This window comes from Burkholderia sp. SCN-KJ (assembly GCF_024656005.1).
Classification (GTDB): Bacteria; Pseudomonadota; Gammaproteobacteria; order Burkholderiales; family Burkholderiaceae; genus Burkholderia.
In genome coordinates this window covers 171,892-228,762 of record NZ_JANKOG010000010.1, presented here as the reverse complement: position 1 = coordinate 228,762, position 56,871 = coordinate 171,892, and the positions used below count along the sequence as shown (strand labels likewise).

At 66.1% G+C, this 56,871-nt stretch carries 50 protein-coding genes and 1 pseudogene (2 of these 51 cut by a window edge); 39 read left to right on the top strand and 12 right to left on the bottom strand.

Annotated elements, in window-relative coordinates; genetic code table 11:
• The 10 genes from NQV17_RS18860 to sctC form a co-directional block, all read left to right on the top strand.
• On the top strand, positions 1 to 386 hold the 3' portion of the coding sequence (locus NQV17_RS18860; RefSeq protein ID WP_257773420.1) for an HrpB1 family type III secretion system apparatus protein. The gene continues 208 nt to the left of window position 1, outside the view; the window shows 386 of its 594 coding nt (coding positions 209–594); its start codon lies beyond the left edge, outside the window; its stop codon occupies positions 384 to 386.
• A gap of 78 nt (positions 387 to 464) precedes the next feature.
• Positions 465 to 857: a type III secretion protein HrpB2 gene (locus tag NQV17_RS18855; RefSeq protein WP_257773419.1), complete on the top strand. Its 393-nt coding sequence runs from the start codon at positions 465 to 467 to the stop codon at positions 855 to 857.
• A gap of 2 nt (positions 858 to 859) precedes the next feature.
• Positions 860 to 1,666: a type III secretion system inner membrane ring lipoprotein SctJ gene (sctJ, locus tag NQV17_RS18850; protein ID WP_257773418.1), complete on the top strand. Its 807-nt coding sequence runs from the start codon at positions 860 to 862 to the stop codon at positions 1,664 to 1,666.
• A 63-nt stretch (positions 1,667 to 1,729) separates the two neighbouring features.
• Entirely contained in the window at positions 1,730 to 2,569 is an 840-nt protein-coding gene (locus tag NQV17_RS18845) for a type III secretion protein HrpB4 (protein ID WP_257773417.1), read from the top strand.
• Positions 2,554 to 3,366 (top strand): type III secretion system stator protein SctL, encoded by an 813-nt coding sequence (gene sctL, locus NQV17_RS18840; RefSeq protein ID WP_257773416.1) that lies wholly within the window; start codon positions 2,554 to 2,556, stop codon positions 3,364 to 3,366. The genes NQV17_RS18845 and sctL overlap by 16 nt, the downstream gene beginning before the upstream one ends.
• A complete protein-coding gene (gene sctN / locus NQV17_RS18835; RefSeq protein WP_257773415.1) occupies positions 3,363 to 4,817 on the top strand; it encodes a type III secretion system ATPase SctN in 1,455 nt (484 codons plus the stop codon). The genes sctL and sctN overlap by 4 nt, the downstream gene beginning before the upstream one ends.
• Positions 4,814 to 5,323 (top strand): type III secretion protein, encoded by a 510-nt coding sequence (locus NQV17_RS18830; protein ID WP_257773414.1) that lies wholly within the window; start codon positions 4,814 to 4,816, stop codon positions 5,321 to 5,323. The genes sctN and NQV17_RS18830 overlap by 4 nt, the downstream gene beginning before the upstream one ends.
• A gap of 44 nt (positions 5,324 to 5,367) precedes the next feature.
• Complete coding sequence (gene sctT, locus NQV17_RS18825) at positions 5,368 to 6,135, top strand: type III secretion system export apparatus subunit SctT (protein ID WP_257773413.1); 768 nt, start codon at positions 5,368 to 5,370, stop codon at positions 6,133 to 6,135.
• 312 nt (positions 6,136 to 6,447) lie between these two features.
• Complete coding sequence (locus NQV17_RS18820) at positions 6,448 to 7,815, top strand: helix-turn-helix transcriptional regulator (protein ID WP_308236592.1); 1,368 nt, start codon at positions 6,448 to 6,450, stop codon at positions 7,813 to 7,815.
• Between the two features lie 41 nt (positions 7,816 to 7,856).
• Positions 7,857 to 9,701, top strand: a complete 1,845-nt coding sequence (gene sctC / locus NQV17_RS18815) for a type III secretion system outer membrane ring subunit SctC (protein ID WP_374692729.1) — start codon at positions 7,857 to 7,859, stop codon at positions 9,699 to 9,701.
• 26 nt (positions 9,702 to 9,727) lie between these two features.
• On the opposite strand, the gene NQV17_RS18810 is transcribed toward sctC, so the two are convergent.
• Together NQV17_RS18810 and NQV17_RS18805 are read right to left on the bottom strand one after the other, a co-directional pair.
• Positions 9,728 to 10,606, bottom strand: coding sequence for a response regulator transcription factor (locus tag NQV17_RS18810; protein WP_257773411.1), 879 nt, complete (start codon positions 10,604 to 10,606; stop codon positions 9,728 to 9,730).
• A gap of 374 nt (positions 10,607 to 10,980) precedes the next feature.
• Positions 10,981 to 11,706: a DUF3455 domain-containing protein gene (locus NQV17_RS18805; protein WP_257773410.1), complete on the bottom strand. Its 726-nt coding sequence runs from the start codon at positions 11,704 to 11,706 to the stop codon at positions 10,981 to 10,983.
• A 526-nt stretch (positions 11,707 to 12,232) separates the two neighbouring features.
• Here NQV17_RS18805 and NQV17_RS18800 point away from each other — a divergent pair.
• Positions 12,233 to 14,140 carry a hypothetical protein gene (locus tag NQV17_RS18800; protein WP_257773409.1) on the top strand — a complete coding sequence of 636 codons (1,908 nt, stop codon included), beginning with the start codon at positions 12,233 to 12,235 and terminating at the stop codon, positions 14,138 to 14,140.
• A gap of 93 nt (positions 14,141 to 14,233) precedes the next feature.
• On the opposite strand, the gene NQV17_RS18795 is transcribed toward NQV17_RS18800, so the two are convergent.
• Together NQV17_RS18795 and NQV17_RS18790 are read right to left on the bottom strand one after the other, a co-directional pair.
• Complete coding sequence (locus NQV17_RS18795) at positions 14,234 to 15,040, bottom strand: hypothetical protein (RefSeq protein WP_257773408.1); 807 nt, start codon at positions 15,038 to 15,040, stop codon at positions 14,234 to 14,236.
• Between the two features lie 53 nt (positions 15,041 to 15,093).
• Positions 15,094 to 17,064 carry a hypothetical protein gene (locus NQV17_RS18790; protein ID WP_257773407.1) on the bottom strand — a complete coding sequence of 657 codons (1,971 nt, stop codon included), beginning with the start codon at positions 17,062 to 17,064 and terminating at the stop codon, positions 15,094 to 15,096.
• Positions 17,065 to 17,665: 601 nt separating this feature from the next.
• Here NQV17_RS18790 and NQV17_RS18785 point away from each other — a divergent pair.
• The 10 genes from NQV17_RS18785 to NQV17_RS18740 all read left to right on the top strand — a co-directional run bounded on the left by NQV17_RS18785 (position 17,666) and on the right by NQV17_RS18740 (position 30,580).
• Positions 17,666 to 17,815: a hypothetical protein gene (locus NQV17_RS18785; protein ID WP_257773406.1), complete on the top strand. Its 150-nt coding sequence runs from the start codon at positions 17,666 to 17,668 to the stop codon at positions 17,813 to 17,815.
• Between the two features lie 370 nt (positions 17,816 to 18,185).
• The gene (locus tag NQV17_RS18780; RefSeq protein WP_257773405.1) at positions 18,186 to 18,344 is read left to right on the top strand and encodes a hypothetical protein; all 159 of its coding nucleotides are present in this window, start codon (positions 18,186 to 18,188) and stop codon (positions 18,342 to 18,344) included.
• 190 nt (positions 18,345 to 18,534) lie between these two features.
• Positions 18,535 to 19,536 carry a polyprenyl synthetase family protein gene (locus NQV17_RS18775; protein ID WP_257773404.1) on the top strand — a complete coding sequence of 334 codons (1,002 nt, stop codon included), beginning with the start codon at positions 18,535 to 18,537 and terminating at the stop codon, positions 19,534 to 19,536.
• A gap of 57 nt (positions 19,537 to 19,593) precedes the next feature.
• Positions 19,594 to 20,856, top strand: a complete 1,263-nt coding sequence (locus NQV17_RS18770) for a hypothetical protein (protein WP_257773403.1) — start codon at positions 19,594 to 19,596, stop codon at positions 20,854 to 20,856.
• Positions 20,837 to 21,652: a methyltransferase domain-containing protein gene (locus NQV17_RS18765; RefSeq protein ID WP_257773402.1), complete on the top strand. Its 816-nt coding sequence runs from the start codon at positions 20,837 to 20,839 to the stop codon at positions 21,650 to 21,652. Before NQV17_RS18770 ends, NQV17_RS18765 begins: the two co-directional genes overlap by 20 nt.
• Positions 21,653 to 22,126: 474 nt before the next feature.
• Positions 22,127 to 23,680: a nuclear transport factor 2 family protein gene (locus tag NQV17_RS18760; protein ID WP_257773401.1), complete on the top strand. Its 1,554-nt coding sequence runs from the start codon at positions 22,127 to 22,129 to the stop codon at positions 23,678 to 23,680.
• Positions 23,681 to 23,933: 253 nt separating this feature from the next.
• Positions 23,934 to 25,277, top strand: coding sequence for a styrene monooxygenase/indole monooxygenase family protein (locus tag NQV17_RS18755; RefSeq protein WP_257773400.1), 1,344 nt, complete (start codon positions 23,934 to 23,936; stop codon positions 25,275 to 25,277).
• Positions 25,278 to 25,535: 258 nt separating this feature from the next.
• Positions 25,536 to 26,606 carry a hypothetical protein gene (locus tag NQV17_RS18750; protein ID WP_257773399.1) on the top strand — a complete coding sequence of 357 codons (1,071 nt, stop codon included), beginning with the start codon at positions 25,536 to 25,538 and terminating at the stop codon, positions 26,604 to 26,606.
• Between the two features lie 451 nt (positions 26,607 to 27,057).
• A complete protein-coding gene (locus NQV17_RS18745) occupies positions 27,058 to 28,512 on the top strand; it encodes a hypothetical protein (protein WP_257773398.1) in 1,455 nt (484 codons plus the stop codon).
• 970 nt (positions 28,513 to 29,482) lie between these two features.
• On the top strand, positions 29,483 to 30,580 hold the full coding sequence (locus tag NQV17_RS18740; protein ID WP_308236591.1) for a collagen-like triple helix repeat-containing protein: 1,098 nt from the start codon (positions 29,483 to 29,485) through the stop codon (positions 30,578 to 30,580).
• Between the two features lie 172 nt (positions 30,581 to 30,752).
• Here NQV17_RS18740 and NQV17_RS18735 read toward each other — a convergent pair whose 3' ends face one another.
• Positions 30,753 to 31,871, bottom strand: coding sequence for a sigma-54-dependent Fis family transcriptional regulator (locus tag NQV17_RS18735; RefSeq protein ID WP_257773397.1), 1,119 nt, complete (start codon positions 31,869 to 31,871; stop codon positions 30,753 to 30,755).
• A gap of 514 nt (positions 31,872 to 32,385) precedes the next feature.
• Between NQV17_RS18735 and msuE the strand changes: the two genes are divergently transcribed.
• From msuE to NQV17_RS18715, 4 genes are all read left to right on the top strand, one after another.
• Positions 32,386 to 32,946, top strand: a complete 561-nt coding sequence (msuE, locus tag NQV17_RS18730; RefSeq protein ID WP_257773396.1) for an FMN reductase — start codon at positions 32,386 to 32,388, stop codon at positions 32,944 to 32,946.
• A gap of 36 nt (positions 32,947 to 32,982) precedes the next feature.
• Positions 32,983 to 34,086 carry a dimethylsulfone monooxygenase SfnG gene (gene sfnG / locus NQV17_RS18725; protein WP_257773395.1) on the top strand — a complete coding sequence of 368 codons (1,104 nt, stop codon included), beginning with the start codon at positions 32,983 to 32,985 and terminating at the stop codon, positions 34,084 to 34,086.
• A 181-nt stretch (positions 34,087 to 34,267) separates the two neighbouring features.
• Positions 34,268 to 35,497 (top strand): SfnB family sulfur acquisition oxidoreductase, encoded by a 1,230-nt coding sequence (locus NQV17_RS18720; protein WP_257773394.1) that lies wholly within the window; start codon positions 34,268 to 34,270, stop codon positions 35,495 to 35,497.
• Positions 35,498 to 35,645: 148 nt separating this feature from the next.
• A complete protein-coding gene (locus NQV17_RS18715; RefSeq protein WP_257773393.1) occupies positions 35,646 to 37,094 on the top strand; it encodes an APC family permease in 1,449 nt (482 codons plus the stop codon).
• Between the two features lie 43 nt (positions 37,095 to 37,137).
• On the opposite strand, the gene NQV17_RS18710 is transcribed toward NQV17_RS18715, so the two are convergent.
• Complete coding sequence (locus tag NQV17_RS18710; protein WP_257773392.1) at positions 37,138 to 37,785, bottom strand: LysE family translocator; 648 nt, start codon at positions 37,783 to 37,785, stop codon at positions 37,138 to 37,140.
• Positions 37,786 to 37,895: 110 nt separating this feature from the next.
• Here NQV17_RS18710 and NQV17_RS18705 point away from each other — a divergent pair, with 110 nt between their 5' ends.
• On the top strand, positions 37,896 to 38,744 hold the full coding sequence (locus NQV17_RS18705) for a LysR substrate-binding domain-containing protein (protein ID WP_257773391.1): 849 nt from the start codon (positions 37,896 to 37,898) through the stop codon (positions 38,742 to 38,744).
• 32 nt (positions 38,745 to 38,776) lie between these two features.
• Here the strand turns inward: NQV17_RS18705 and NQV17_RS18700 are convergent, their stop codons facing one another.
• Positions 38,777 to 39,667, bottom strand: a complete 891-nt coding sequence (locus NQV17_RS18700; RefSeq protein ID WP_257773390.1) for a LysR substrate-binding domain-containing protein — start codon at positions 39,665 to 39,667, stop codon at positions 38,777 to 38,779.
• A 153-nt stretch (positions 39,668 to 39,820) separates the two neighbouring features.
• Here NQV17_RS18700 and NQV17_RS18695 point away from each other — a divergent pair, with 153 nt between their 5' ends.
• Positions 39,821 to 42,880, top strand: coding sequence for an FAD-binding and (Fe-S)-binding domain-containing protein (locus NQV17_RS18695; RefSeq protein ID WP_257773389.1), 3,060 nt, complete (start codon positions 39,821 to 39,823; stop codon positions 42,878 to 42,880).
• Positions 42,881 to 42,961: 81 nt separating this feature from the next.
• Here NQV17_RS18695 and NQV17_RS18690 read toward each other — a convergent pair whose 3' ends face one another.
• From NQV17_RS18690 to NQV17_RS18680, 3 genes are all read right to left on the bottom strand, one after another.
• A complete protein-coding gene (locus NQV17_RS18690) occupies positions 42,962 to 43,264 on the bottom strand; it encodes an XRE family transcriptional regulator (protein ID WP_257773388.1) in 303 nt (100 codons plus the stop codon).
• Between the two features lie 88 nt (positions 43,265 to 43,352).
• On the bottom strand, positions 43,353 to 44,507 hold the full coding sequence (locus NQV17_RS18685) for a branched-chain amino acid ABC transporter substrate-binding protein (protein WP_124523117.1): 1,155 nt from the start codon (positions 44,505 to 44,507) through the stop codon (positions 43,353 to 43,355).
• A 582-nt stretch (positions 44,508 to 45,089) separates the two neighbouring features.
• Entirely contained in the window at positions 45,090 to 45,992 is a 903-nt protein-coding gene (locus NQV17_RS18680) for a DMT family transporter (RefSeq protein WP_257773387.1), read from the bottom strand.
• A 57-nt stretch (positions 45,993 to 46,049) separates the two neighbouring features.
• Here NQV17_RS18680 and NQV17_RS18675 point away from each other — a divergent pair, with 57 nt between their 5' ends.
• The 5 genes from NQV17_RS18675 to NQV17_RS18655 all read left to right on the top strand — a co-directional run bounded on the left by NQV17_RS18675 (position 46,050) and on the right by NQV17_RS18655 (position 50,030).
• The gene (locus tag NQV17_RS18675; protein WP_257773386.1) at positions 46,050 to 47,027 is read left to right on the top strand and encodes a LysR substrate-binding domain-containing protein; all 978 of its coding nucleotides are present in this window, start codon (positions 46,050 to 46,052) and stop codon (positions 47,025 to 47,027) included.
• A 180-nt stretch (positions 47,028 to 47,207) separates the two neighbouring features.
• A complete protein-coding gene (locus tag NQV17_RS18670; RefSeq protein WP_044848640.1) occupies positions 47,208 to 47,867 on the top strand; it encodes a hypothetical protein in 660 nt (219 codons plus the stop codon).
• Between the two features lie 33 nt (positions 47,868 to 47,900).
• Positions 47,901 to 48,368 (top strand): sodium:proline symporter, encoded by a 468-nt coding sequence (locus NQV17_RS18665; RefSeq protein WP_257773385.1) that lies wholly within the window; start codon positions 47,901 to 47,903, stop codon positions 48,366 to 48,368.
• Positions 48,369 to 48,523: 155 nt separating this feature from the next.
• Positions 48,524 to 48,997: a hypothetical protein gene (locus NQV17_RS18660; RefSeq protein WP_257773467.1), complete on the top strand. Its 474-nt coding sequence runs from the start codon at positions 48,524 to 48,526 to the stop codon at positions 48,995 to 48,997.
• 367 nt (positions 48,998 to 49,364) lie between these two features.
• Positions 49,365 to 50,030 (top strand): YitT family protein, encoded by a 666-nt coding sequence (locus NQV17_RS18655; protein WP_257773384.1) that lies wholly within the window; start codon positions 49,365 to 49,367, stop codon positions 50,028 to 50,030.
• A gap of 224 nt (positions 50,031 to 50,254) precedes the next feature.
• Here the strand turns inward: NQV17_RS18655 and NQV17_RS18650 are convergent, their stop codons facing one another.
• Positions 50,255 to 50,563 carry a helix-turn-helix transcriptional regulator gene (locus NQV17_RS18650; protein WP_257773383.1) on the bottom strand — a complete coding sequence of 103 codons (309 nt, stop codon included), beginning with the start codon at positions 50,561 to 50,563 and terminating at the stop codon, positions 50,255 to 50,257.
• A gap of 7 nt (positions 50,564 to 50,570) precedes the next feature.
• Here NQV17_RS18650 and NQV17_RS18645 point away from each other — a divergent pair.
• Positions 50,571 to 50,720: pseudogene (locus NQV17_RS18645) on the top strand (aldehyde dehydrogenase family protein); the annotation flags it as partial.
• Positions 50,721 to 50,764: 44 nt separating this feature from the next.
• On the opposite strand, the gene NQV17_RS18640 reads toward NQV17_RS18645, so the two are convergent.
• Positions 50,765 to 52,618, bottom strand: coding sequence for an ABC transporter ATP-binding protein (locus tag NQV17_RS18640; RefSeq protein ID WP_257773382.1), 1,854 nt, complete (start codon positions 52,616 to 52,618; stop codon positions 50,765 to 50,767).
• Between the two features lie 200 nt (positions 52,619 to 52,818).
• On the opposite strand from NQV17_RS18640, the gene NQV17_RS18635 reads away from it, so the two are divergent.
• The 6 genes from NQV17_RS18635 to NQV17_RS18610 form a co-directional block, all read left to right on the top strand.
• Entirely contained in the window at positions 52,819 to 53,385 is a 567-nt protein-coding gene (locus NQV17_RS18635; protein ID WP_124488085.1) for a TetR/AcrR family transcriptional regulator, read from the top strand.
• Between the two features lie 226 nt (positions 53,386 to 53,611).
• Entirely contained in the window at positions 53,612 to 54,037 is a 426-nt protein-coding gene (locus NQV17_RS18630; protein WP_011880657.1) for an organic hydroperoxide resistance protein, read from the top strand.
• 67 nt (positions 54,038 to 54,104) lie between these two features.
• Complete coding sequence (locus NQV17_RS18625) at positions 54,105 to 55,139, top strand: alpha/beta hydrolase (protein ID WP_257773381.1); 1,035 nt, start codon at positions 54,105 to 54,107, stop codon at positions 55,137 to 55,139.
• Positions 55,140 to 55,413: 274 nt separating this feature from the next.
• The gene (locus tag NQV17_RS18620; protein WP_044847703.1) at positions 55,414 to 55,785 is read left to right on the top strand and encodes a CidA/LrgA family protein; all 372 of its coding nucleotides are present in this window, start codon (positions 55,414 to 55,416) and stop codon (positions 55,783 to 55,785) included.
• Complete coding sequence (locus NQV17_RS18615; protein WP_257773380.1) at positions 55,782 to 56,516, top strand: LrgB family protein; 735 nt, start codon at positions 55,782 to 55,784, stop codon at positions 56,514 to 56,516. The genes NQV17_RS18620 and NQV17_RS18615 overlap by 4 nt, the downstream gene beginning before the upstream one ends.
• Before the next feature lie 244 nt (positions 56,517 to 56,760).
• Positions 56,761 to 56,871, top strand: the 5' end (the start) of a protein-coding gene (locus NQV17_RS18610) for a hypothetical protein (protein WP_257773379.1). 240 nt of this gene lie beyond the right edge of the window; 111 of the gene's 351 nt are visible here — the first part of the coding sequence; the start codon lies at positions 56,761 to 56,763; its stop codon lies off the right edge, out of view.

Sequence of the window (56,871 nt, the reverse complement as noted above, 5' to 3'; positions counted from 1 at the left end):
TCGACGGCTTGCTGCATATCGTGCACGGCCGCTGGGATGATGCCGCGCATGCGCTGCGCGCCGTCATCGACATGGTGCCGGATTTCGCCTATGCGAAAGCGTTGATGGCGTACTGCCTCGCGTCCAAGGGCGACCCCGGCTGGCGTCGGTGGGCGAGCGATGCAGTTGAATCGGCCCCGAACGGCGAGACCCTCGCACTGGTGCGGGCACTCGAGGCGCGCGAGGATCTGCATGCCGCGATGCGCGACTATCGAGGCGGCGAGTTCGTGATTCCGCAGACGTGCCAGTCGCTCGTCGACGAAGCGCGCGCGGCGGAACAGTCGCAGCCTGCGGCGTCCGGTTCGCTGCCGGTGCCGGATCCCCAGTTCGGCTACCTGCGCGCATGATCCGGCGTGCCGAAACGGTCGGCGCCTGAACGGCGCCGGCTTCCACATACACACGCAATCCCGGGTAAGGAGGCAGCGATGAGCGCTTCGGTAGGCGGCGAACTGATTGGCGCGGCGATGTCCGGCCTGACGCAAGGCGGCGACCAGGCCGGCGCAAGTGCCGGTGCGGCGGAGAAATTCCAGGCACTGATGGAACAGCCGCACCTGAGCCCGCCGGGCGTTCACGCGGTGGACGGAGAAGGCACCATGCTCTCGAACATGGTGGCGACACACGATGCCGCGGCGCAGCAGGCTATGGACGACGTCAACGGACTCTCGCAGCGGGCTGGCGAGATGGACCCGATGCAAATGATCGCGGAATCCAGTCGCGTCGCGATGGAGATGGTTCAGGTGCAGTTCGACTTCCAGGCGAAGATGAGCGTTGTAACCTCGTCGCGGTCGTCGGCGGAAACCTTGATGAAGAATCAATGACCATGGAACGTCGTTCACCGAGGAACGCCCGCGCGCGGCGCCGCGCCGGTCTCGCGCTGCTGCTGGCTGGCTGCGCGTTGCTGGCGTCGTGCAAGAAGGACCTGTATGCGAATCTCAGCGAGCAGGACGTCAACGAGATGGCCGTGGCCCTGCTCGAACGCGGCGTCAGCGCGGAGAAGGTCACGCCCGACGGCGGCAAGACGTATGCGCTGCAGGTCGAGAACAACGACATGGTGCGCGCGATGCAGATTCTCCGCGTGCAGGGCCTGCCGCGCAGCAGGTTCGACGACCTGGGCAACCTGTTCAAGAAAGACGGCCTGGTGTCCACGCCGACCGAGGAGCGCGTGCGCTTCATTTACGGCTTGTCGCAGGAGCTGTCCGGCACGCTGTCGCATCTCGATGGCGTGATGTACGCACGCGTGCAGATCGTGTTGCCGAACAACGACCCGCTGGCGCAGCAGGCGAAGCCGTCGTCGGCGGCCGTGTTCATCAAGTATCGGCCGGAATTCGATATCAGTGCACTGGCGCCACAGATCAAGAACCTGGTCGTGCACAGCGTCGAAGGTCTTTCGTACGATCAGGTGAGCGTGACCGCGGTCGCTGCCGAGCCGGCGGAAATCGCGGTGGCCGCGCCGGCGCAATCGTACCCGATGCGCTGGCTGGCGGGCGGTATCGTGGCGCTGCTGGTGGTGCTCTCGTGTGTGGCCGTCGGCTGGCGGCGCACGTTGCAGCAGCGTTTCAGGCCGACCGCCGACGTATTGAGCGGCGGTCTTGCGGCGTTGCGCCGCAAGCGCGGCACCTCTGTCTGAGCGCACGATGCTGCGTAACGCGCGTCGCGGGCCGGGCCCTGATGTGCTGACCGGGAGCCGCCCATGCATGGCGTGACCGATTCGCCGTTTCGCCGTGCCGCGGCTGTACTGGCCGCCTGGCAGCGCAATGCGACGAGCGTCCTGCAGTGGGCGCATCCGTCATGGCTGGCAAGCGCGCTCGCGATCGGCGAGGCCGACGCGCTCGCGCTGACGCGCGCGATGGTCGAGCGGTCTGGCGCCGGCGCGCCAGCGGATACGATGCCGGCCACCGGCGAGGGCGCCGTCGACAGCGCACGGGGCTCGCGCGCGCACCTGGACGTCTGTTCATTGGCGTTGCTGCGCAGCGTGGGGCTTGCCTGGCCTGAACTCGATGCGCTTGCCCGTCCCGGCGCGATGCGGCTCGACGTGTTGCCGCCCGAACTCGGTTTGTGCGTACTGCGCATTCGCGCGTTGCGTTTCAGGCGCGGCGAGATACGCCGCATCGTCGACAAGCGCACGCGGACGAACGTCGTGCAATGGGCCGGCGTTCCGGTCGATGTCCTGACGCGAGAGATGCCGAACGAACGCGCGGCGGTGCCGGATATCGGCCAGATGTCGGCACGCGTGCCGATCCCGCCGATCGCCGCGCTGGATGGCGACACGCTGGCGCTCGAAGGCCTCGCGCTGCTCCAGCGCGACCTGCGCAGCGCGGTTTCCCCGTGTCCGCTGCTGCGGCTCGCGTTGCCGCGCGCCGCGGCCGGCGGCCGCGACGGAACATCGATGGCGGCACGCGGGGCCGGCGAGTCTCGCATGAACGGGCACTGGGTCGAGCAGGTGCCCGCCGAGGTCGACCAGCACGGCACCGATGCGGTGTTCGCGCAGCTTCCAAACTTGTTTCCGGAGTGGGCATGGTTATTTGGCTAAGCAATCCAAGGCAGGCCGGCCACGAGGAGGCCGGCGCGCATGCCCGGCTCGGGGTGGACGGCGATATTCTGCCGCGCGAAACGTTCGGCGCGCTGGTCGACGTGGCGAGGGTCCATGAGCAGGCCGAGCGCGAGGCCGATGCCGCGCTGGCCGCCGCGCGCGAGGAAGCCTTGCGGATCATCGCCGCCGGCCGCGAGGAGGCGGACGCGGTGCTCGACGACGCACGCCGTGAATACGCGGCCGCCGCGGCGCGCGGCTATGACGAAGGCATGGCGCAAGGCCTCGCCGATTGGCTCGCGAGCGTCGCGCGAGCGGGCGGCGAAGCGCGCGCGGCCGACGACCAGATGCGCGGCCGGATGGCCGAGATCGTGGCCGTTGCGGTCGAGCAGATCGTGCGTAGCGAAGGAGCGGATGCGCTGTTCGAGCGGGCGCTCGCCACGGTCGACCGGATCGTCGAAGGATCGACCTACCTGCGCGTCGCGGTTCATCCGGACGATCTGGGCGACGCGCAAGCGGCATTCGACGGTCTCGCGGACCGGTGGCGCGAACTCGGCCGCCCGTTGCCGATGACCGTGGTGGCGGACAAGCGGCTCGAGCGCGGCAGTTGCGTATGCGAATCGGATCTCGGCCTGATCGATGCGAGCGTATCGACCCAGTTGCGGACCATGCGCGCGGCCATTGCACGCGCGCTGAAACTCTCGGTTCAGAATGGCGACCGCTCCGACGCCGCATTTGCGATGCAGGCAGCGGATGATGCGGTCCAGGCAGACCCGGCAGCGGAAGAGGGCGTTTCGTGAACGATATCGATCCGATCTCCGCGCAGGCGAGTGCGCCGGACGATTCGACCACGGACGTCGAGCCGGGCGCCGCATCCGGCGAACACGAGCGCCATTCCCGGGTCACCCGTTTCGGCAGCCTGACCGACGCGATCGAAAGGGAGCTGCTCGGCAGCGTACGGGTGCAGCGCAGCGGCAAGGTCATCGAGGTGATCGGCACGCTGATCAAGGTCGGCGGACTCGACCTGCATCTCGGGGAACTGTGCGAGTTGCGCGCGGCGGACGGCACGCTGCTCCAGCACGGCGAGGTGATCGGCTTCACGCGCGACTACGCGCTGGTGTCGCCGTTCGCGCAGCTCGGCCAGGTGTCGCGCTCGACACAGGTGATCGGACTCGGGCGGCCGCTGGCCGTGAAAGTGGGCGACCGGCTGCTCGGGCGCGTCGTCGACTCTCTTGGCGAGCCGATCGACGGCCTGGGTCCGCTCGACATCGACGACACGCACACGCGACCGATTTTCGCGGACCCGCCCAGTCCGATGACTCGCCGCATGATCGACAGCGCGATGCCGACCGGCGTTCGCGTGATCGACGCGTTGACGACTTTCGCCGAAGGCCAGCGCATCGGCATCTTCGCGCCGGCTGGCGTCGGCAAGAGCACATTGCTGGGCATGCTCGCGCGCGGCGCGCAAAGCGACATCAACGTGATCGCGCTGATCGGCGAGCGCGGGCGCGAGGTGCGCGAGTTCGTCGAACTGATCATGGGCCCCGATGGCATGGCCCGGTCGGTGGTGGTTTGCGCGACATCGGACCGCTCATCGATCGAGCGCGCGAAGGCGGCCTACGTCGCCACCGCCGTCGCCGAGCATTTTCGCGACCAGGGCAAGCGTGTGCTGCTGATGATGGACTCGTTGACGCGGTTCGCGCGCGCCGGCCGGGAGATCGGGCTGGCGGCCGGCGAGCCGCCTGCGCGGCGCGGGTTCCCGCCTTCGATCTTCGCCGAATTGCCGCGCCTGCTCGAACGCGCGGGGATGGGGGAGAAAGGTTCGATCACGGCGCTGTACACGGTGCTCGCGGAAGACGAGTCCGGCGGCGACCCGATCGCCGAGGAAGTGCGCGGCGTGCTCGACGGTCACCTGATACTGTCGCGCGATATCGCCGCGAAGAACCGATATCCCGCGATCGACGTGCTCGGGAGCCTGTCGCGCGTGATGCCGCAAGTCGTCAGCCGCGAGTACCTCGCCGCATCGACGCGCTTGCGCGAACTGATGGCCCAGCATCGCGACGTCGAAATGCTGTTGCAGGTCGGCGAATACAAGGCGGGCTCGAATCCGCTCGCCGACGAAGCCATTGCCAAGATCGACGCGATCAACGCGTTCCTCTCGCAGCCGACCGATCACTATGCGGATCCCGCCGATACCACCGAAATGCTGGCGCAGATCACGGAAATGCCCATCGGAGGCGCACGCCGATGAGCGCATCGACCAGTACGACGGGCCGCCGGATCAAGGCGCTCAAGCGTGCCAGCGACCGTCGGGAGCGCATGGAGACGGAGCTGCGTGCCGCACTCGACGCACGGCGGCGCGAGCGGGTGGAGTTGCAGGCGCATGTCGACGAAGCGACGGCTCGCGTGGCGGAACTCGACGCGATTGCCGTGCATCACCGCGGGCGCATCGCGGGCTTGATGACTGGCGAGGAACCGTTTTCGATCACCGTCTTCGACGGTTGCCGGCGCTATCTCGAGGTGGTCGATGCGCAAGTAAGGGACGCACGGATGGAACTCGACGCACGCCGCGACGCGGTCGCGTCCAAGGATGAAGAGATCGCTGCCGCGCGGCGTGCGATCGCGCAGAACCGCGGCCGTATCGATGTCTGCCGTGAGCGCACGAAGCAGCTCGAACAGGCGCTCGACCAGGTCGCGCTCGACGCCGAGGATGAAGCGGCGGAAGAACTGGCGCTCGCGCGCCGCACACTCGCATGAACGAACAGTTTCTGCTGATCGGCACACGCCTGGTTCAGGACCTGATGGTGCTCGGCGTGTGCTCGATCCGGCTCTACGTGATCATGACGCTGTTTCCGCCGACCGCCGACGGCATCTTGCAGGGACCGTTGCGCAACGGCGTTGCGCTGACGTTCAGCCTGTTTATCGCAATCGCGCAGCCGGCCGGCTTCGGCCAGTCGCTCACCGGCGCCACACTGATGGCCACCGGGCTGCGCGAGTCACTGATCGGCATGGTGCTGGGTTTTGCCGCGTCCACCGTCTTCTGGGTCGCGCAAAGCGCCGGCACCTACCTCGATAACCTGACCGGCTACAACAACGCGCAGATCACGAACCCGTTGCGCTCCGAGCAATCGACGCCGTCGGGTACGCTCCTCAGCCAGCTGGCGATCGTGGCGTTCTGGTCGCTGGGAGGCATGGAGTTTCTGCTCCAGGCGCTGTACGAGTCGTATCGCTGGTGGCCGGTGGCGTCGTCGAAACCGATCGATACGAACTTCCTCGAGACATTCGTGCTTCACCAGTCCGATACGCTGGTGCAGATGATCGCCAAACTCGCCGCGCCACTGGTGTTCGTGATGGTGCTGATCGACCTGGGCATCAATCTGGCATCCAAGTCGGCGCAAAAGCTCGAGCTCGGTGCGCTGAGCCAGCCCATCAAGGGCGCGGTTGCCGTGCTGATGCTCGCGTTGTTTGCCGGCATCTTCGTCAACGAAGTACGGGACCAGCTCGATCTGCGACTGCTCGCGCGGCAGATGAGTGTGCTCGCGCGATCTCACGGTGCGCCGGCCCCCTGACTCGATCGTGTCGCGTTCCGGAGTTCGGGGGCGGGATGTGCCGCCTAAGCGATGCATCATTGCGCCCGCGCGGCGTGAGAATTTCAACAGTTCTCAAATCGGGCCGCCGCGTTAGGTTTGTTGAAATTTTCAATCGGATATCCCCATTAAATTGATTCCGTAGGGTCGCGCGACGAAGAGATGACGCGCATATGTGGAATATGGATCAATATGGAGTCCGATATGTTTTCGAGCCTGTACTTTCCGCTTGTTTCGGCACTTACATGCGACGCTGCGCCCAGCGGGTATCTCGAGATGCTCCGCAACGGCCGGATGAGCGACGCACTTTCGCGCGCGAACCGGTGTGCCGAGCAGTGCGATCATGGTGACGATGCGTCGGGCTGCATGCAGATGCAGGCCGACTTGCAGATGATGCTCGGCATGGACGTCGATGCGGAAGATTCGTACCGGGAGGCCCAGAAACTGATCCGGTCGACGCACCGGGACGTACGGCTGGCATCGTGCCGCAATGCCGGCTGGCAGGCGTTCTTCCGCCACCGCTTCGGCACGGCGATTTCATGTTTCATGCGTATCGTCGACGATGCGGGCATCGGCCATCGCCACGCGATGGAAGGGCGTTTCGGCGCAATGAGCGTTCTGTTCGAGCTGGGGCAACTGGATCAGGCGGCCGATTTGCTCGACGAGTTCGAGGCGATCGTCGATTCAGCCTCGGCGCCCGGACCGGGCGAGTTGCCGGAGCGCTCCGTATGGCGCGAACTGTTCGATACGTTGCGCTACGACGTGGTTGTCCAGCACGAACTGCGCAGCACCGCGCAACTGGCCGACCACGTGTACTGGCAATCCGGACTGGCGGCCGGAGCGGCGTCGCGGCTGCTGGGCGACACCCGCATCGCACCGGCGGCCGCGCAGGTCCGCTCACCGCTGCTGCGCGCGCGGATCGACTACCTGGATAGCCTCCGTCGGCTCGCGGCAGGGCAGCGCGAGGCCGCCGACGCGTCGGTCCTGCATCTGAACTGGGCCGTCGCGAACAACCTCCATGCGTATCAATACGCCGTGCGCCTCGAAATCGCGCTCGCCGGACTGGCCGGCGGCGCGCCTCATCTCGCGGAAGCGATGCTGGCGCCGCTCGGCGCCGAGCGGCGCGCGATGCAGGGTTACCGGCAACCGGAATACCTGTACTGCGTCGCGAAAACGCGCGCCGCGCAGGGGCGCGACCAGGAGGCGGCGCAGTTCTACAGTCGCTATGCGCTTGCCGCAATGCGATGTCTGCGCGAAGCGTCCGGGGAACTGGCGCCGTTCGTGCATCGCGCGCGGCGCCTGCCCGAGCAGCTCGACGACGTCGGCGCGCGTCTGCCGGCGAAATACCGGCGCGCGTATCGATATCTGATGGAAAACCTCGAGCGCAGCGATCTGTCGGTGCGGGAGGTGGCCGCCGAGATCGGCGTGACCGAGCGTGCGTTGCAGAGTGCATTCAAGAACTGTCTCGGTTCGACACCGACCGAGATCATTCGCCAGAAACGCATGGAGCGGATTCGCGCCGAACTGCAGCGCGAAGGCGTGCACGGCGAGCCGAGCCTGCTGGGCGTGGCGACCCGGTGGGGCGTCCAGAATCGCTCGACGCTCGTCAAAGGCTACCGGCGGCAATTCAACGAGGCGCCGTCCGACACGCTGAAGCGCTGATTCCGTTCCCTTTCTTCAATCGAAAACCGATGAGCAATGTCATGACAACCACTTCGCATCGTCAAGGGCGGGGCGCGCGCCTCGTCACGAGCCTGAAGCTGTGCCTGTGCCTCGCGCTGGCTGCCGGCGACGGCGGCCGATATGCGATGGCCATGCAGGTGCCGTTTCGCACGTCAGCTGTCCATATCGCCGTCGAAGGCAAGGAGCTCAAGGACGTGCTGCGCGATTTCGCCGCAAGCCAGGGAATCGCCGCGTCCGTGAGCAGCGACGTGCAAGGCACGGTATCCGGCCGGTTCGACATGTCGCCGCAACGCTTCCTCGATACGCTCGCCGCCACCTTCGGCTTCGTGTGGTTTTACGACGGCAGCATGCTGTCGATCAGTAGTTCGAACGATGTGACGCGGCAGGTGATCCATCTCGACTTCGCGGGCACCGCCGCGTTGCGCTCGACGCTCGCGCAGATGGGACTGGACAACAAGCGCTTCCCGGTGGTGTACGACGAGTCGCTGGGCGCCGCGCTGGTGACCGGTCCGAGCCAGTACGTCGCACTGGTTTCCAATCTCGCGGCGCGCCTCGACCAGAATGCGAACCGCCAGGTCGGAACGGTGGTTCGTGTGTTTCCGCTGAAGCATGGGTGGGCGGCGGATCACAACGTCGTCATCGACGGCAAGACGATTACGGTGACGGGCGTCGCCGGGCTGATGGCCGGCATGTACCATCCGGGCAAGGACGATTCCGGCGCAAACATGGACGGTGTTGGCGCGAATTCGACGGCGCCGGGCATGGCGCGGCAGACGCCGCTGGCGGACGCTTCCGGCGGCACCGGCGGAGGTTCGCCGTTCGCCGGCGGCGACAGCGGCGGGGTGAATCCGCCGCTGCCGTCGTTGTTCGCGCAGGGCAGCATGCCGCTGTTCGGCGCGAAACCGCAGGCGCGGCCTTCGGGTGCGGCGGCCGGCAACGGCGGGTCCGGCGGCGGCTTCGCGAACAGCGGCGGCACGGGGGCCGTGCCGGCCGGTGCGTCGATGCTGCCGGTGATCAAGGCGGATCCGCGTACGAATTCGGTGCTGATCCGCGATCTGCCGCAACGCGTCGATCAGTATCAGGCCTTGATCGACCAGCTCGACGTGCGGCGGCGTCTGGTGGAGATCGAGGCGCATATCATCGAGATCGACGATACGGCGCTCCAGCAGATCGGTGTCGACTGGCGCGCGCACAACAGTCACGTCGATATCCAGACCGGCAACGGCCGGACGAGCGCGAACGGCTATGCGAACGGCCAGCTGAACCCGGTATTCAGCAGCACGGATTCGAGCGGCAACACGATCGCCAACATCACGCCGGCGGGCCTGTCGCTGACTGCCGTGCTCGGTGACGCGGGCCGCTATCTGATGGCGCGGGTCAACGCGCTCGAGGACAACAACCTCGCCCGGATCGACGCGAGTCCGAAGGTTGCCACGCTCGATAACGTCGAGGCCGTGATGGACAACAAGAAGCAGTTCTACGTGCGCGTGCAGGGCTACACGTCGGGTGACCTTTATGCGATTTCGACCGGCACGTCGCTGCGGGTGCTTCCGCTGGTCGTGGACGAGGACGGGCGAACCCAGATCAAGCTGCAGGTACACGTCGAAGACGGCCAGGTGACCGGACAGCAGGTCGACAACATCCCGGTCATCTCGACGAGCACGATCAACACGGAAGCGGTCGTGTCGCAGGGCGAGAGCCTGCTGATCGCGGGCTACCGCGTCGACAATGCGTCGAAAGGGGAGAACGGCATACCGTTGTTGTCGAAGATCCCGTTACTCGGCGGCCTGTTCCGGTATCGCGAGAACCAGCACAGTCACATGGAACGCCTGGTCCTGCTCTCGCCGCGCGTCATCGAGTACTGAGCGGCGACACGGCCTGGATACGCGATTCACGCGATGCGGTGAATCGCGGGGCAGGCCGCGGCGAACGTCCATTCGTTCTCGCTTTCCGGTGCCCATGCCTGTGCGTTGCGCGCCGCCTCGCTTCCGCCGGGATGCAGCTTGATCCGGCCGCCGGCGGCCGGCCGCAGCGCCTGCGATGTCGCCGGTTCCGTGGTCCGTTCCATCACCCGCTCGATCCGGTAGCCATGCGCGTACATCGTGCGCAGCGCGACGCCGCATGTACCGTCGAGCCGCAGCTTCTTGCGCAGCTTGTAGATGTGCTGCTCCAGCGTGCGCCCGACGATCTCTTCCGAGCTGCCCCACACCGTCGCGGCGATCGCGCGACGCGTCACATAGTTGCCCTGCTGCGAGAACAGGACCCACGCAATGGCAAATTCGCGGGTGGTGAGCCGCACTGCCTTGCCGTCGACCTGCACGCTGCCGTCGCGGCGGCTGAACCGGTACGCGCCGGTGACGAGATCGTCGTCGGTCCTTGCGGACGTGCCGGAGGCCGTCGGACATGTCGCGAAGCGGCTCGCCGCGAGATGGACCCGCAACCGCAGTTCGCGGGGGTCGACGGGCAGCAGCACGATGTCGTCGGCGCCAGCGTTCAGCGCGGCGAGCATCCGCTCGCGGTCGCAGAAGTCGCCGATCGCGATCACCGGTGCACGCCGGTCCCCATAGCACGCACGTCGCGCGAGGACCGGGTGCGATGCGTCGATCCCGGTAGAGGCGTCGAAGACAATCGCGCTGAATTCGTCGCGATGCAGCGCGCGGGCCAGATCGACTTCCTCGCCATAGCGGACGCACGTTGCCCCGTCGGTCGTCAGGCCGCCTTGAATCAGGCGGAATAACGCCGGGTCGTTGGTGAATATTGCAAGTTTCACTCGTTACCTCACTGGTTACTCGTAAAGACATGGCCATTTTTTTGCACACGCAAGGGACGCGGCAGCGTGTCCCGGCCATCGAAAGGTATGGGGGGCCAAGTGCTAGGTACGTAAGAATTTGTAAATTCTTATGATGATTTGAGCCCCGCGGATCGGCGCCGGCGACGCGGCGCGCGCACGCAGGCAAACGATTGCGGTGAATTGACTGAAGTTAGCGGCAAATTCCGATTACTCGGGCGCGGCGTTCATGAGGGCCGTTACTTTCCGGCGGCGTGGCTTTTCTCGCGGCTCGCCTTCGGGAGCCTTATCCCACGGGGGTTTGGGCACAAAGTTACATCGCGTAAGGTAGGGAACTGATTTTGTTTGAGCTTCGATCAGTCCGTTGGCAGCGGTGTTGCGCCATTTGCACGCTGTGGCATGTCTGCCGACGGAGATTGCGCGGCTCGGAACTGTCCGGCCTGCGCCGGCTGCCCGTCCGCCACCTCGCTATACATAAGATAGGCCGCGCTGTACGGCACCAACAGCGTGCCGCCTTCCCGATCGCAGAGCGGAACGGGAGGCAGCCCGCCGGTCGTATTGACTTGCTGGATGACCGAGGTGCGGGCGAATCGACCGGTTTGGGCCTGGCTGCCACGCTTGTCGCGTGCGACAAGGCGCACCCATGTCAGGGTGCCGGCCGTGACCTGCGCGACCGAGTCCGCGCGGGTGACGACGTAGCTGTCGTCGTAGGCCGTGAAATAGCCGCCAGGCGCCACCGTGCCCACGCTTCGGCGTTGCGAATCGACAAGCGTGGCAAGCTCGCCTTCGCGGACCCAGGACTGCTCGGCACCGTTGCGGCGGCATTCATAAATCGTCTGGCCGCGCGCGGTCAGCACCTCGTCGAGATGCCGGCCCGGCCCCGCGCGCAAGGCCGACGGCAAGTCGGTGTCGGCCGGTGGCGCAAGCGGCGCGGTACAGGCGGCGAGGCTGGCAAGCAATGCGCCCCCCGCAAGCGCGCGTAACGCCTGCGGCATCCGCTCGCGCCCGGCCTGTGTGCCGGACCGCGTGCCCCGGGGAAACATCGTCCGCAAGACGATCGACACCAGTCGAAGGTTCAGCATGATTTGCTCCAAACGCGCATTGGACATCGTGGGAGGATTCGGGCGTCGTCGGCAAGCCGTGCGGGCGCGGCGTCGGCCGCGAGGCAGGATGTCGACGGCAGGGCGGCCGACGTGCAGCAACGCATCCGGCGACCGCCATGCGATTTGCCATCCGGATCGAAGCGGCATTGTCCGCGACGCGGTGTGCGTACCTGCCCGCTTGCGCGAAGCGCGCAATGCGCGGGCGAACCTGGCGCGGGGGGCGGGGCGAGGGGCCGTTGCCGCGCGCCCGGGAGGTCGGGCATGGCGACCCCGGCCACGCATGCGTTGCGCGTTCCGATGCATGTGCTGCGGCTTTGGCGCGAGTCCTGTCGCGCAATGGATTCGGCGAGCGCGACGCGACTTCGCATCAACCGGACGGCGAGCGCAACGTCGCTCTTAGCATACGTGGTGAATTGAAACGCGTTCGTCGACCTTCAATGCGCGACGCGGGCAATGGACAGCTCAGCGGCGCTTCGATTTCATCAAATCCATTTCGGGGGAGTCGATGGTGAGAATTATCGGTAAGCCATTGGACGTGCAGCGCGAGGTCCTGACATCCGTATTCAAAAAGGACAAAAGCCGGGCCGGCGCGGCTGTCAATCAACCTTCCGAACCGAGCGGCAGCGCCGTGTTGCGGAATCTTGCCGGCATGAAATCGTCACGCCGACAGGCGGCCGCGCAATCCGGCGCGCCAGGTCATACGCCAGTCTCGTCCGAAGTGCCGGCCAGTCGGGCGCAGATTACTGCGCCAGCCGCGGAGCACGCGCAGCACGCTGCCGGTGCGGGTCAACATGGCAATGAAGTTGACAGCGGTGTCGACACGGAGTTGGTCGCAGATCTCGCCTCACTGGGCCTTGGCGGCGCGATCGATCGTTTCGAGGCCGACACGCACGAGCCGCCCGCCGCGACGGTTGTCTCACCGCAAAGGCAGCCGAGCGAAACGATCGAGTCGTCGCATGGTGCGGCTGAGCCCGCTCGGACGCACGGCGCGCAAGCCGCTGCCGCCGAGACGGCGCCACACGGCGAACACGTGGCAACACCTTCGACGCCATCGACTCACAGTCACTCGACCGAGGCGGCATCGGCCGGACACGCAACGGGCGCCGCGCAGACAGCCGAAACACAAGCCACCGGTCATATTCCCGCCGACCTGGCGTTGGTGCTCGCGCGCCCGCCGTCGCAGCACCCGGTCGGTTCGCCGGAACAGCACGCGGCGATCGATCACCAGGTTGGACAGCTCCATCAACTCTTCACCAACTCCTACACGGGCACCGCTGCCGGTTGGGGGGGAAATCTGTTCCACGCGACGTTGCGCGAGGGGGGCGTCACCTTCGTCAGTACCGTGCTGCGTGAACTCGCCGGGCAAGCGGTCGCGAAAGGGCTCGCAAATGCGAGCGAGCAAACGAAGCTGGGCGCATCGATTGCGGTGTTGGTCGGTACCGGCATGTTGAATGGTGCGGCGATGCTGCGTCAGCATCTCGACGGCACGGGCAACTGGATCACCCGCTCGGCCCAGCTTGCGAACATCGCCGCGCTGGCGGCAGCCGGCAGCGTTGCAGGAACGACGGGCACGCTCGGGGACATCGCACCGCTGCTGCTCAAGGCCACTGCCTATACGTTGTCGCGCGACGGCATCAACCTGTTTGTCCGGCTTTCCGACAATCGCGATCCCGATCGTGCACCCATCAACTTCAAGGCGGTGGCGACCAACATGGCGGTGTTCGGCGTGAACCAGTTCGTCGTCAACACGCTGCAAGGTCTCGGCGTCTCATACTCGGGCACGAGCAAATCGGGCCAGGCGGCGACGGTGAGCCAGGCGTTTGGCCACATCAGTGCATTCGCTGCCGCGAATGCCGGCGGCGAAATCAGCGACGCGATGCTCTATCCTGCCATGACGGCGTTCTTCGACAAGATCGGTGAAAGCATCAGCCAGGGAAGCAAGGGCACGGTGCGTCAAGGGCTGCGCGGAGCGGCGGACGTGCGGCTCGCAACCCGCATCCATCTGCCGGCGGGGAGCGAATTGATCAACCGCGTCACCGGTCACGAAGTCGTCGGCACGCTCACCGGGAGCGATGTGAAGGACAAGATAACCGGCGCGGTGACAGCACGCCTGACGCTGTTCGTAGTCCTCTTCTGTCTGCTGGATTCCATCAACAAGGCCGGCCAGAATTTGCCGCAAGCCGGGCATGAGACGGTCACGAATCTCATTGCGGGATTGGCGGGCGGGATGATGCTGTCGACCTTCATGTCGTCGCTGTCTCTGACGCCGAAACGCGACGCGACCGGCAGTCAGGATTCCGTCAGAGGCCCGTCGAGCGACGCCGATGCCATGGAAGCGGGACGCGCCGGCGCGGCCGTCGAAGGCGCAGCCCCGACGGTCGCCAGCGCGGCAACGTCGGCGCGCGTGGCGTAGCATGCATCCGCGAACCGGAGCGATGTGCGATCCGGGCGTCGCCCGGCCCCCAGCATCGAGCAGCCCTGACGGGGCTTCGTTTCAACGGGAATTTCAGTCGGTGATCGTTTTGCTCTGCGCTTCGAGCCACTTTCTTGCGCGCGCGAATTCCTTCTCGCTCTGGTTGTAAGCGTCGGCGAGCAGGTCGGTCACCGGTTTCATATCCTCGCCGAAGTGCTTGTCCGGATGGAATCGAATGAGCAGTGCCCGATAAGCCTTTCTGGCGTCCAGCTCGGCCTTCGCGATGTCAGCGGCCATTTTCTGAACGCCTGCGCGCGTGGTTGCGTGCTTCATCACCGTATCCGGTAAGACGCGGCCCGTCATCTTCAGGATCTCGCGCCAGTCGGCTCCTTCCGGAACATTCAATTGCGCGTGAGCCGTCTGGTGGGCGCCGTGCGTACCGGGCGCAGTGGACGACGATTGCTTCAGGCTTTCCTGAATGGCTGCCGCCAGCGCGTCGTCGTTGGCTTTCTGAATGGCTTGCGGGTTGACGCGAAGCCCGGCATTCAGCGCACCGAGTACGTGGGCCTGGCGGCCGGTCATTGCATTCGCGGGTGATCGAGAGGAGGCGAGGCTTGCCGCCATCGCCGCCTTCAGTGCGTCGTCATTGGCCTTTCGGATGGCCTCAGGCTTGACGCGAATGCCGGCGCGCATCAATTTGTCGAGATCGTCCTGCGTCGAGCGCATGGCGGCTGCATCACCCGTGCCTTCCTTCTTCGGCAGGTTCCGAAGCCCCTCCAAAGGAGAGCCGGTGCGGCTTCGAGGCGATGGCGCGGACGGCCGCCGAGTGTCGGCCGGTTGTCGGTCGGTCGGAGACTCTTGCCATATCGGCGCTGCGCCCGTCGTTCGGGTGGCCTTCATTTTTCATCCTTTGATGGTGCGCGATTGCGTGCGAACGTCGGCAATGTGCGGATTCAACCCGCTTCGACGGCAAGCTTTCGCCGATACCGGTTCACCGCATCGAACGCCGTGGCCACCGCGGCGCGCAGTATTCTTGCCGTGTCGCCGTGGAACGAGTTGAACAGCGCGTTATAGTTCCCGACGTATCGATCCGGCGGCACTGGCTTTCCGCCAATGGCCATATCGATTCGGGGTTTTATCTGGTTCAGCGCCCACATGACCTCATGAATGGAATGGCCGCCGTCGAACACGACGAACATGAGTGCGCCCAGCATCGCGTGAGCCGGATCGATTCTCGCGTGCTCGTAACGGTTCATGTAGTCGACCGCTTTCGCGACAAATGCAACCGATCCCGAGGGTCCCGATCCATAAGGCGCCCCGCTCGGCAGTGAAGTCTTGACGGCAACGGACGGCGCATTCATGTTCGGCCGGTTCGTCGTCGAGGGTCGCGGCCAGAAATGACTGGCATACGGGTCGTCCGGCATGGGCGCCTGATGCGCCAGCAGGATTCCGCTTCCCTGACCGATATGACCTGGCTTCTTGACAATGGCGCGCGCTGCGTCGCGTTGCCGAAACTCTTTGGCATCCTGAGCGGTTTTGTCCCAGCCGATATAATCAGGCGCGTGTTGTTTCAATGCCGCCGAGATCTTGACCGTGGCGTAATGAATGCTGATGCAATCTTCGCCGCTTTCGAGCATTTTGTTCAGGTAATGCAGCAGCTTGTCCCCGCGCTCGTCGGCGGATGCCTTCACGAATTTGCTCAGCCGCGACACTTTCGCCGTCCAGAACCGGTCGTCGCCGCGCATCTTGAGCTGCACCGCGCCTGCGACTTTTTCCCATGCGACGGGATTAGCGCGTGCGAGTGACGTGAGCCGGGCGCGTTGCGCTTCGGCGAGATCATTGGCCGCTGCCGCGACCTTTGGCGGAGGGGATTTCACCAACTCGCGAATCAGTGCCGACTCCCACGCGCGGGCCATCTGGCTGTCGTATTGCTGCGGGAGCGTCCCGGTCGCGGCCGCGCGCGACAACTCCCGGCTCAATTTGCCTGCCAGCGCGCCCAGCGTCGGCAAGCCGCCCTTGTTGCACCGATCCACCTGCCCGCGGAAGTAGCTCGCCAGATCCGGCGCGGTCATGTCGTGCGACAGCCAGATATCGCGCGCTTCTGTCTCGATGCGTCTGATCCGTTCGCGGCGATTCGTCGATCCGGCCAACGCGCCGTACTGCGTGTCGAGTGCATCCATCCAGTGCGCGAGACAGTCGTACGGAGGACGAGCAGCCTCGCTGGTGTCGGCGCGAGTCGATGGCAGCTCCTTGGCCGCGGCCCGGTGCATCCGTTCGGAGACAGGCTGCAGCACGCGGCGCACGGACTCGGCGTCGAGCGTTTCCACGGCGTCGATGTCCTTCAGACATTGCTCGACGGCGCGGTCGAAGCCGGCCAGCCCCAGGCTCGTCCTGGAACCGTTGTCCAACGTGCGGGTTTCGATGAACGGGCGCTTGACGCGGCGCGGTTCCTGGATGTTCAGGACCAGGTCTTTCAGGACTTCCCTGGCTTCATGAAGCGACTCATGTTTCCCGAAGGTAAAGCGCGTCCAGTCGAGCCACATCCCGTCCTTGTTCCTGCCCCCCGTCAATTTGCTCTTGCTGCCGGCCTCCCTCGTCAGAAACGGGAGCGCATCGCCAAGATCGGCATCGCGAGCGAGCGTCAACGTGGAACCACTGGCTTTGGCTTTTTGCGACGGAAGAAAGACGGACGACTGCGACACGGTCCGATGTATCGGGCCGCCCGCGCCATAAGGCATGCCGTGGCCGGCCGATTCCGACGCTCTGCGCGCGCGAACCGGCTTGTCGGCTGGCCCCGCCCGAAAATCGTTCGTCCGAGCGTTGCCCGGCGCCACATCTGCTGCCCTGGGAGTCTCGCGCTTGGGACGCCGCAACTCCTGGAATTGCATGTTCTGCTGCGCGGTCGCAGGCGTGGCGAGTGACATTGCGCGTGCTCGGGACTGCTGACGAGGCGGCGCGTCGGGGGTGACGAAAGCATCGGCATGGCCCGGCGGGACTCTATTCGGAAAGCGGGATTTGAACACGAGGACCTCGGCTCGGAAACGTTGGAATTTTGATCTGGCAGCGCTGATCCGATCGAAGTCTGCCCGGCACATGGGTACCGAGGCGGACGATTGCGAAGTGGATTGCGGCCAAGCGAAGTCCCGGCCGGTGAAGGAGTCGGCCGCGGCGTTTCCACCTCACCGTCGTTCCGGTGACGCTGCGGCGAGACGAGACGCTCCGAATTTTCCCGGCAGGATCCTGCTCAGACGAGATCGCCCCGTGTTTTGCCCGGCCTCCTGTCGATTCCACCGCGTTGCGATGAAGGTTTCGGCGATGAGAGGTTCGGCGAGCGCTTCGCTTTCGGGATGTCAAGTTCGCTTCATTGCCGGTGAACTGCAATTTGGGTATTTAGCATCGAATCGCGGTTATGAATGACGTCTTTCGTATTGTCGTGCCGAAGGGCGGCTGAGCGAGCAGAGGTGCAAGGTCATATCCGTAAAACGACAATTCCCAATGCATGTTAAATCTTTTGAAGGTATCGACATGAAAATCGAAGTCAAAGAACCTGTGGTCAATTCGGTCGCCGACCAGGACGAACTGCTGGCAAATGAAATCCTCGAACTCAACGATGAAGACGGCGCATTCGAAGAGCGCCTGAACTTCTCCGGTAGCGGCAACGGCGGCTATTGCTGAGCGAAGTCATCGTCGCGCGCGCTCGGGCCTTCTGACGGGACGACGCGTGGATATGACGAAAGCATCGGCATGGCCCGGCGGGATCCAGCTCAAACGAGATCGCTCCGTGTTTTGCCCGGCCTCCTGTCAATTCCACTGCGTTTCGATGAAGGTTTCGGAAATGAGAGGTTCGGCGAGCGCTTCGTTTTCAGGTTCTCAAGTTCGCTTCATTGCCGGTGAATCGCAATTTGGATATTTAGCATTGGATCACGGTTATGAATGACGTCTTTCGTATTGTCGTACCGAAGGGCGGTTGAGCGAGCAGAGATGCAAGGTCATATCCGTAAAACGACAATTCCCAATGCAGGTTAAATCTTTTAAAGGTATCGACATGAAAATCGAAGTCAAAGAGCCTGTGGTCAATTCGGTCACCAGCCAGGACGAACTGCTGGCAAATGAAGTCCTCGAACTCAACGGTGAAGACGGCGCATTCGAAGAGCGCCTGAACTTCGATACTTCCAGCAGCGGCAATGGCGGCACTTATTGCTGAGCGAAGTCATACCCATTCGTCCATTGGGTTAGGCACTTTGCATCGCTGATTTATTGCGCTGCCCCGGGTGATGACGTCGGGGCGGCGCAAAAAATCATCACTGTCAGACCAGTCATGAAACCGGCAATGCGACCCGAAAAGATACGCTCTCCGAATCCGAGCCTCCACCAATCGAAATACAGGTGCTGAAATGTCCGGCGATTTGCGAACTTCGATCGGTGCCTGGCTCGAAGCGCCGACGCGTCAGGCGCTGGATGCCGCGATGGCTGTGCTCGAGGAGCCCTGCGCAACGCGGGCGACGCATGGAGACCTGACCATCGCGCTGGGTGCGTCGCAGCCGTTTCGAGATGCGCGCACCAACATCCGCGCGATGGCCGTCCACCTGCCGTTGCTGGTCCACGCGGCCATCACCGGTGAAACCGCCGCTGCGGTGCCCTTGGCGTCCGCACTGCTGGTGATGGAAGCGGGTGTGTACCTGCTCGACCACATGATGGATGGCGAATTGGCGGCGCCGCTCGACGCGTGGTCGCCGGGTACCCAGGTCCTTGCCGCGACCAGTTTGCTGTCCTACGTACCGCAGCAACTGCTCACATCGATGCCTTGCACTGCCGAGCGATTGCGTTCGATCCAGCACCGTCTTGCGGAAGGCATGCGCAGGATCCGTCTCGGGCAGGCCATCGAGATCGAGTGCAAAGCCGCAGGACGCGTGACGCTGGCCAGCGCGGAAGAGTCCGTCAACGGAAAGACGGGGGAGCGTCGCGCGTTGTATGCCACGCTGGCCGCGATCCTCGCAGGCGCCGACGCGGCGACCGTCGCCGCTTACGAAGGCTACGGAATGAGTCTGGGCATCGCACGCCAGATCAATTCCGACCTCGTCGACCTGTTCGGAAGGCAGCCGAGCCGTGATCTTGCCGGCGGAATTCGCACGTGGCCACTCGCGTTGTATATCGACCGTGCCGAGCCCGCCGACCGGGACCGGATGCTCCTGCTGCTGGAGCTGGCACGCAACGATCAAGCCGTGGTCGTCGAGATCCGCGAACGCCTTCGAGCGTCCGGTTGCCTGCGCGAAATGCTTCTGCGCAAGGAAGTGCATTGCCAGCGCGCATTGAGGCTTCTTGCGGAGGTCAAGCCGCTCGAACCCGCGGCGCAGGAATTGCGCGATGCGGTCAAACACGTGTCGATGGCGGCCTGACATATCATCCCGGTCGCCCGAAGGGCGCCCTGCAGAACAATGTACGGAGCGCGCACCATGAGCGGGTGCATCTCGAACATCGATCTGGACTATCGCCCGCTTCGTTCCTCCGACGCGGAACTGCATTCCCGCGCGGAAGGCGAGCGAAGAATCCACGTGATCAAGCAACGCCGGCTGCTTGCGTATGTGCAGTTGTCGGCCATCGGCGCCTTCGTGTGGAGGCGCCTGGACGGACGGCTTTCAATTCGGGAACTTGCACTCGAAGTCGCCCGTGCCGGAGGCACTTGCGAACCTTCGGCGTTGGTGGCGCTGGTACGCGCATGGGCCAGTCGCGGTTTCATCGCCGACGTGAACCCGCCGGAGCGCCGCGTGCCCGCGACGCGCGGCCGATGGCGCATGATATTGCGTCGCTGTCACTGGGCCTTGACCTGGAAGCAGGCGTGGCCAGGCGCCGACGCGTGCATCGCCCGTGCATACGATCTCGGCGGGTTCATCGTCTTTCATCCCGGCATGCTGCTCGCGATGGCGCTGCTGGCGGGCGCGGGGCTCGTGAGTTTTGCCGACCTGCTGACGTCCCATCGGTTTGCGTGGCAGCTGCACATCGGCCTGACGCAGTGGTGCCTCTTCTTCATCGCGTCCGTGCTGCGCTCGATGGTGCATGAACTGGCGCACGGACTGGCCGTGAAGCACTTCGGTCGCGAAGTGCTGGGGACCGGGTGGGCCTGGAACTGGATCGCACCCGCGTTGTACGTCAACACATCCGACATGTGGCTGTCCGCACGCTGGCCGCGTATCGCCGTCAGTCTGGCCGGGCCATGCTCGGACATTCTGATTGCGTCCCTGGCCGTACTGTCGTGCAGGCTTGTCCCGCCCGCGATGTCGCCGTATGTGTTCGTATTCGGCGCGCATACCCTGCTAGGGGTTGTGTTCAACATGTGCCCGCTTCTCAAGGGCGACGGCTATTGCATTCTGGTCGATGCGCTCGGGCGAAGGAACTTGAGGGCGGACTCGATTCGCTGGCTCTGGTTCGGCTGGTTCCGGAAGTGGCGCGACCTGCGCGCGCTGCGCGAGCACACCGTGGAGACGATGTATGGATTGGGCGTACTGCTCTACCTGGTCGCCATCGCCTACTTCGCTGTCGTCCACTGTCGCAACCTGGCCACCGACATGTTGTCGGGGAATCTGTCGCCTGCCGCGGTCTCGCTCCTCGGCTGGCTCACTGTGCTTGCATTGTCGTTACCCCTCGTGATGGGGTTCGCGGGCGAGATCATCGAAAGCAAACGCAATCAAGGAAATTTTCATGTCAACTCTCCGCTTTGACACCGTGGACACCGTCGATTCTCGTGCGTGCGTCGCGTATCTCGACGTCGCGACCCAAGTGGGCATGCAGCTCGGCATCAAGCAGCGAAACATTGATCTGCTCGAGCTTCGCGACGGTGAGACGGCCCTCGACGTGGGTTGCGGCACGGGGCAGGATGTCTGCACGATGGCGCAATTGGTCGGGTTCGGCGGCAGGGTGATCGGCATCGACTCGAGCCTGACCATGGTGACCGAAGCCCGGCAACGCACCGTGGGGCTCGGCCTGCCTGTCGAGTTTCATCAGGCCGACGTGTACGAGCTGCCGTTTGATGATGGCGTGTTCGACGCGTGCCGCGCGGATCGCATCTTTCATTTCCTGAACCGGCCTGCCGCCGCGCTGCGCGAGATGATCCGCGTCACGCGCGTCGGCGGGCGCATCGCGGTCACGGAGCCTGACTGGTCGTCGCTGTCGATCGAGGGGGGCGACGACGCGCTGACGCACACCGTGGTGCGGGCGACGATCTCCGACGGGATCGGCCCCTCCAGCATCGGGGCCCGGCTGCCGCGGTTGTTCGCGCACTGCGGACTGGCCGTCGAGAAGGTTGTCGACAGCAGCTTGAACCTGGACGATCTGGCGACCTGCCGTTATCTGCTCCAGCTCGATACGCTGGCCGGTCGCGCGGTCGCGCAAGGTCGACTGTCCGCGGATGACGCCCGGGCGTGGATCGCGTCGCTCGAGCACGCATTCGCGGGAGGCAGGCTGCACTGCAGGCTGGAAGGCTTGACCGTCGTCGGCACGAAGCTGGCCATCGAATGAGTGCGGGCCCGAAAGCTCTCCGGGCGTGGCGCTGTCGAACCGATATCCGTTGATTCCCGGGCCGGCGCCTGGGTCGTTCGAGCCGCATGGCCAACCGGATCGCGCGGGTGGCGCGTAGCTCCCGCCCAGATCCGATTACCGGCCCTCGACCCGCTTCGCCTCACGGATTTCGTCTTCGCGAAAGCCTTTCGTGGAATCGGAAAGCGCGCGATCATCAACACGACCGGTGCCGGGTCGAGCGCGTAAGGCGAGCAAGCGGCGCCGATCCGACAAGGCCGCAAGTTCAATCGTCGAACGAGCTTGATGGGACGCGCCCGATTGGCCGCGCAAAGCAGAAGGCAGGAAAACCAGATCATTTGGAATGCTATGCAACTCGTCGAAAATTCTGTCGCGTCAACCGCCGAACCATCGCCATACGAACTATACATCCGTCTCGACGAACTCCGGAGCCTGTGGCCGCAGGAGACGGCATCCATGGCCGAAGTGCTGACCACTTGCGGTTTTCAGGCGGTCGAACTCACGTTCCGGCTGATCGAGGAAGCGCTGCAGGACCGACGCCCGTATTCATTTCCGGACAGCAGGCTCCGGCGTTTCGTGCGTCACGTGACGGATAGCCTTGCGTTGATTTCGGAGCACGTGGCAGGGCAGGCATGCCCGAATCGGTCGCTGTCGGGGCGTGATGCGTTTTCTCCGGGGTTATACGTGGCGAGCTCGTTGCCTGCTCATCTCCTCGAGGAAGTCGTGGAGGCCTATGAGGCAGCGGCGGATAAGGCCGGTTTCGAATTCGGCGTGACGCGGCAGGTGGCGCAGTTGCGCAACATGCTGCCCGGGCGAGCCGGGCGAGCGGATCGCACCGGCGACGATTGCGGTCACAGACTGCGCGTCACGTTCGACTACGTGAGGGCAGTGGCGCCCGCGAGTCTGTGCGCCATTCGAGAGACCGAGCCGTTCGGGCCGGAAGATCACTTCTTCTCGACGGCTCACCAGATTACCGAATGCTGGCTGAACGTTGCGCACGTGGCGATTTCGAAGAGTGAAGCGCTCGCGAGGCATGGCAACTGGGTCCATGCCGCCGGGTTCATGACGCTGGCGACCGATAGTCTCAAGCTGGCAAGCCAGACAACCCGGCTGCTGGAGGAAATGGCATTGGTCGACTACCACCCGCTGCGCGTTCGTTTGCGGGATGGAAGCGGGGCACAGTCGAAGGCGGCGCAAGGCCTGGGTGGGGCAGCGCGGTCCGCGGCGGCGCCGCTGTGGCGGATCCTGGAGACGGAAGGCTGCGACGTCGAGGGCATTCTTCGCAGTCCGGGCGAGAATCTTGGGCGCTATACGTTTCTCAGGGCAGTTTGCTCGATCGGGCAGGAAATCCAGCTGTTTCTCTTCCATCACTATCTTCTGGTGCTTCGCGTCCTTGGCACCCACACGACAGGGAGCCTCGGCTACCAGGTGCACAAGCTCGCGGAGCGCGCATCCATGCCGGTTTTCAACGAGATCAATCAGGCTCACCACAACTACGTGATGTCGACGAATTTCGATCATGGCCAATACTCCGGCGCAATCATCCTGAAGAACGAGGTCGATCGGGGATGGAGTCCGTACGGCAAGTTTTCGGTCGGACGAGGATGTGCGCCCGAGCGGATGGAAAGCGCCGTGAAGCAATACTTCGCATTCATCGCCGCGCGCAATGGTGAAGGTTGGGTCAATCTGTTCGACCCGACATCCGGCGAAATGGTCGACGGTGATGATGCAAGGCCGTTCCGCGGGCGCAAGCATTTGCGCGTATTCATCAACGCAATGATGAATGCATTTTCGGAGATGCGGCCGTCGCTGTCGGACATTCGGTTCGAAGGCAACAAGGCGACAGCGGCGTGGCACTTCGAGACGGTTTCCTACCATGGTCGGCGCGCCTCGTTCGGCGGCACGGAAGAGTTCGTTTTTTCCGATGCCGGCGAAATACTGCGCGCCAGGGCCGATTGGACACCCGATGCCGTGTCGCGTCAGTGGAGACGGGCGGTGACGCTCGTGTAACGCAGCGCACGCGAGCGTTCATGGCTTCCTGCAATTGCGCATTCAATCGCACTTTGCCGTCAGCGGGCGCGCGGAACCCGTTCGGGCGCGCGCGGTTGCCGGCGGATATCGGCATCAAGCCATACAGGGCGTGCGGCCGTCGGCCTGGCAAGCGCCACACGGGCGATCCGTTCCTCACCGCCGATCGACGCCATCCCGTCGGTCCTCGCGCCCATGACCCGGCATGGCCGGCCACGTGAAAGAGAAATCAAGCATGACTGACGTATTACGCATCGAGGACGCCCTCGCAACGGAAACTGCCGGCGTTACGCGCGAGGTGCCTGCGCAGGTCGCCGGGGCCGATCGCCCTGTGCGCTGCGCCCCGGCACCCGGCGCGGAAGCGCGCCGGCCGAGTCGCGCCATCACCGTGGTCGGCGGCGGCCAGGCAGGACTGATGCTCGCAGTCGGCCTGCGCCGCGACGGCCATTCGGTTCGGCTGGTGCAGGACCGGTCTGCCGACGAGATTGCCCATGGCCGGGTGTTGTCCAGCCAGTGCATGTTCGCACAGGCGCTCGACCTTGAACGTGCGCTCGGCATGGACCAGTGGGCGGAAGCTTGTCCCGAGATCAACAGCGTCCGGATTGAAAGTTGTGCGCCGCCGGGCATGGCGCTGCCGGGTGTCGATTTCACGGGACGGTTGCGCGCGCCTGCCCAGTCGGTGGACCAGCGTCTCAAGTTTCCCGTGTGGCTGGACCAGTTCCAGCGGCTTGGCGGCACGCTGGACATTCTCCGTGCGGACGTTGACGACCTCGATGCCTACGCGAAGGACAGCGAACTGGTCGTCGTGGCGACGGGCAAGGGCGCGCTGGGCAGTCTGTTCGAAGTGGACCGCAAGCACTCGCCGTTCTCCAGGCCGATGCGCACCCTTGCCATGGTCTATCTGCGCGGCGGAGCGGCGCCCGAGCGGCAAGGCGGCATCCATTCCACGGCGTTGCCGGGCGCCGGCGGGCTGATGCGATTTCCGGCCCTGACACTGGACGGCGCTTGCGAGATCCTGTTTTTCGAGGCGTTCCCGGACGGCCCGCTGGACGTGGTCGCTCCGGGCCTGGGGGCCCACGAGCAATGGGCGGCAATGCACGGCGCGCTGGCTCGGCTGCTCCCCGCGGAGGCCGAGCGACTGGCCACGGCCCGGCCAACCGATGCGCTTGCCAACCTGGCTGGAAAGATCACGCCGACAGTGCGGCACGCAGTGGGCGTGCTGCCTTCCGGGCGCATGGTGCTGGGCCTGGGCGACGCGGTGGTGCTGAATGACCCGCTGGTAGGCCAGGGAGCAAACAACGCCGCGAAGGTCGCGGCGACATGCCTGGCTGCCATTCGCGAGCGTGGGCATCTGCCATTCGACGCTGCGTGGATGCAGGAGGTGGCCGGCGCGATGTGGCGCTGCGTGCGCCCCGGGACGTTGTGGACGCAACTCAGCCTGCTGCCGCCCAAGCCTCCGGTGCTCGAACTGCTCTACCGGGCCAGCACTGATCTCGCGCTTGCCGACCGCTTCGCACAAGGCTTCGATCAACCCGAAACCCTTCTTCCGCTACTGCTCGGCAAGGAACTCGTCGAATGAGGAAATCGCGCCGCGAATGAGCTGCGATGGAAATCCTGGACAGAAACGAGTGTTGGAGTTTGGGAGCGCGTTTGCCGATGTGAACGCGAGGCCGGCCGTGAAACACGGCGCATCGCTCGCACTGCATCGAGTTGCGCGGAGCTCGGGCGTGCCGACTTCGGCTGGAGCGAATTGTCTTCGGCTAACACGTCGATGCGATGAAGATGCCGATTATCGTGTAGGGCGGGTGACCCATATACCGCACGGATCATTGCTGCCATGACGAATCGCCTCACCTCCCTCCCCAATAGCCAGACACTCGACTGGAGCGTTGGCGCGAGCCCGGACGGGACCCCGTCGCGTACCGCACGGGTATCCCAGCCCCGTCTGCAGGAAGCATTGAGCGGTCAGCCGGCGGCCGCGCCCGGTATTCTCGGCGGTCTGCAAGCGATTGCCCGACGTGTCGTGCCGGCCGCCCAGCCGAAGCAGGAAATCAGCCAGCCCGCGCTCGACAGGATGAAACGGCTCGAGTCGATTCAGCATCGGGTTTCGGAACTCGTGCCGTATCGTCCCAACAACGTTCCGAGCATCGTGGCGTCGGACGGGGAGGCGTTCCATCGCCATGAGATGCGCCTGACCTCAGGCAACAGGCCTGCGCAGTATTCCGCGGAATCGGCGCGCGAAACCGTGCGCTGGGGAACCGGGGTTTGCACGGACGTCAACAACGCTTTGTTCAGAGTGCTGGCAGCGGACAATACCAGTCAGGCTCGAGCGGCGATGCGGGAACGCGCAGCCGGCCGCTCGACCCGCTGGATGGAACGCTATCCGGTGATATTTGCCACGAATGATGATCCGCACGGCTTCGTTCTGGTCGGCGATCCGCGAGACCCACGTCAGGCCTCGGACGTGCTGGTCGGCGATATCTGGGAGGCACTGCCGATCGTAAAATCCTGGGCGAACACGGAATACAGGACGCGCCCATATCAAGTCAAGATGCAGGCTGTCGCAGGTGCAAGCGCATTCCAGGATTTACCGCTGGAGGCGCTATCCGACCTCGCTCGTCAGAGGGTCGCCAGCGACGAGGTTGATGCGCATCTTCGCGGACAGAACCGACCGATCGTCGGCCCGGCCCTTCTTCGCAACGTGTACGACATATGCCGTCAACATGGCATCAGTTTGTTCGACTGCGTCACAACGGCCGAGAAGCCGTCCACGCATTATCAAAGCGCATCGACCGGGGAGGTCTTTACGCCGTCCGTCGCGCTTCACGACTACCAGGACTATCGGGCCGCGCTGAGCAAACCGGCAGCTTACGCTTCATTCAAGATCTTCTCTCAGACTACGTCCTGATCCAGGCCGAAAAACCGCGAATCGACAGGATTCCTGCCGATTGCATCTGGCTTGAACGCCATGACGATGCGCTTCGCGCGCGATTCGCGCGGGCCGCGGGCTCATCGCGCGATCACTCACGCCCCGCGTTCGAGCGGCCTCATGCTGACCGACGCTCTCGGCCGACCGGACCGTCTCCATCCTGAATTGGTTCGTGTATTGCCGACGGCATGTTGCCGGGTATCGACGTCGATTCGTTTCGCGGCGAATCGCTTCGCGCGCACGACCAGGATCCGGCATCGACATGACATGATGGACTTCGTATAGGTACGCGATCGCGCTTGCGTCGCCGATGCGTATGTCTGCCACCCGGACTGCTGAAACAGTCGACGACGTACACGCCACGCCGCACTCAGCTACGGCGCGGGTTTCAGCTCCGTTTCAAGTAATGTCTACGAGGAGGTGCACGTCAATGGTCACTTTGGTCAATGGAAACATCAACACGGGTCCCGGCCTTTTCGATCCCGCAGCCAGCGGTCTGCAGCCGGGGATGTCGCCGGACATCGGGCATGTCGACGATCTGATGAAGCAGGTGGCGATGTCGATGATCAAGGAGGCGTTGACCCAGTTGCAGGGCGCCATGGGCGGCGGGACGGCTGCCTCGCCGTTCTCCTCCGGAAACATGCCGACGACGGGCAATATGCCGCCCCTCGGGAACCCGCTGACGACGGGCGGCACGCTGTCCCTTGAAAGCATGCCAATGACGACCGAAACGCCGCCCCTCGCGGACCCGCTGACGACGGGCACTTCGTCGTCCACCGCGAGCACACCGTCGACGAGCACGACGGCGTCCACCTCGAGCACACCGTCGACGGGCAACAGCGACCTCGAGAACGCGATGCAGCAGACGGCGGACAAGGATCCGACGCTGTACGCGAAGACGATGAAGGACGCGAAGAGCGGAAACGGCAACGAGCTCGTCAAGGACGTGTTGCAGGCTTACAAGGAAGGCGCCATCACCAAGGATCAAGCGATCGCCGAAGTCTCGGGCGCGCAGCGCCTCGCGAACGAACACGGTGGCGGAAAGATCAACAAGCAGGTGAAGGCCGAGGCCCAGGAGGTACTGGGCGGCAGTTACATCAAGGGCGGCGACACGCGCGCCTGGCATCAGTTCAAGAAGGTGGCCGAGAGCTTCACGCCGATCGGGGCCATCGCAAAGGGTATCGAGGACAAGACGGCCAAGAAGAAGCCCGAAGACATGCTCGAGGCCGGTCAGGCCGTGACCCAGCGGAAAACGCAACAGGCGATGCAGCACATGGAGGAGGCCGATCCGGAACTGGCGGCGAAATTCCGGGAGGATGCGGCAAAACACGACGGCAACGCGATGGTCGAAGACATGATCCAGTTGAAGAACGCGGAGAAAAGCGGCGCGGTGCCGAACACGTTCACTGATCAGGACGCGCAGATACTCGGTAGCCAGGTCGGCGATTATGGTGCCGGCAAGGTGAACACGCACGAGGAGCAGGCATTCACGGAGGCGTTCGGCGCGGATACCCTGTATCGCGGCTCGACACGCGGGGCGAAGGCGTTTGAAAAGGTCGAGGACATGGCCGGCAACATGATGCAGTCGCTCGTGGCGCCCGTGACCGATACGGTCGGCGGCTTCAACGCTCTCGCTCATGGCGATGTCAAAGGGGCGCTCAAGCTGTTCGGCGAAGCGGCTGGCGCTGCCTTGACCGATCTGGCGACGATCGCCGCGCCCGAACTCAGGATTGCCGCCGAGGGTTTGAGCGTGGCGGGGCGCGCCACGCAAAGCGTCGCCGACGCGACACTGAGCAGCATCCGTACGATCGGCAAGGTCGACGATGTGAACGACGGGGTGAACTTCGTGACAGGTAACCAAAACGGCAACAACAATGTCGCCTGAACGCGATATTCGGGGGGCGCACGGCGTTGACGCGCCCGCCCGGATTTTGACGGCCGCAGTACCCAGCCATAGGTGATATTCACAACGCGATAGATCAACACTGTCCGTACATTATTTAATGGAAACACAAAGTGCCAATTTCCAAGGTTTCGAACAGCACGCCGAGTCAGTACAGCGACCTTCGCGAGAATGCGACTTCCAATGCCCGCGCAAACGCAGCCCCGAATGACGGAAGTCCGAAAAGTCATCCTCAGTTGAGCGGGCTACCCGCGTCACCGCGCCGGTCCCACACAGTTGCGCAGGTGCAGGATTTTGCCGCAAGCGTCTTTGCGGCAACGATCGGCAACTCTCCGAAGGTTGTCGGTGCCATAAGCACGAATTCGGCACTAAGACAATTGAGGTCGCAGCCAGCCACCTCGGCGTCGATGACGACTCTATCGGCATACGAGCACCAACTTGCGAACAGCCAGGGGCCTTCGACGCTTCAGGACAAGATTGCCGCAGCGGCAGGCTACGCGCGAAACGGCGCCGCACATGTCGCAGCCACGAATGCCGCTCTCGGCGCCGGCGGCCTCCAGGGCGTTCACTCTGCCGGGTATCTCGACGATTTGTTGGAGAACGTTGGCGGCCCCCACTCGTAAGAGCGCCAGGATAGCCGTGCCGCCCGGTTGAAATGTCGAGCCGCAATCGGTACGTATCGCTCCGGTCTACGGAAAGCAGTGCGCCGCGCGCTCGGCGTTACGTAACATCGAAGCATTCGTAGCACGAATGTAACGATGCCAGCGCCGCTCATGGGCATGAAACGCATCGATCGCGATCGCGGGCAGGCGCTTGTCCGGGCCCGCGGGCCCGCGGGCGCCGGCACGGCGGCGGGAATGCCCGTTCGCTCGCGCCAATGGCATGGAAAATGCTGTTTTTTCCTCCGGTCCTCAATCGAACCTTCCATCGCCCGGACCGCGAGGAGACCACCATGTATCGCACCCGCATTGTCACGTCCGCGGCGTTGCTCGCCGCCGCAGGCGTGCTGGCCGCCTGCGGCGGCAACGACGTCGCCGCGCCGTCGAGCGCCGCCGCGAGCACCAGTGGCGCAACCATCGCCGGCGACGCGCCCGGCAGCAACACGCCGGACGGAGGCTGGGGCACCAGCGGCGCCCCCGGCACGCGTGGCGTCGTGAGTACCGCCGGCGCGCTCGCGGTCGGCGTCGGCTCGACCGTCAGCGCGGCGTCGTTGCCGGTCCTTGGCAACGCCGTGACGCGCAGCGCAGGCGACACGATCTCGAGCGTCAGCACGATTTCGCGCGCCGCGACCGATGCGCTCAGCGACGGGCTCGGCAGGATCGGCTCGACGTCCGATCCGGTCGGCACGACGGTTGCCGGCCTCGGCGACGTGGTCGGCGCAACGGCGAATCCGGTCGCGGGCCTCGCGCAGACCGTCCGCGCGCTCGGCTCGGGGCCGCTGGCGCCGCTCGCGCCGGTGACCACCCCTGTCGGCGCAGCGCTCGACACCGTGGCCGGCGGCCTCGGCACGGCGGGCAAGACGGTCGGCGCGACGCTGGCATCGGGCGCCGTGCAACAGGTCACGCAGCCGCTCAGCTCGGCCGTCACGCCGCTCGTCATCACGGCCGGCCAGGCGACGCAGCAGATCGGCGCGACCACGGGCCTCGGGCAGCCGGTGGCCGGCCTGCTCGGGCAGGTCGGCGGCGTGCTGGCGACGACCGGGGCGCGGATGGGCTCCGTTTCGTCGCAACCGGCGGTCGGGGCGGTGGGCGAAGTCGTCGGCGCGCTCGGCAATACCGTCACGAACGCAGGTGGACTCGTGAACGCCAACGGCCCGAACGGCGTCGCGCCGATTCCCGGCCTGATCGTGAGTCTCGCGGGCGCTTCCATCACCACCGTGCAGAACGGTCCGTCGAACGGCGCGGCGAGCCCGCTTGCTCCGGTGACCACTCTCGTGTCGACGGTCACCGGCGTGGTCGGTAGTGGCGCGGGCGGCGCCGGTGCCGCGGCGAATCCGCTCGCGCCCGTTACGTCGTTGCTCGGCGGTGTGACGGGCGGCGTCGGGAAATAGCGGCGTACCGCGCGGCGAGCGGCCGGACGATGCGCGGCTCGCCGCTGCGGGAACGCGCGCCGCATCGCCTTCGCCGAGCCACGCCGTCGACGATGCGCGACGCGCGACGCGCCGACGCGGCCGTCACCTGCAGCGCCGACGCGCGGCATCGCGTGCAGCCGAGCGATCGCGCCTACTTGGCTGCCGCGATCGCTTTCGCGCGAATCAAGCGCGCACGCAGCACATTGCGGCTGATGCCGAGCAGGCGCGCGGCCTGGATCTGGTTGCGGTGACTGAAGTCGAACGCGACCCGCATCACGGTGTCCTCGATCTGCTCGAACAGGTTCTCGTGCGCCTCGTCGAACAGCGCGCACAGCGCCAGCTCGAGCGCTTCCTGGGCCGGCACCCGGCTCGTCGCGTCCCGCGCGGCCGTGACCGGCACGCACGACGACGCCAGGTTCAGGTCGGTGTCCTGCAGTGCATCGTGGCGGCTCACCAGCAGCGCGTGATGCATCACGTTCTCCAGTTCGCGGATATTGCCGGGCCACGAATGCGCTTCGAGCCGGCGCGCCGCGCGCGGGTCGATACTGCGCGGCCCGTGGCCGAGGCGGCCGCGGTATGCGTCGAAGAAGTGGCGCGCGAGCGGCAGGATGTCGCCGGGCCGTTCGCGCAGCGACGGCACGTCGAGCCGCACGACGTTGAGCCGGTAGAACAGGTCGCCGCGAAACCGTCCGTCCGCCACCGCCTGCTGCAGGTCGACGTTGGTCGCGGCCACCACGCGCACGTCGATCGGGATGCCCGTGCGCGAGCCGAGCCGCACGACCTCGCGCTCCTGCAAGACACGCAGCAGCTTGACCTGCATCGACAGCGGCAGGTCGCCGATCTCGTCGAGAAACAGCGTGCCGCCGTTCGCGGCCTCGAACCAGCCCGGCTTCGTGCCGGCCGCGCCCGTGAATGCACCTTTCTCGTGACCGAACAGTTCGCTGTCGACGAGCGTGTCGGAGAGCGCGCCGCAGTTCACGGCGACGAACGGCCCGCCGCCGCGATGGCTGACATCGTGCACGTGGCGCGCGATCAGCTCCTTGCCGGTGCCGGTTTCGCCGACGATCAGCACGTTCGCGTCGCTCGGCGCGACGCGCCGCACGCGCTCGAGCAGCGCGAGCGAACGTGGATCGACGAAGACGTGCGCGCGTGGGCGGGTCGGCGCGTGGTGGGCCGGGAGGGCGGAAACGGGCGCGCTATGCGATTCGTCCGGCTGCGCGGTGACGACACGAAGATTGACCGGACGTGGCGTGGCAAACAGGGAAGTCATGGCGATGAAGGCGTGAGTCGATCGAACGGGCCGGACCCGCGCCGGCGGGCGCCGCGGTCCGGTTGCTGCCCGGTCAGCAGAGTGTTCAGTGTTTTGCGCCGCACGGGAAACATCGATTTCTGATAACGAAAGCGGGATTGCTGCGCAGGATGCAACGGCGCGGGAACGTGCTGCCGTGACAGCGGATTCGACGGTATCGCGCTCGACGCGATGCGCGCGGCGCGTCGCAATCGGACGGCTGGAGCGCGCGACGCTGCTGATTGAGCAGCAGCGCATCAGCACAGCTGTTTCCGCAGGTTCATCGCCGTGCGGAATATCGATGTGACGTGACTTCCGGAACGCTTGCCGCGGCAGGCCATATGGCTGCGGAAGCCATGCCAGGCGGGCGCTCGAACAATATCTCGTCATGCAGAGGATCGACGCGATCGCGCTCGCTTCTATAATGGCACGCTCCTTGCAAACCCGACACGGTATCGGCGCGGCAACGCGCAGCTCGACAACGGGAACGCATGGCATGAGCAACACCCTCAACGTCGTCGCCATCTCGGGCGGCCTGCAGCGGCCGTCACGCACGCTGGTGCTGACGAACGCGATCGTCAGCGCGCTCGGCGATGCGTTGCCGATCGACGCACGGTCGATCGAACTCGGCGAAATCGGCAGCCGGCTGGCCGGCGCGCTGAAGCGCGCGCAGGTACCGCCCGATCTCGACGCGCTGATCCGCGCGATCGAGACGGCCGATGCGCTCGTCGTCGCGAGCCCCGTGTATCGCGCGTCGTACACCGGCCTCTTCAAGCACCTGTTCGACCTCGTGCATCACGAGTCGCTGGTCGATGTGCCGGTGCTGCTCGCGGCCACCGGCGGCAGCGAGCGGCATGCGCTCGTGATCGACCATCAGCTGCGGCCGCTCTTCAGCTTCTTCCAGGCGCGCACGCTGCCGATCGGCGTGTACGCGGCCGAAAGCGATTTCGACCGCTACGAGATCGCGAACCCTGCGCTGCGCGCACGCATCGCGCTCGCGGTCGAGCGCGCGGTGCCGCAGCTGCGTCCGCGCGCGCTTGCCGCCGCGGCCGCTTAGCCCGTCTCTCGTTTTCCCCTTCGTTCAGGACTTCTCATGAGCATTCAAGAACCTTCGGCCGACGGCGTCAAATTTGCATACTGGGTGCCGAACGTCAGCGGCGGCCTCGTCGTCAGTACGATCGAGCAGCGTACCGACTGGAGCCTCGAATACAACCAGAAACTCGCGCGCACGGCCGAGGCGGCCGGCTTCGACTACGCGTTGAGCCAGATCCGCTTCACGGCCGGCTACGGCGCCGAATACCAGCACGAGTCGGTCTCGTTCAGCCAGGCGCTGCTGCACGCGACGACGAAGCTCAAGGTGCTCGCGGCGATCCTGCCGGGGCCGTGGCATCCGGCCGTGGTCGCGAAGCAGCTTGCTACGATCGACCACATCTCGAACGGTCGCATTGCGATCAACGTGGTGAGCGGCTGGTTCAAGGGCGAATTCACCGCGATCGGCGAGCCGTGGCTCGAGCACGACGAACGCTATCGGCGCTCGAAGGAATTCATCCAGGCGCTCAAGGGCATCTGGACGCAGGACAATTTCACGTTCAAGGGCGACTTCTACCGCTTCAACGACTACACGCTGAGCCCGAAGCCCGTGCAGAAACCGCACCCGGAGATCTTCCAGGGCGGCAGCTCGCGCGCGGCGCGCGACAACGCGGCCAGCGTGTCGGACTGGTACTTCACGAACGGCAATACGCCGGAGAACCTGAAGGCGCAGATCGACGACATCCGCGCGAAGGCCGCCGCGAACGACCATCGCGTGCGGATCGGCGTCAACGCGTTCGTGATCGCGCGCGACACCGAGGAAGAAGCGAAGGCCGTGCTCGACGACATCATCCGGCACGCGCATGTCGAGGCGGTGAATGCGTTCGGCGATGCGGTGAAGGAGGCCGGCAAGGCGTCGCCGGAAGGCGAGGGCAACTGGGCGAAATCCACGTTCGAGGATCTCGTGCAGTACAACGACGGCTTCCGCACGAACCTGATCGGCACGCCGCAGCAGATCGCCGAGCGGATCGTCGCGCTGAAGGCGATCGGCGTCGATCTCGTGCTCGCCGGGTTCCTGCATTTCATCGAGGAAGTCGAGTACTTCGGCAAGCGCGTGCTGCCGCTCGTGCGCGAACTGGAAGCGCAGCGGCAGGCGGTTGCCGCGTGATACGCGGCGCCTGCGCGCTGAAGCGCTGAGGCGCTGAGACAGGGCGCGCACCGGGCGGGCGAACGGTCGGCCTGCGATGAGCATCGCAGGTGAGGTGCCCGACGCTTCGCCTATCGGAACAGGCGGTCGACGGATGCCTGCGCGGCGCCGTCGATCCATGACGATTCTTGCCGGAAATTCCATGTCCACGGAAATCATCGAAGAAAACACACGACCGCAAGCAGACGCTGTGCCGGTTCCCGTCATCGGCTCCGATGCCGAGGCGCTCGACGTCGCGCATCGGGTCGCGGCGCGACTCGCCGAACATGCGGCGTTGCGCGATCGCGAACGGAAGCTGCCGTACGACGAAATCGAGCTGTTCTCGTCGAGCGGACTGTGGGGGATCACCGTGCCGCGCGAATACGGCGGCGCGGAAGTGTCGAACGTCACGCTCGCGGAAGTGATTGCGATCGTCTCGCAGGCGGACCCGTCGATCGGGCAGATTCCGCAGAATCACTACTGCCTGATCGAGGATATTCGTCTCGAAGGCAACGATGCGCAAAAACGCTTCTTCTTCGATCTCGTACTGAAGGGCGCACGCTACGGCAATGCGTTTTCGGAAGCGGGCGGCAAGAACGTGCTCGACATCCGGACCCGCGTGCGCCGCGACGGCGACGGATTCGTGCTGAACGGCCGCAAGTTCTACTCGACCGGTACGCTGTTCGCGCACTGGATTCCGGTGCTGGCCCTCGACGAGGCGGACCAGGCGGTACTTGCATTCGTGCGGCAGGGCGCGCCGGGGCTGACCGTGGTCGACGACTGGAGCGGCTTCGGCCAGCGCACCACCGCGAGTGGCACCGTGATCGCCGAGAACGTGCGCGTGAGCGCGTTCGAGATCTTCCACACGCAGCGTTCGTACGATCGCCCGACCTTCGCGGGCCCGTTCGCGCAGATCACGACGGCCGCGATCGATCTCGGCATCGCGCGCGCCGCGCTGCAGGACACGATCGCATTCGTGCAGCAGCATGCGCGGCCCTGGATCGACAGCGGCGTCGAACGCGCGAGCGAGGACCCGCTGACGATCGCGCAGATCGGCGACATCGCGTACCGCGTGCATGCGGCCGAAGCGCTGCTCGCGCGCGCGGGGCGCTTCGTCGACGTCGCGAAGCGCGAGCCGAACGAGGACACGGTCGCGCAGGCCGCGATCGCCGTCGGCGAGGCGAAGATCGCGACGACCGAGGTATCGCTGCTCGCGGCGAGCAAGCTGTTCGAACTGGGCGGCAGCAAGTCGACGCTCGCGAAATACAACTTCGACCGCCACTGGCGCAACGCGCGCGTGCATACGCTGCACGATCCCGTGCGCTGGAAATACCACGCGGTCGGCAACTACTACCTCAACGGCGTGAAGCCCGCGCGCCATTCGTGGAACTGACGAACCCGCGCCGGCGTCGTCGCCGCGACGTGGTTCCGATGCGCGCCGCGGCGCGCATTTTCGTACGGGCGCACGCAGCGGCCCGCGTCGAGGCCATGCCACGGACGCGGCACACGCCGCGCCGCCCCAATCATGACAAGGTGAATCGATGAGTCATCCAGCCACACCCGCGCAGGCGCTGCCCGCGCCGGGCGCCGCGCCGCAGGCAGGCGGCCTGCGGCGCAATTACCTGAGCCTGCCCGAGCTGATCGCGCAGTCGATCGGCCTCGTCGGCGTGTCGGGCGGGATCGGCGTGCTGATTCCCGCCGTGTTCGCGACGGCCGGCAACGGCACCTGGCTCGCGTACCTGTTCGCGATCGTCGCGCTGCTGTTCTCGTCGTGGAGCATCGCGGTGTTCGCGCGCGATTCGGCGTCGCCGGGCGCGCTGTATGCATACGTGTCGGCCGGCATCGGGCCGACCTGGGGCGCCATCTGCGGCTGGTCGCTGCTGATCGCCTATGCGGTGGCCGCGGCGGGCATCCTGCAGGGCACGATCAACACGTTTCTCGTGCTCGGCCGCGAAACGGGGCTGCTCGGCGCCGCGACGCCGCTCGGCACGGTGCTCGGTCTCACGGTCGTCACCGCGTTTGCCGCGTGGTACATCGCGTTCCGCGACATCCGGCTGTCCACGCGCTTCACGCTGTTCGTCGAGCTCGCGACGCTGCTGCTGATCGCCGCCGTCGTGATCGGAACGATCGCATTCGGCGGTCATCCCGTCGATCGCGCGCAGCTCACGCTCGAAGGCGTGAAGCCGACGCAGCTGCAGCTCGGGATGGTACTGGCGTTCTTCAGCTTCACCGGGTTCGAGAGCGCGACCGTGCTCGGTGCCGAGGCGCGCGACCCGTTCCGCGCGATTCCGCGTGCGGTGCTGATCAGCGTGGTCGGGCCGGCGCTGCTGTTCGTGGTCGGCGCGTACGGGATGGTCGGCGCGTTCCACGGGCAGACGCCGCCGCTCGATCGCGTCGACGGGCCGCTCGCGGTGCTCGCGCACCGGCTGGGCGCCGGGTGGGTCGGGGTGCTGATCGACGCCGGGGTGGCGCTCAGCTTCTTCGCGGCATTCTTCTCGTCGATCAACGCGGCGGCGCGCATCGTCTATACGTTCGGGCGGCAGGGCGTGCTGCATGCGTCGACCGGGCGCGCGCACGAGACGAACGCGACGCCGCACGTCGCGGTCGCGCTGATCGCGGTGCTCGCGCTGGCGACGGCGCTGGTGCTGACCGCACGCGGCACGGCGCTGCTCGATTCGTACGGCTATCTCAGCTCGATCGCCACCTACGGCTGGCTGCTCGCCTACGTGCTGGTCGCGATCGGCGCGCCGCTCTATCTGCGTCGGCAACGCAGGCTTCGCGCGCGGCACGTCGCGATCAGCGTCGTCGCGGTCGTGCTGCTCGCGATTCCGCTCGCCGGCAGCGTGTATCCGGTGCCGGACGGCGTCTATGCATGGCTGCCTTACGTGTTCGTCGCGTTGCTGGCGGTCGGGCTCGCGTGGTTCGTGGTGCTGCGCGTGCGGTTTCCGGAGCGGCTGCGCGACCTGGAGGCCGAATTGCTGACGAAGTGAATGCGCGGCGGCGCGATGCACATCGGTACGTGCATCGCGGCCGTCACGCCGCACCGGCCATGCTCGACGCCTCGACGAGCATCTGCACGCCGAGGCCGCCGAGCACCGCGCCCATCGCCCAGCGTTGCGCGAGCAGCAGCGCCGGCCGCCCGTGCAGGAACGTCGCGATGCGGCTCGAGCCGATCGCGACCAGTCCGTTCGCCGACACGAACGCCGCGATCAGCAATGAGCCGAGAAAGAGCGACTGGCCGAACACGCTGCCTTGCCGGTAATCGATGAACTGCGGCAGCAGCGACACGAACAGCATCGCGAGCTTCGGATTCAGCACGCTGGTCGTCGCGCCCATCGCGAGCAGCCGCAGCGGCTGCTCGTTCGGCAGCGTCTTCACCTCGAACGGTGAACGGCCGCCGGGCCGGACGGCCTGCCACGCGAGGTAGAGCAGATACGCGGCGCCCACCACGCCGAGCACGGTGCCCGCGTACGGCACACTCAGGAACAGCGTCGTGATCCCGAACGCGGCGCCGAACATGTAGAGCAAATAGCCCACCATCACGCCCGCCAGCGAAATCAACCCGGCGGTGCGCCCTTGCGCGATCGAGCGCGACATCACGTAGATCATGTTCGGCCCCGGCGTGATCGCGAGCATGCCGCCGATGACCAGGAATCCGTAGAGCGAGCCGGAGGTATGCATGGTTGGTTGCTGCTTCCCGCGAAGAATGTCGATGACGTCCATTGTCCGGCCCTGGAGGAGGACAGTAAAACGGGATAAACTGAATCGATTGATCAGATTTTCTGAATGACATGAAAAAGCTCGATCTCGATGTGCTGGCGATGGTGGTGGCCGTGGCGGAGTCCGGCTCGTTCGCGCAGGGCGCGCAGGCGGTGCACCGGTCGCCGTCGGCGGTGAGCATGCAGATCAAGGCGCTGGAGGATGCACTCGGCAAGCCGCTGTTCATCCGCGACACGCGCAACGTCACGGCCACCGACGACGGCCGCATGCTCGCCGAATACGGCCGCCGGATGCTGGCGCTGCGCGACGAGGCGTGGGCGTCGGTCGTGCGGCCGGAGATCCGCGGGCGCGTGACGATCGGCGTGCCGGACGACTACATCTCGTCGCTGCTGCCGCAGGTGCTCGGCAAGTTCGCCGCGATGCATCCGCGCGTCGAAGTGCGCGTGATCGGCCAGCCGAGCAGCGCGCTGGTGCCGATGCTGAAGGACAACACCATCGATCTTGCCTGCCTCACGCGCATCAAGGGCGTGACCGGCGAGCTGGTGCGGCGCGAGCCGATCGTGTGGACCGGCTCGGCGAAACGGAACGTGTGGGAAGAGCGGCCGCTGCCGGTCGCGCTCTTCACGCACGGCAGCATGGCGCGCGATCACGCGCTCAAGGCGCTGAACCGGCAGAAGATTCCGTTCAGGATGTCGTACGAAAGCCCGAGCTTCCTCGGCTTGCTCAGCATGGTCGAGGCCGGCCTCGCGATCGCGCCGCTCGCGCGCTGCAGCATTCCCGCGCATCTCGTCCGGCTGTCGCAGAGCGAAGGGCTGCCGCCGCTCGACGCGGTCGAGGTCGTGCTCGCGCGCAGCGCGCAATCGGCGCGCCCGCTGTGCGACTACCTCGCCGAACAGATTCTCGATGAATGGCGCGCGTGAGCGCGCCGCGCGGCTGCCCGCACGTCAGCACGTCAGCACGATTTCAGCAGCCATTCACGAAACGCGACCAGCGACGGCAGCGTGTCGTTTTCCGGCGGATACACGAGGTAGTAGCTGCGCTGGCTGGTGATCGCGTCGCCGATCGACACGAGCTCGTTGCGGCTCAGCTCGTCTTCCACCAGCACCTTCGGCACGAGGCCGATCCCCATTCCCGCCCGCACGGCCTGGATCAGGTGCGACGTCAGCTCGAAACTGGGACCGATGCGCATCTCGCGATGATCGAGCCCGAAATGCGCGAACCATTCGGCCCACGCGTGCTGATTGCTCGTCACGCCCAGCAGCGTCTGCCCGACCGCCCATGCCGGCGCGCGCGGGCCGGCCTTGCGGCGCCCGGCTGACTCGGGGCTCGCGATCGCGATCAGGAACTCGTTGTACAGCCGGTGCGCGTGCAGGCCGGGCCAGTCGCCCGCGCCGACGGTGATGGCCGCGTCGAGATCGTCGGTATGGAAGTCGATGCCGCCGATCCGCGAATGCAGGTGCACGGTCACGCCCGGATGCGCGGCATAGAAATCGTGCAGGTGCGGCAGCAGCCATTTCGAGCCGAAGGTCGGCAAGGTCGCGAGCCGCAGCGTGCCGGCGCCGGCCTGGTGCGACATCGCCTGCAGCGTCGCGCCGCGGATGCGCCCGAGCGCGCCGCTCAGCTCGACGAAGTAGCGCCGCCCGACTTCCGTCAGCTTCACGGAGCGGCCTTCACGCCGGAACAGCGGCACGCCGAGCTGATCCTCGAGCGTCTGGACCTGCCGGCTGATCGCGCTCTGGCTCAGCGACAGCTCGTCGGCCGCACGCGTGTAGCTTTCGTGGCGCGCGGCGGCCTCGAACACCAGCAGCAGCGACATGGACGGGGTCAGGCGACGGTAATTCATGAGTTTTATGCAAGTTTTGCCGGGGGAGAATTCGTTTGTTTCTCGCGCTGATTCGCACGATACTGGATTTCCGGGCTGCGTGGAATCTTGCTCAAAACTCATGTTTTCGATCGAGGCCGCGCACCGGCTCCCTCCACATTGCGCTTTCATCCCATGCCGATCGCTCCGTTGCCCCGTCCCGCCAGCCCGCCCGAGGCTCGTTACCGCGACTTTCTCGCCGCCCTCCAGGCGGCCGGATTCGCCGGCGAAATCCGCGCGGACCACGCGAACCGGACCGTGCAGGCGACCGACAACTCGATTTACCAGCGCCTGCCGCAGGCGGTGATCTGTCCCGCGCATGCGGACGACGTGCGGCTGCTCGCGCGCCTGCTCGCCGAACCCGCGCACCGCGACGTCGCGGTGGCGGCGCGCGGCGGCGGCACGGGCACCAACGGCCAGTCGCTGACCGACGGCGTGGTCGTGGACCTGTCGCGCAACATGAACCGGATCCTGGAAATCAACGCCGGCGAGCGCTGGGTGCGCGTGCAGGCGGGCGTCGTCAAGGACCAGCTCAACGCCGCGCTGAAGCCGCATGGCCTGTTCTTCGCGCCCGAGCTGTCGACGTCGAACCGCGCGACGGTCGGCGGGATGATCAACACCGACGCGAGCGGGCAGGGCAGCTGCACGTACGGCAAGACACGCGACCACGTGCTCGCGCTCGACTTCGTGCTGATGGGCGGCGAGCAGCTGCACAGCGACGCGCTCGCGGACGACGAACTGGAACGCCGCTGCGCACGGCAGGACCGGGTCGGCAAGGTCTATCGCACCGCGCGCCGCATCAGCGACGACAAGGCCGCGCTGATCGACGCGAAGTTTCCGAAGCTCAATCGCTGCCTGACCGGCTACGATCTCGCGCACCTGCGCGAACCGGACGGCCGCTTCAACCTGAACAGCGTGCTGTGCGGCGCCGAAGGCTCGCTCGGTTTCGTGGTCGAGGCGAAGCTGAACGTGCTGCCGATCCCGAAGTATTCGGTGCTGGTCAACGTGCGCTACGCCGGCTTCATGGACGCGCTGCGCGATGCGCGCGCGCTGCTCGAACTCAAGCCGTTGTCGATCGAGACGGTCGACTCGAAGGTGCTGATGCTCGCGATGAAGGACTTCGTGTGGAGCAGCGTGGCCGAGTATTTCCCGCAGGACGATGCGCGTCCGACGCTCGGCATCAACCTGATCGAATTCTGCGGCGACGACGCCCGCGAAGTCGATGCGCGCGTGCGTGCGTTCGTCGAGCATTTGCGCACCGACACGAGCGTCGAGCGGCTCGGCCACACGCTCGCGACCGGCGACGACGCGGTGAAGCGCGTGTACGCGATGCGCAAGCGCGCGGTCGGCCTGCTCGGCAACGTGCAGGGCGAGGCGCGCCCGCAGCCGTTCGTCGAGGACACCGCGGTGCCGCCCGAGAATCTCGCCGCGTACATCGCCGAATTCCGCGCGCTGCTCGACGGCCACGGGCTGCAGTACGGAATGTTCGGCCACGTCGACGCGGGCGTGCTGCACGTGCGTCCGGCGCTCGACATGAAGGACCCGAAGCAGGCCGCGCTGGTGCGGCCGGTGTCGGACGCGGTGGCCGAACTTACGCAGCGGCATGGTGGCCTTCTATGGGGCGAGCACGGCAAGGGCGTGCGCTCCGAATATGCGCCGGCGTTCTTCGGCGAGCTGTATCCGTCGCTGCAGCAGCTGAAGGCCGCGTTCGATCCGCACAACCAATTCAACCCCGGCAAGATCGCGACGCCGCCGGCGCCCACGCTGCGGCTTCTGAAGATCGACGAGGTGCCCACGCGCGGCGATCACGACCGGCAGATCGACGAGCGCGTGTGGCAGAGCTACGGCACGGCGATGCACTGCAACGGCAACGGCGCGTGCTACAACTTCGACCCGGACGACGCGATGTGCCCGTCGTGGAAGGCGACGCGCGAACGCGTGCAGTCGCCGAAGGGGCGCGCGTCGCTGATGCGCGAATGGTTGCGTCTGCAAGGACAGGCCGGCGTCGACGTCGTCGCGGCCGCGCGTGCGCGGCAGCCGTTCCTGCGCGGTTTCGCGCAACGCTGGCGCAACAGCCGCGCCGCGCGCAACGGCGAAGCCGACTTTTCGCACGAGGTGTACGACGCGATGGCCGGCTGCCTCGCGTGCAAGTCGTGCGCGGGGCAGTGTCCGGTCAAGGTCAACGTGCCCGAGTTCCGCTCGCGCTTTCTCGAGCTGTATCACCAGCGCTATCTGCGGCCGCTGCGCGACTACCTGATCGGCTCGCTCGAATTCACGATGCCGTGGATGGCGCGCGTGCCCGCGCTGTACAACGGCCTGATGCGCGCCGGCTGGGTGCGCACGCTGCTCGAGCGGCACGTCGGCATGGTCGATAGTCCGCTCCTGAGCCGCTTCGACCTCGCGGCCGTGATCCGGCAATGGAAGGTGCGGCCGGCCGAGCCGCAGGCGCTCGCCGCGTTGAGCGATGCGCAGCGCGCACGCAGCGTCGTCATCGTGCAGGATACGTTCACGCGTTATTTCGACACCGAGCAACTGGCGACGCTGATCGAACTGGCCGCGCGTATCGGCTTCCAGGTGTGGCTCGCGCCGCTCGCGCCGAACGGCAAGGCGCTGCACGTGCAGGGCTTTCTTCGCGCGTTCGAGCAGGCGGCGATTCGCAACGCGACGCAACTGGCCGCGCTCGCGCGCTCGGGTGTCGCGCTCGTCGGCCTCGATCCGGCGATGACGCTCACGTATCGGCAGGAATACCTGAAGGTGACGGGGCTCGCCGACGTGCCGACGGTCGCGCTGCCGCAGGAGTGGTTGCTGGATGCGATGCCGGAGGCCGGGGCGGGCGCGCACGCGCACGACGTATCGGCAGCGTACCGGCTGCTGCCGCATTGCACCGAGAAGACCAACGCGCCCGACAGCGGCAAGCAGTGGGCGCAGGTGTTCGCGCGTCGCGGGTTGCGCCTGGCGGTTCAGGCGGCAGGGTGCTGCGGGATGTCGGGGACCTACGGGCACGAGGCGCGCAACCTGCAGACGTCGCGCACGATCTATGCGCAATCGTGGGCCGCGCATGTCGATGCGCCGGAAGTGGAGGGTGAAGCGCTGGCGACCGGGTATTCGTGCCGCAGCCAGGTGAAGCGCATGTCCGCGCGGCAGGTGCGTCATCCGCTGCAGGCGCTGCTCGAGCACGTGCGTGCGGCGGCGTGACGGGCGGGCCGCGAGCGCGGCGCGGCAGCGCGCGTGGCGGTGTCGAGCGGCACCTGCGATGCCGCTACCGACTGCCGCGGCTCAGGAGCCGGCTTTCGCGGTCTTTCGCGTGCGCGGCTTGTCCGCCGCCTGAAACGCGCCGACGCCGCGCGGCCGTTTCGGCTCGATGCCCGTCTTGCCGATCACGTGCCGGAAATCGATCTCGTGCGCGGCGAGCGCGCCGATGAGTGTCGCGATGACCGCGAGGTGGGAAGGGACGGTACCCTTGCTCGAATAGTTCGTGATCGAACTTTCGTTCATCCGGATCAGCCGGGCGAACTCGCGCGCCGTCAACTGCGCTTTCTTCAACTCCTGTTGAAATTCCGCATACGCCATTGCACACATGTCGCCTCGTCTCCGCAAAACTTGAATCGGCCCCGCGCGACGCCGGCGCAAACGGGTGGCGTTCCCGTCGTGCCGGCGTCGCGAGGCGTTACATCTTCACCTGGTCGAGGAAGGTCTTCTTGCCGCTCTTGTAGCCGTAGATCGAGATGATCCCGTGCGTCAGGTCGCCCTTCGCGTCGAACGTCGTCGTGCCGATCACGCCTTCATATTTCGTCGACGGCATCGCGGCGAGGATCTTCGCCGGGTCCGTCGAGTTCGCGCGCTTCATCGCGTCGACGGCGATGTAGACCGCGTCGTACGCGAACGGCGCATCGAACTTGATGCCCTGGTTGAAGCGCTTCTGGTACTTGGCGAGGAACGCCGCGCCGCCCGGCATCTTCTCGAGCGCCGCGCCCGCCTGCGAGCACAGCACGTTGTCGGCGGCCGGGCCGGCCAGCTGGGCGAGCGAGTCGGTGCACACGCCGTCGCCGGACAGGATCTTCGCGCGCAGGCCGAGCTGCTTCGCCTGCTTCGCGAGCGGGCCGCCGGTGGCGTCCATGCCGCCGTACATGATCGCGTCCGGGTTCTCGCCCTTGACCTTGGTGAGAATCGCGCGGAAGTCGACGGCCTTGTCGTTGGTCGCGTCGTGCGACAGCACCTTCAGGCCGAGCGCCTTCGCCTTCTTCTCGAATTCGTTCGCGAGGCCCTGGCCGTACGCCGTCGAATCGTCGATCACCGCGACGCTCTTCACGCCCTTCGATTGCGCGTAGCTCGCGAGTGCCGGACCTTGCTGCGCGTCGGTCGCGACCACGCGATACGTGGTCTTGAAGCCCTGCAGCGTGTAGGTCGGGTTCGTTGCCGACGGCGAGATCTGCACGATGCCCGCGTCGCTGTAGATCTTCGAGGCCGGGATCGACGTGCCCGAGTTCAGGTGGCCGATGACGGCGACGACCTTGTCGTCGACGAGCTTCTGCGCGACTTGCGTGGCCTGGCGCGGGTCGGCCGCGTCATCCTGCGCGTCGAGCTGCAGCGTGATCTTCTGGCCGCCGATCGTCAGGCCCTTCGCATTGATTTCTTCCACCGCGAGGCGCGCACCGTTCTCGTTGTCCTTGCCGAGGTGCGAAATGCCGCCCGTCGTCGGTTCGACGCTGCCGATCTTCACGACCTGGTCGGCCATCGCGCCCGACGCGGCCGCAAATGCGGCGGCCGCCAGTGCGACGGTGATCAGGGGTTTGCAGCGCATGCCGACAGTGCTTCGTTCCATCTGCCATCTCCGTTGATTGATATTTCTGGTGCCGTCCGGTTTGCCGCGCGCCCTTGTGAGGCGGTCGGTGTGCCGGACGAATCTCCGTACCCGTGACGGGCCCGGCTTGCATGTCGCCCGGGCCGTGCCCGAGCGAGCGGGCGATTGCGTCCCGACACGCAATTCGTATGAATATATCCGAACGCGCTTGCGCCCGCTGCCGCGAATTGCCCGGCCTTGCGCAAATGTGATGCGGTGGCGCGGCCGTTTCGCGATGCGTCGCGCAGGTGTGAGCGTCTTGCGCCGTCGATTGCTTCGATTATTCGACCGGGCCGATCCCGATGACCATGGACAGCGCGATGCAATCAATCCGGCACTGTTCGGTCGATTCGTCTGCACAGTTTCATCGCCGTGGCGCTGCTCGAGATGCCGCCATCCGTTTGTTGCAACTAACGGTCAAGCCCGGCCGCGTCGGCGAATTGCGAATGGCGACGGGCCGTTCGGCGCAGCGTGTGCGCCCTGCTTTGCAGATGACGAGGCCGGTTCTGCGGGCCCGCTGCCGGATCGTCCGGCCCGGCGTTGCTGTCCGGCGCGGCCGCATGCCTACGTCCGTCCGCGCAAGGCCACGAATATCACGCCGGCGATCGCCAGCAGGCCGCCGCACACCGTCTCGATGCCGGGCCGCTCGCCTGTCAGCGCCATCGACAACACCGTCGCGACGGCCGGTGTCAGGTACAGGAAATTGGCGGCGCGTGCCGCGCCGAAGTAGCCGAGTGCGAAGGTCCAGGTCGCGTAACCCAGCGCGGCGGGAAAGATGCCGAGCACCAGGACGGCGAGCGCCGTGTCGCGTGACGCGCTGCCGCCGAGCGACGCGAGCGCGCCGGGCAACCATGGCGTGAGCAGCAGCGCACCGGCCAGCAGCGTATACGCGGTGCAGGGCAGCGCGCCGTACACGGGAATCAGCCGCCGCTGCAGCACGAAATAGCTGGCCGAACACAATGCCGCGCCGAGGATCAGCGTGCTGCCGGAGCCGAGCACGAGGCCGCCGGGCTGGCCGTGCGCGATCACGGCGATGCCGGCCAGGCTGACCAGCGAACCGAGCCATCCGCGGCGATTGAAGCGTTCGCGCAGAAACACCGCGGCCAGCAGCGCCGTGAAGATCGGCAGCGTGTTCACGATGAAGCTCGCCGCGCCGGCCGACACGGTCTGCTCGCCGGTATTGAGCAGCGCGTTGTAGAGTGCGATGCCGAGCAGGCCGCAGACGAGAAAGCGCAACGCGTCGCGTCTGGCCGGCATGCGAGGCCGCCGCCACGCGAGCCATGCGATCGCGAGCACCGCCGCGGTCGCGAAGCGCGCGGCCGCGAGTTGCAGCGGGGCCAGCCCGTGCAGGCCAATCAGGATGAACGGGAAGGCGGAGGCCCACGAGACGATCGTGAACGCCACCGCGCCGGCCGCGACGAGCGGCAGTCGCGCGTTGCGCGACGAGGGGGACGAAAGCGTGTTCATGCGGCAATGGTGCGGCGACGCGAGATGTTAAGCTAGCGCACCGATCAACCAGCGGGTATGAATATGGCTCACAGCTCGGTGCGACGCCGGGCCGATGGCCCGGCGCGCACGCAGCATGTGGCGGACGCGCTGCCGTCGGTCACGCCGGCACCCGGCTCGCGGCCGCCGCTGGCCAGCCTGGAGACCGTCTGTGCGGTGGCGCGCCTGGGTTCGTTCCTGGCGGCCGCCGACGCGTCCGGCGTCACGCACGGCGCGATCAGCCGGCGCGTGGCGGCCGTCGAGAACTGGCTGGGCATGGCGTTGTTCGAACGCCATGCGCGCGGCGTGCGGCTGACGCCGGACGGCCAGCGCTTCGTCGGCCGGATCGAACAGGCGTTCGCGATCATCGACGGCGCGGCCGATCAGTGGCGCTCGCCGCGTACGCCGCGACTGGTCAGGATGAGCGTGGTGCCGGCATTCGCGCAGCTCTGGCTGCTCGAGCGCCAGCACGCGCTCGAGAGCGAGGCGCCCGCGCTGCGCATCGAGCTCGGCATCGAGCTTCGCAATGTGGACATCGCCGCCGGCGAAGCGGATCTGTCGATCCGGTACGGGCGCGGCAACTGGCGTCAACTCGAAACCCGCGCGTTCATGCCGGAGACGCTCCATCCGGTCGCGCATCCGCGGCTCGCCGCGCAACTGGCCGCGCGGCGCCGTCGCAACGACGCCGCCGCGCTGCTCGAGATGCCGCTGCTGCACGACTCCGACGTGACCGGCTGGCGCACCTGGTTCGACGCGCTCGGCATACCGTTCAAGCCGCGCGCGCAGGATCGCCGTTTCGAAGACTACAACCTGGTGCTCGCGGCGGCCGAGGCGGGGCTCGGCGTGGCGCTGGCGCGAATGCCGCTCGCGGAGGCGTATCTCAGGCGCAGCGCGCTCGTCCGCGTGAGCCGGCATGAGGTCGAGTCGCCGCTCAGGTACCACTTCGTGCATGCGAAGGGCGAGAATCGTCCGGAGGTGCTCGCGCTGATGGAGCGGATGCGGGCCGCGCTGGGATAGGCGGCAGGGGCGTCGAGGTGTACGACGCAGGCGATGCAGGCGGCGCAGGCGGCGCAGGCGGCGCCGCCGCTCGACCCGGGCTACCGGATCGTCGACAATGCGACCGCGGAAAATCGCGGGGCCCGACAGATTAACGAGAATCGAGCGTGTTGAACCGTTCGAATGCAGAGGGAATGAGGAATGAATAGACCAGACAAGTCGTCGAAAGCGCGTGCGGCGCTCGACCAGCTGTTTTCGGGCATGGCGCCCGCGGACGCGCAGCAGCGCGCGTCGCGCCCGGGCAACCCGTTCGAAGCGGCAGGCGACCCGACCGGCGCCGACGGCCGCGTCGAAGTCACGCTGTCGACGAGAATCCAGTTGCGCGGCTATCCGGGCGCGGATGCGTTCATGAAGCGCATGGCCGAGGCCTGGGGCCTCGCGTGGGGCCCGTACGACGCCGTGCGGGCGACGGCGACGCTGCCGGCCGGCTGGCGCTCGCGCCGGCTGCCGGAAGTCACGCAGATCGTCGACGAGCGCGATGTGCTGCGCGCGGAAAGCAGCCTGCAGGGCGGCGAGCTGTCGTATCTGAAAGTGCATCCGCGCTATTACATCGATGCGCGCAAGGGGGTCGGCTGGCGCAAGTCGTCGAAGGCGTCCGATGATCCGGATCTCGACGGCCCCGACTGGAACTGCTACGTGATGGACCGGGAAAAGTCCGCCGAGGTGCACGAACTGACGACGTCGTCGTCGAAGGCCGATCTGGACAACGCGCGTGCGACGTTGCTGAAATGGCTCGACGAGCACTACCCGAAGCATCGTGATCCGTTCGCATACTGGACGGATTGCGAACGTCCGCTGTAAGTCCGCACGGCGCGCGGCCATCGCGGAGCACCATTGAAACGGAACGGTCCGGTCCCGATTCTCTGGGCAGCGTTCGGCGCGGCGGTCGGCTCGACCGTCATCGAGCTGCTGCTCTGGCCGATCGCCGGAGAAGACCCCTTTCACAACCTGCTTCGCGACGCGCGCCTGACGGCCGCCCTCGTGATGGGGCGAGCCGTGCTCGGCGCCTCCGCGGGCTTCGATCCGACGATCATGGGCGTGGCGACGCTGGTGCATGCCGCGCTGTCGCTTGCGTATACGGCCGTGCTGGCGAGGATGGTGCGCAACCTGTCGCCCGGCGCCGCGCTGGTGGCGGGCGCCGCGTTCGGACTGGTGCTCTACGGTATCAACCTGCACGCGTTCACCGCGATCTTCCCGTGGTTCGTTCCGGTGCGCGGCGCGATCACGCTGGTCGCCCATGTGGTCTTCGGCGTGATGGCGGCGGGCATCTACTGCATCGTCCGGCGTTCGGCGCGCGCATGATCGTCGGCGGTTCGTGCATCACGCATGCGTATCCCGACCCCAGGAATAATCGGGCATGCCACATCGTCTAATGGTCGGGTGACCCTGTACGAAGCCACGCGTCGTCCGTGACGCCAAGGCTCGGGTGGTCGGGGGCAACAATGCAGGAGCCGATCATGTGCAACTTGTTTCGGGTCGGGATAGGCGTCGTCTGTCTCGGCTGCTCCATGTGCGTGCTTGCGCAAACCTATGACGACTCGCCGGACGAAGGCGCCCGCTGCCGTGCGGTCGTCATGCAAGCGGAAATCGACGGCACGGAACAGCAGATCGTCGGGCGCGCGTGCCGGCAAGGCGACGGCACCTGGCAGATGATGCAGAGCACGGACGGCAGCATCGTGTGGTATCCGGATACCGCCTATCCGTACGCCGATCCCTGGTACTGGGGACCGGCGGTGTTCGTCGGCACGGGCGTCAGCTTCGTCTTCATCGACCGTTTCCATCATCGCCATCACTTCGACCACTTCGGTCACGTCGGTCACTTCGACGGGGGCATGCGTGGTCGTGTCGGTGCTCCGATGGGCACCGGCTTTCACCGTGGCCCGGTGTTCGTCGGTGGTGAGCACGGGTTTGGGGGAATGAGGCGGCACTGAGCCGGCGCATACGGCGCGGCGGACGCCCACCGCAGTGTGCGTGTGCCGCGTCATCGAGAAGGGGCGGTGCCGTCAGATCTTGCTGTACGTGGAGTCGAGGCAGGTTCGGCCTGCATGCGCAAACTCATCACCCACCTAACTGCTCGAAATCCCGCCCTCTCGGCTTGACACTCAACACAGTTACTCAGGTCACCCGACCTTGACTGCGTGATGACGACCTGGCAGCGGTGCCTGGGCTGTTGCCAGGATTTTTATGCGGAAGTATCCTCGGTCGGAAATTCGCGGCGTGCCGATCCGAGACAGCGGCACGCACTTGAAGCAAGCGGCGCGTTCGAACCGGGAGGGATCGAATCGCCATCGGACGTGAATGTTTGCCATCGTGAAATCTGAATCTGCCTCGGCATTGGGCTTTTCCACGCCCCAGGAAAGAACCGGGACGCCTCATTCCTTGTTCGAGGATCTCTACGCGATGATCGTCGGCATGGTATTCGTCGTAACCGGCCTGGTGCTTCTGAAGGCCGCCGGGCTCGTCACGGGCGGAATTGCGGGCATTGCGCTGCTTGCAGCGTATATCTTTCCGTTGCCGGTCGGCCTGATATTCACGCTCGTGAATATCCCGTTTTTCATCTTCGCCTACTTTGTGATGGGGGCGCGCTTCGCGATCAAATCGACGGTCGCGAGTTGCGGAATCACACTTGCCTTGATGGCGATGCCGGCAACCCTGACCATTGCGTTCGTCAGTCTGCCTTTTGCAGCATTTACCGGCGGTACGTTGTGCGGCATGGGCGTTCTCGCGCTTGCGCGGCACGGTGTCGGTGTCGGCGGAACAGGTATCGTTACCCTATGGCTGCAACGCGAGCGCGGCATCAACGCGGGCGTTACGCAGATGTGCATTGACGCCACCATCCTGCTGGTGTCGATGTCGACGATACCGGCCAGCCGTGTCGGTTGGTCGGCGCTCAGTGCCGTGGCAATGAGCGGAATGATCGTGGCATGGCACCGCCCGGGACGTTATACAGGTATCACGCAGTGATTCCAGGCGGATTGCACGGCGCGCGGCACGGCGTCGGACAGTGCGAATGACCGGAATCGTTTCATTGTTGGATTTCCCCGTTGGTCGATAGGTCTGACGAATCGCTGAACGATATGGACGGCGCATCGTCAAGGGAACCAAAAAAATCGAATCGTCATGAGGCGCGGTGGCGTATTGCCGTATCGTTGCGTGTGCAACCGTCAAGCGGCGCGCTCGCCGGGCGCTCACGCATCGTGCCGGCGCGATGCATTCCTGAGTACGTGTGCTATCAGCTGCCGACGGGAATCGACGCCGAGCTTCGCGAACGCGCGCTTCGCATAGGTATCGACGGTGGACGTCTTGAGTCCCATCGACTGCGCAATCGCCGCCGACGTCATGCCCTGGATGAACGATGCGCACACGTGCATCTCGCGCGCGGTCAGCCGTTCCTTCAGTTCCGGAAGCCATTGCGCGACGAGGTCGAGATCGAGTTCGTCGCGCGGCGCCTCGTCCGCGCTGACCGCGCCGAGCAGTCGCTTGTGTGCGGACGCCATCGGCAGCACGACCGTCTGGGTCAACTGCTACGGCGACGGCAGCGACGACATGAACTTCCCGTTCGGCGGTTACAAGCAGTCGGGTAACGGTCGCGACAAGTCGCTGCACGCGCTCGACAAATACACCGAGCTGAAATCGACGATCGTGCGGTTGTGACGCAGGCGCGGCAGGCGGGCGTTTGCCTGCCTGCCGCGCACGCGTTACTGCGCCGCCCCTTCCGCCTCCGCCGTCTCGCCGAGGAACCCGCCGCTCTGGTGCGCCCACAGCGCCGCATAGATGCCGCCAGCCTGCAGCAGCTGCAGATGCGTGCCTTCCTCGACGATGCGCCCTTCGTCGAGCACGATCAGCCGGTCCATCGCGGCGATCGTCGACAGCCGGTGCGCGATCGCGATCACCGTCTTGCCGCTCATCAGGCTATCGAGGCTGCGCTGGATCGCGACCTCGACTTCGGAGTCGAGCGCGCTGGTCGCTTCGTCGAGCACGAGGATCGGCGCGTCCTTGAGCATCACGCGCGCGATCGCGACGCGCTGCCGCTGGCCGCCCGACAGCTTCACGCCGCGCTCGCCGACCTCGACGTCGTAGCCGCTGCGCCCGTGCCGGTCGCGCAGCCGGCCGATGAAGTCGGACGCTTCCGCGCGCACGGCCGCGTCGTGCATCTCGCGCTCGGTCGCGTCGGGGCGGCCGTACAGGAGGTTCTCGCGCATCGTCCGGTGCAGCAGCGAGGTATCCTGCGTGACCATCCCGATCGCCGCGCGCAGGCTGTCCTGCGTCACGTGCGCGATGTCCTCCCCGTCGATCCGGATCGCGCCGCCATCCACGTCGTAGAAGCGCAGCAGCAGGTTCACGAGCGTCGACTTGCCGGCGCCCGATCGGCCTATCAGGCCGATCCGCTCGCCCGGCCGGATCGTCAGGTTCAGGCCGTCGAACACCGGCGTGTCGTTGTCCTCGTGCGCGAAGCGCACGTTGTCGAACACGATGCCGCCGCGCTGCACGGCGAGCGCCTTCGCGTCGGGCGCGTCGACCACGCTGCGCACCTTCGTCAGCGTGTTGATGCCGTCCTGGATCGTGCCGACGTTCTCGAACAGCTCGGTCATCTCCCACATGATCCAGTGCGAATAGCTCGACAGCCGCAACGCCATCGCGATCACGGCCGCGACCACGCCCGCGCTCGCCTCGCCGTGCAGCCACAGGTAGAGCGCGAGACCGCTCGAGCCGACCAGCAGCAGCGTCGACAGCAGATGGTTGACGATCTCGAACGCGCTGACGAGCCGCATCTGCGCATCGCCGGTCGCCTTGAACGCCTCCATCGCGCGCCGCGCGTGATCGGCTTCCCGGCGCGTGTGCGAGAACAGCTTCACGGTCGTGATGTTCGAATAGGCGTCGGTGATGCGGCCCGTCATCAGCGCGCGTGCATCCGCCTGCTGGCTGCCGACGCGCCCGAGGCGCGGCACGAAGAACGCACAGGCGGCGCCATAGCCGAGCGCCCACAGCACGAGCGGAATCATCAGCCGCCAGTCGAAGCTGGCCGCGAGCGCGAGAATGCCGATCAGGTACGCGGTGACGCCAATCACGACGTCGACCGACATGAACAGCGCATCGCGCACCGCGAGCGCGGTCTGCATGATCTTGGTCGTCACGCGGCCGGCGAACTCGTTCGCGTAGAACGACAGGCTCTGGTCGAGCATCAGCCGATGAAACAGCCAGCGCAGCCGCATCGGGAAGTTGATCGCGAGCACCTGGTGCTTGACCATCGTATGCAGCGCGATCAGCAGCGCGCTGCCAGCGAGGATCGCCGCGAAGCCGGCGAGCGTGCCGAAATGGCGGTCGCCGAAGTTGGCCGGCGTCGACGCGGACAGCCAGTCGACCACGCGCCCCATCATCGCGAACAGCGCGGCCTCGTAGGCGGCGAGCGCGGCCGACGTCAGCGCGATCAGCAGGATCCAGCCGCGCGCGCCTTTCGTGCACGCCCAGACGAACGAAAAGAACCCCTTCGGCGGCGTGACGGGATCCTCGAGCGGGAATGTCGGCAAGCGCCGTTCAAACCACGAAAACATTGCACCTTCTCCTTGTACGATCAGGCGAGTCGCGTTGCGGCAGCGGCGCCCGGCTGCGAGTGTCGCACCGATTCGCGCGCGCTGCAGGTCGGTTGTAAGCAGTCGCGGCGGCGTGCCGGCACCCGGGACCCGCCGGGCCTTTCATCGCGCCCCACAAAAAAGTCTTGACTATCTATCTACGAGTAGATAAAGTTCGATCCATGGAAACGAAGACGACCGTCCGCGAACAGATTCTCGACCACGCGATCACGCTGATGATGCTGCGCGGTTACAACGGCTTCAGCTATCGAGACCTGTCCGATCTGGTTGGCGTGAAGACGTCGAGCATCCACTACTACTTCCCGTCGAAAGACGATCTCGTTCTGGAAGCGGTGGCGGCGTACAGCGACGAAGTGCTGGCGGCGATGCGTGCGATCGATCCGGCATTGCCGGCCGACGTCAAGCTGAGCCTCTACACGAAGCTGTTCGGCAGAACGCTCGGCGACGGCAATCAGATCTGTCTGTGCGGCATGCTCGCGGCGGACATCGAATCGTTGCCGGAGCGCGTGCGGCAGGCGGTTCAGGCCTTTTTCAAGGCCAACGAGAACTGGCTCGCCGAGCTGCTGGCGCAGGGCGCGAAGGAGCGCACGCTGCAGTTCAGCGGCACGCCGGAAACGGCCGCGCGCACGTTGTACGCGGCGTTCCAGGGCAGCGTGCTGGCCAGTCGGCTGTTTCATACGCGGGCGCGTCTCGAGGATGTCGAGGCCGTCTGGAAAACCCGGTCCTGACGGACGGGGCAGGCAGTCAGGCGGTTCGCCGCCTTTTGTTGGGGTTTGTTATCTATCTGGTGGTAGATAGAGGGTCGGGCGGATGGATTCGATCATCCGCATTTTTTGGGGATATGTGTCTATCTATGAGTAGATAAACAAGCGTGATGTCGGCGGCCAGGCCGTCGGCGCGCGATCCCGGGTTGGAAGGCTGTTTCACTCACTCATCATTGAAAAGGAGTCTGTCATGTCGATCGAAAAAGTGCTGTACCGCGCTCATGCAAAAGCCACCGGCGGCCGTGACGGCCGTGCCACGGTGCCCGAAAGCGGTCTCGACCTGAAGCTGACCACGCCGCGCGAACTCGGCGGTGCAGGCGGCGCCGGCGCGAACCCCGAACAACTTTTCGCGGCCGGCTACAGCGCGTGCTTCATCGGTGCGATGAAGTTCGTCGCGGCCCGCGACAAGATCGCGATCCCCGCGGACGCCGCGATCGAAGGCAGCGTCGGCATCGGCGCGATCCCGAACGGCTTCGGCATCGAAGTCGAACTGAAGATCTCGCTGCCGGGCCTCGACCGTGAAACCGCGCAAACGCTGATCGACCGCGCGCACATCGTCTGCCCGTACTCGAACGCGACGCGCGGCAACATCGACGTCACGCTGACGCTCGTCTGATCGCACGCACTACGAAGTAATCCGTCGTCATTCATTGCATACACCGGTTGAGCCAAGGAGTCTCATCATGAAGATCGTCAAGCCGCTGCTGATCGCCGCTGCCGTTGCGGCCGCGTTGTTCAGCGCCCCCGCCGCCTTTGCCGCCGGCACCGACGGCGTCCGTCCCGATACGGCGACCAGCGGGTTGCTCGCCGTGCTGAACGGCCAGAAGGGGCCGGGCCTCGAAACGCTGAGCCCCGCGAAGGCGCGTCAGGTGCTGGTCGACGCCCAGCGCGGCGCGAAGGTCGATCTGTCCGGCATCGACGTATCGAACCGCACGATCGAGCAGGACGGCCTGTCGGTGCCGATCACGATCGTGCGTCCGCAAGGAGTGGCGGGCACGCCGCCGGTGTTCATGTTCTTCCATGGAGGCGGCTGGATTCTCGGCGACTTCCCGACGCATGAGCGCCTGGTGCGCGATCTGGTGGTGCAATCGGGCGCCGTCGCGGTGTTCGTGAACTACACGCCGTCGCCGGAAGCGCATTACCCGGTCGCGATCAACCAGGCGTATGCGGCGACGAAGTGGGTCGCCGCGCACGGCGCGGAAATCGGCGTCGACGGCAGCCGCCTCGCGGTGGTCGGCAACAGTGTCGGCGGGAACATGGCGGCCGTCGTCGCGCTGATGGCGAAGGACAAGGGCGGCCCGGCGATCCGCTTCCAGGGCCTGTTGTGGCCCGTGACGGACCACGACTTCAATACCGGTTCGTACAACGCGTATCAGCAGGGGCACTTCCTGACCCGGCCGATGATGAAGTGGTTCTGGGACGCCTATACGAAGAACGAAGCGCAGCGCAACGAGATCTACGCGTCGCCGCTGCGTGCGAGCACCGCGCAGTTGAAGGGATTGCCGCCCGCGCTGATCCAGGTCGCGCAGTTCGACGTGCTGCGCGACGAAGGCGAAGCGTACGGCCGCAAGCTCGACGCAGCCGGCGTCGATGCGACGACCACGCGCTACGACGGTACGATTCACGACTTCGGTCTGCTGAACGCGCTGGCCGAGGATGCGCCGACCAGGGCGGCGATGAAGGCGATGGCCAACGAAATCGCCACGCGCCTGAAGTAGGGCTGCGGGCGGCATTCGAACGGGTTCGGATGCGAACGGCGGAGCGGCGGGCTTAGGTCCGCCGCTTTCGCATGGGGAGCGGGGCGGCACGGCCGTCGAAACGCGACCCGGCGGCCGGATCGACGCGGCCCGATGCTGATCCCGATCGCGTGCTGGCCCGCGGTGCCCGCCGCGCCCATTGTTGGTACGATCGCGCGTATCGTCCACGCCGGCGTCGCATGCCGCCGGCCCATCGGCTGCACGGTCACGCGGCCACGTTCGGGAGAAGCGGTTCATGCTGCAGGCGTTCGCGGTCTTGCTGACCTTCCAGTGTCTCGGGGAAGGGGTGTCCTACCTGTTCGGCCTGCCGGTGCCGGGCCCCGTGATCGGCATGCTGCTGCTGTTCGGTTTCGTGATGCTGCGCCCGCGGGTGGCCGACGCGATCGAGCCGACCGCGCTCGAGCTGCTGCGCCATCTGTCGCTGCTGTTCGTGCCGGCCGGCGTCGGCATCATGGTGTCGGCCGACCGCGTGCGCGGCGATGCGCTGGCGGTCGTCGTCGCGCTGGCGGTGAGCACGTCGCTCGCGATCGCCGTGACGGCACTCGTCACGCGCGCGTTGCTGCGGCGCCAGCGGCGCGCGGACGGCGCGGCGGAGGGCACGCAATGACGGCCTTCCCGAAACTCGGCGCGATCTGGGTCTACCTCGCCGCGACCCCGCTGCTCGGCCTGACGATCACGCTGATCGCGTACCTGATCGCGCAGGCCGTCTATGCGCGAGCGCGCTTCAACCCGCTCGCGAACCCGGTGCTGATCGCGGTCGCGCTGATCGTCGTGCTGCTGACGATCACGCACACGCCGTATCCGACGTATTTCGAGGGCGCGCAGTTCGTCCACTTCCTGCTCGGCCCGGCGACCGTCGCGCTGGCGCTGCCGCTGTACCGCCAGTGGTCGAAGCTGCGGCGCGCCGCGGTGCCGCTGCTCGTCGGGCTGCTGGCGGGCTCGCTGACCGCGATCGTGTCGGCGGTCGGCATCGCCGCGCTGTTCGGCGCGTCGCACCAGACGATCGCGTCGCTCGCGCCGAAATCCGCGACCACGCCGATCGCGATGGCCGTCGCGCAGGAAATCGGCGGGATTCCGTCGCTGACCGCCGTGCTGGTGATCTCGACCGGCATCTTCGGTGCCGTGTGCGCCCGCGCAATCCTGAACGCGCTGCGCATTGGCGAGCCGGCCGTGCGCGGTTTCGCGCTCGGCGTCGCGTCGCACGGGATCGGCACAGCGCGCGCGTTCCAGGTCAGCGAGGAGGCCGGCGCGTTCGCGGGCCTCGGGATGGGGCTGAACGGCGTGCTGACCGCATTCGTCGTGCCGATCCTGCTGCCGGTGCTGTCGCGCTGGATCTGAGCGGCGCAGGGCAGCGGCGGCGTGGGATGCTATCGGTTTCCCTGATGGCCGCGCATCGCGCGCCGGCCCGCCGGGCGCCTGCCGCGGATGTATCGTTGCCGTTATCAGGAGAATTCAGGAACCGGCACGGACATTTGTGCAGCGATCGGCTAACGTTGCATCGGCGCCGTGGCGGCACGCCGACGTCCGTCGCGTGCGGGCCGGCGTTCGACCCACATCCAACAATCGACAAGGAGAACCGGTCATGACGAAGTCTCGCGTGGTTTCGGTGGCAGTGGCAGTAACGGCGTCGTTCGGTCTGCTGTTGACCGCAGCGCCGGCGGCATATGCGCAGGATCCGGCGTCCGCGCCCATT

Excerpts from the sequence above, each read along its gene's own strand:
- NQV17_RS18855 (WP_257773419.1), top strand. The coding sequence starts at position 465 with ATGAGCGCTTCGGTAGGCGGCGAACTGATTGGCGCGGCGATGTCCGGC.
- sctJ (WP_257773418.1), top strand. The coding sequence starts at position 860 with ATGGAACGTCGTTCACCGAGGAACGCCCGCGCGCGGCGCCGCGCCGGT.
- NQV17_RS18845 (WP_257773417.1), top strand. The coding sequence starts at position 1,730 with ATGCATGGCGTGACCGATTCGCCGTTTCGCCGTGCCGCGGCTGTACTG.
- sctL (WP_257773416.1), top strand. The coding sequence starts at position 2,554 with ATGGTTATTTGGCTAAGCAATCCAAGGCAGGCCGGCCACGAGGAGGCC.
- NQV17_RS18830 (WP_257773414.1), top strand. The coding sequence starts at position 4,814 with ATGAGCGCATCGACCAGTACGACGGGCCGCCGGATCAAGGCGCTCAAG.
- sctT (WP_257773413.1), top strand. The coding sequence starts at position 5,368 with ATGGTGCTCGGCGTGTGCTCGATCCGGCTCTACGTGATCATGACGCTG.
- NQV17_RS18820 (WP_308236592.1), top strand. The coding sequence starts at position 6,448 with ATGAGCGACGCACTTTCGCGCGCGAACCGGTGTGCCGAGCAGTGCGAT.
- sctC (WP_374692729.1), top strand. The coding sequence starts at position 7,857 with ATGACAACCACTTCGCATCGTCAAGGGCGGGGCGCGCGCCTCGTCACG.
- NQV17_RS18805 (WP_257773410.1), bottom strand. The coding sequence starts at position 11,706 with ATGCTGAACCTTCGACTGGTGTCGATCGTCTTGCGGACGATGTTTCCC.
- NQV17_RS18800 (WP_257773409.1), top strand. The coding sequence starts at position 12,233 with ATGGTGAGAATTATCGGTAAGCCATTGGACGTGCAGCGCGAGGTCCTG.
- NQV17_RS18795 (WP_257773408.1), bottom strand. The coding sequence starts at position 15,040 with ATGAAGGCCACCCGAACGACGGGCGCAGCGCCGATATGGCAAGAGTCT.
- NQV17_RS18790 (WP_257773407.1), bottom strand. The coding sequence starts at position 17,064 with ATGTCACTCGCCACGCCTGCGACCGCGCAGCAGAACATGCAATTCCAG.
- NQV17_RS18785 (WP_257773406.1), top strand. The coding sequence starts at position 17,666 with ATGAAAATCGAAGTCAAAGAACCTGTGGTCAATTCGGTCGCCGACCAG.
- NQV17_RS18780 (WP_257773405.1), top strand. The coding sequence starts at position 18,186 with ATGAAAATCGAAGTCAAAGAGCCTGTGGTCAATTCGGTCACCAGCCAG.
- NQV17_RS18775 (WP_257773404.1), top strand. The coding sequence starts at position 18,535 with ATGTCCGGCGATTTGCGAACTTCGATCGGTGCCTGGCTCGAAGCGCCG.
- NQV17_RS18770 (WP_257773403.1), top strand. The coding sequence starts at position 19,594 with ATGAGCGGGTGCATCTCGAACATCGATCTGGACTATCGCCCGCTTCGT.
- NQV17_RS18765 (WP_257773402.1), top strand. The coding sequence starts at position 20,837 with ATGTCAACTCTCCGCTTTGACACCGTGGACACCGTCGATTCTCGTGCG.
- NQV17_RS18760 (WP_257773401.1), top strand. The coding sequence starts at position 22,127 with ATGGCCGAAGTGCTGACCACTTGCGGTTTTCAGGCGGTCGAACTCACG.
- NQV17_RS18755 (WP_257773400.1), top strand. The coding sequence starts at position 23,934 with ATGACTGACGTATTACGCATCGAGGACGCCCTCGCAACGGAAACTGCC.
- NQV17_RS18750 (WP_257773399.1), top strand. The coding sequence starts at position 25,536 with ATGACGAATCGCCTCACCTCCCTCCCCAATAGCCAGACACTCGACTGG.
- NQV17_RS18745 (WP_257773398.1), top strand. The coding sequence starts at position 27,058 with ATGGTCACTTTGGTCAATGGAAACATCAACACGGGTCCCGGCCTTTTC.
- NQV17_RS18740 (WP_308236591.1), top strand. The coding sequence starts at position 29,483 with ATGTATCGCACCCGCATTGTCACGTCCGCGGCGTTGCTCGCCGCCGCA.
- NQV17_RS18735 (WP_257773397.1), bottom strand. The coding sequence starts at position 31,871 with ATGACTTCCCTGTTTGCCACGCCACGTCCGGTCAATCTTCGTGTCGTC.
- msuE (WP_257773396.1), top strand. The coding sequence starts at position 32,386 with ATGAGCAACACCCTCAACGTCGTCGCCATCTCGGGCGGCCTGCAGCGG.
- sfnG (WP_257773395.1), top strand. The coding sequence starts at position 32,983 with ATGAGCATTCAAGAACCTTCGGCCGACGGCGTCAAATTTGCATACTGG.
- NQV17_RS18720 (WP_257773394.1), top strand. The coding sequence starts at position 34,268 with ATGTCCACGGAAATCATCGAAGAAAACACACGACCGCAAGCAGACGCT.
- NQV17_RS18715 (WP_257773393.1), top strand. The coding sequence starts at position 35,646 with ATGAGTCATCCAGCCACACCCGCGCAGGCGCTGCCCGCGCCGGGCGCC.
- NQV17_RS18710 (WP_257773392.1), bottom strand. The coding sequence starts at position 37,785 with ATGCATACCTCCGGCTCGCTCTACGGATTCCTGGTCATCGGCGGCATG.
- NQV17_RS18705 (WP_257773391.1), top strand. The coding sequence starts at position 37,896 with ATGAAAAAGCTCGATCTCGATGTGCTGGCGATGGTGGTGGCCGTGGCG.
- NQV17_RS18700 (WP_257773390.1), bottom strand. The coding sequence starts at position 39,667 with ATGAATTACCGTCGCCTGACCCCGTCCATGTCGCTGCTGCTGGTGTTC.
- NQV17_RS18695 (WP_257773389.1), top strand. The coding sequence starts at position 39,821 with ATGCCGATCGCTCCGTTGCCCCGTCCCGCCAGCCCGCCCGAGGCTCGT.
- NQV17_RS18690 (WP_257773388.1), bottom strand. The coding sequence starts at position 43,264 with ATGTGTGCAATGGCGTATGCGGAATTTCAACAGGAGTTGAAGAAAGCG.
- NQV17_RS18685 (WP_124523117.1), bottom strand. The coding sequence starts at position 44,507 with ATGGAACGAAGCACTGTCGGCATGCGCTGCAAACCCCTGATCACCGTC.
- NQV17_RS18680 (WP_257773387.1), bottom strand. The coding sequence starts at position 45,992 with ATGAACACGCTTTCGTCCCCCTCGTCGCGCAACGCGCGACTGCCGCTC.
- NQV17_RS18675 (WP_257773386.1), top strand. The coding sequence starts at position 46,050 with ATGAATATGGCTCACAGCTCGGTGCGACGCCGGGCCGATGGCCCGGCG.
- NQV17_RS18670 (WP_044848640.1), top strand. The coding sequence starts at position 47,208 with ATGAATAGACCAGACAAGTCGTCGAAAGCGCGTGCGGCGCTCGACCAG.
- NQV17_RS18660 (WP_257773467.1), top strand. The coding sequence starts at position 48,524 with ATGTGCAACTTGTTTCGGGTCGGGATAGGCGTCGTCTGTCTCGGCTGC.
- NQV17_RS18655 (WP_257773384.1), top strand. The coding sequence starts at position 49,365 with ATGTTTGCCATCGTGAAATCTGAATCTGCCTCGGCATTGGGCTTTTCC.
- NQV17_RS18650 (WP_257773383.1), bottom strand. The coding sequence starts at position 50,563 with ATGGCGTCCGCACACAAGCGACTGCTCGGCGCGGTCAGCGCGGACGAG.
- NQV17_RS18640 (WP_257773382.1), bottom strand. The coding sequence starts at position 52,618 with ATGTTTTCGTGGTTTGAACGGCGCTTGCCGACATTCCCGCTCGAGGAT.
- NQV17_RS18635 (WP_124488085.1), top strand. The coding sequence starts at position 52,819 with ATGGAAACGAAGACGACCGTCCGCGAACAGATTCTCGACCACGCGATC.
- NQV17_RS18630 (WP_011880657.1), top strand. The coding sequence starts at position 53,612 with ATGTCGATCGAAAAAGTGCTGTACCGCGCTCATGCAAAAGCCACCGGC.
- NQV17_RS18625 (WP_257773381.1), top strand. The coding sequence starts at position 54,105 with ATGAAGATCGTCAAGCCGCTGCTGATCGCCGCTGCCGTTGCGGCCGCG.
- NQV17_RS18620 (WP_044847703.1), top strand. The coding sequence starts at position 55,414 with ATGCTGCAGGCGTTCGCGGTCTTGCTGACCTTCCAGTGTCTCGGGGAA.
- NQV17_RS18615 (WP_257773380.1), top strand. The coding sequence starts at position 55,782 with ATGACGGCCTTCCCGAAACTCGGCGCGATCTGGGTCTACCTCGCCGCG.